The sequence below is a fragment of the Nitritalea halalkaliphila LW7 genome (genome assembly GCF_000265075.1).
Taxonomy (GTDB): Bacteria; Bacteroidota; Bacteroidia; order Cytophagales; family Cyclobacteriaceae; genus Nitritalea; species Nitritalea halalkaliphila.
Window position 1 is genome coordinate 1 of sequence record NZ_AJYA01000028.1, and the last position, 57,671, is coordinate 57,671.

The window sequence follows — 57,671 nt, forward strand, 5'->3', positions numbered from 1 at the left end:
GAAGGTTCCGTAAATAAGGAAGGCGATTAAGCGTTTAACCACGTTTCATGGATTTATTTCTGCTTTTAAACAGGTCGATGAGCGGAAGGACGATGTCATCACGGCTGTTCAACTGCAGGTAATTGATTTGATTTTTTTACATAATTCACGCAGCTTTTCACGATCGGTCGTGAACGTGTCAGCGATGCGCTTGGAGAAGGCACCGAAGGCGGTGTTCACCCAGGTGATGCTCCCGGTTTCCCGATCCTGCAGGGGAATGATCCCCAGTGAGGGCAGGCGAGACTCCCGTGGATCCACGAGTTGTATAACGATCACGTCATGCTTTTCGGCTAAAGCTTTCAAGCGATTTTCGTACCCCTCATCGATAAAATCTGAGATGATGATGAGGATGCTGCGCTTTTTGATTAGGTTGAGGGCGAAGGTGAAAAGCCCGGTAAGATCTGTTTTTTTTTGATTTTTGGGTGGACTGAAAGATGCCTTTTACCACTTTTACACCCTGCTTCGGCCCTTTTCCAGGTAGGATAATCACCTCTTTTTCGTCCGAATAGCTGATAAGTCCACTTGCGAGCCCTCCACGATCGCGGCGAGTGTAAGGACGCCAGCCACTTCACGGCCCTTGTCCATTTTCTTTTTCCCCCGCTCGCCGATTTCCTGAGAGGCGGACACGTCGAGGAGGAAGTATACGGCTTGATCTTTATCCTCTTTAAAGGTCTTCACAAAGGTCCCATGACCCTTCGCGGAAACCTTCCATTCGATGGTCCGCACATCATCCCCATACTGATAGGGACGAAGGTCATCGAATTCCAAGCCCGCGCCCTTAAAGATGGAGCGATAGTCCCCTTGGAGGTGATTATTCGCCACTTTACGGATCATGATCTCATACTTGCGCAGCTTTTTGAGGAGTTGATTCATGGATTTTAGATTAAGCAGGCTAATTTACAGCTCTAATGGGAATAAAAAAACTGCTTTGGCAGGAAGCTTGCCCGATTTTACATGGAATTAACTAATTTTAAGCCGTGAAAAGAATCTTATTTGTATTACTTCTTCTGGGCCTGGGAGCCTGTTCGGAGCCCGATCTTCCGGAGGGCATCTTGGATGAGGAAAAGATGGTGGAACTACTCATCGACCTGCATTTGGCCGAAGGCCTGACCAGCACCTTCCCGATCCCATTCGACTCGGCACGCGTGCTGTATCCGTATTTGGAAAATGAGGTTTTCCGTAAACATCAAATCCCCGATTCTGTTTTCCATGAGAGCCTGTTGTACTACATGACAGACCTGCGTAAGATTAATCGGATGTACGAGCGTACGATCGATTCCTTAAACGTAAAAGAAAAGTTACGTAACCCTTGATTTACATGAAGTTATATCCGGAAAATCTGGAAGAAAAAATAAATTTTGATAAAGTAAAAGCGCTCATTAAAGCGCAGTGCACCTCGAGTCTGGGGACAGATTTCGTGGACAAGGTGCAGTTCTCAAAAGACTACGAACAGGTCAGCCGCTTTCTGGAGCAGACCCATGAGTTCGTACAAATCCTAAATTCTGGTGAGGCCTTTCCCAGTGCCCACTTTACGAATGTGCATCCCTACCTGGACAAGGCCCGCCTCGAGGGGACATTCCTCTATGAGGATGAATTTCATGCGCTGAAAGCTTCCCTCCACACCTTAGATGGCTGCGTACGGTTTTTTGCCAAGCATGGTGAGGAGTATCCCGAGCTGACGAAGCTGACGGGCTTCGTGGAGCTGGACGACAGCTTGTATAAGGCCATCGATCGGATAATCGACGAGAAAGGGAAGGTCCGAAATAATGCCAGTCGTGAGCTTTCTCTGATTCGCAGCCAAATTCTCTACGAGGAAAACCGCCTGCGCAAGGTGCTCGACCGCATTTTTAAAGAGGCGAAAGGGCGTGGTTTTACACCAGATGATGCCGCTGTGACCATTCGGGGAGGCCGCATGGTTATTCCCGTGCTCGCCGAAAACAAACGTAAGATCAAGGGTTTTATCCACGATGAGTCGGCCACGGGCCAAACGGTTTTTCTGGAACCCGCTGAAGTGCTCGACATCAACAATGAACTGCAGGATCTCGCCTACATGGAGAAGCGGGAGATTCGCAAGCTCCTTACGCAGCTGACGGATCGCGTGCGCCCACTTATTCCGGTGCTGCGGAAGGCGTACCATTTCTTAGGGATGCTGGACTTTATCCGAGCGAAAGCCAAATTTGCCCGACAAATCGGAGCAGTCAAACCCCAATTAGAGAAGCAGCGTGTACTGGACTGGCGAAATGCCCGGCATCCGATCTTAGAGTTGGCTTTGCGCCAGCAAGAAAAAAGCATCGTGCCCCTGCAGATGAAGCTGGACCATAACCATCGCCTGCTGGTAATTTCCGGGCCGAATGCAGGGGGGAAATCGGTGACGCTGAAAACCACAGCGCTGGTGCAGTACATGCTGCAGTGTGGGCTGCTGGTGCCGATGGACGCTGACAGCACTTGTACCCTTTTCGATCAGTTTTTTATCGACATCGGGGATGAGCAAAACATCGAAAATGACCTCAGTACCTACAGCTCGCACCTGATGAGCATGAAGCACTTCACGCGTTTTGCACATAAAAAAACCGTGCTGTTTATCGATGAATTCGGTACGGGTACAGAGCCGCTTTTCGGCGGGGCCATCGCAGAGGGGATTTTGCTGCACCTAGCCAAGTCAGGTGCTTATGGGGTGATTACCACTCATTACGGCAACCTCAAGCAGGTGGCGGCCAAGACGCAGGGCTTGGTGAACGGGGCCATGCGCTACGATGTGGAGCGACTGGAACCGCGCTATGAGTTGGAAATCGGCAAGCCGGGTAGCTCGTTTGCATTGGAAATCGCCCAGAAAATCGGGATTGATAGGGAGATCTTGGATTATGCGAAAACGCATATCGGGGAAGACCGCGTTCGCTACGATCGCATGCTGACCAAGTTAGAAAATGAGCAGCAGGCCCTACGTCGTAGCACGCAGGAGCACAAGCAGCGCGAGCGGCAGCTGCAGCAGGAGCTTAGCCGCTATGAAAAATTGGCTGCAGATCTAGAAGAAAATAAGAAAAAATATTTGGCTGAGGCCAAAGCAGAGGCGGCCAAGCTGCTCGTAGATGTAAACCGTAAAATCGAGCTGAGCATTAAGGAAATTCGTGAAAAGCAGGCGGATAAAGAACGTACTAAGGCCATTCGCGAGGAGCTGGAACTACTCAAGCAAGAGGTCCGCCCGACACTGAAAGACCGACCCAAAAAAGCCGCTGCAGAGCCCATACAGGTGATGGAAGGGGCTATTCAGGTAGGTGACACCGTGCGGCTAAAGGATAATGGAGCCATAGCGGAGGTGCTGAGCCTATCGGCCAAAGAAGCGGAAATCAGCATCGGCGAGCTCAAGTCACTCGTGAAACTGAAGCGGCTGGAGCGTATCAGCGCAGGTGAGGCCAAGCGAGAGAAACGCGTAAGTAGCAGCAGACATGCCTCCTATGCTACGGATAAAATGCTAAATTTCTCCCCGAACCTAGATATTCGTGGCCGGCGGGGAGAAGAAATCCTGCCCATAGTGCAGAACTTCATCGACGAAGGGAACATGCTCGGGGTTAAAAACCTGCGCATCGTGCATGGTAAAGGGGACGGTATCCTACGTCAGGTGACCCGCAACATGCTGCAGCACATGCCTGCCGTTCGCAAGATGGAAGATGAACATGCAGACAGGGGAGGTTCTGGCGTGACGCTGGTAACCTTAAAAGACTGAGGTAGCGAATCGTAATCCGCTGTATCGCACAAATACGCATAAAAATACCCCCAAGAACCAGTGTGCTCTTGGGGGTATTTTTATGCCCTTCGTATTCTCTGCCTATGCCTTACTTCTGACGCTGCGTTTCTGCTAGCCGATGACAGGGCGGCCTGCGGGGTTTTACTGGCGCAGGGTAAACTGTAGGACGTAAGAACCACCGATGGCCTGAATACGGCTTACAGGGCTAGTCTCTTGTTCTGCTCCCGCAGCACTCACCGTAAACTCGAGACGAAGGGTATTCGCATTACGGGTAAAGGTAATCGGCACTCCGGAGGCTGGGCGATTTCCTGCTAACAGGATGCGCCCTAAATTTTCTTCATCGGGAAAACTGAAGGTAGTGGAGGCAGGAAAAAGATCATTGGCATTCGAGCTGGAAAAGCCTTTTTCCGTCGTAAAGGTGACCGTCATGTCTTGGTAAAACTGTGTCTCCTGCTGACTGTTTCGGGTGACGAGGGACACTTCCCAAGTAGCAGAGTTGGTATTCGCCAAGCGCTGCGTGGCTTCTTGTTCCGGGGTCAAACTGGGCGCTCCACTGTCCGAGCCACAAGCAGCCCAAACGAATAGGAGTAGGATAAAATAAAGCTTTTTCATACATGTAAATTATGGCGTAAAATACTCTCTTTCCTTCTGGAATCAAAAAAAAAATCGCTATTTATATACGCTAATCGCAATATTTTTCGTGCAAAACGCATATTCTCGCGCATCGTTACTGCAGACGATAACAGTGCGATCGTTTGCATAACGCGCGATGAGCTCGAGGTACCAGTCCACCCCTTGCAGGTCTAAGTTGGAAGTAGGCTCATCTAAAAGGACAAGAGGCACGTCGGAAAAAAGTGCTAACGCCAATTTCAGGCGCTGCTTCATCCCTGAGGATAGTTCGCTGACCAACTTATCTCCATGGCTTTCCAAGTAGGTAATGGCGAGCACATCTCGTTCCGTTAAGCCAGGAAGTAGGGACTTAAATTGAAAGTGAAAATGGATGAGCTCGCGGACGCTGAGCTCTTCGGGGAGCTCCATGTAGGGGGCGACAAAACTCAAGAAGCGATATACCTCTTCTATGTCCACATCTTTTCCTCCGAATCGATAGTGGAGGGTACCATCCGTCTGGGGTAATATCCCAGAGAGGACTTTCAGTAGAGTGGATTTACCGGACCCATTACTTCCTGTGATGACCACCTTTTCACCTGCAGCAATCTGCAGCGACACCCCTCTAAATATCCATTCGTAGCGGTATCTTTTCGATAGCTGGTCTACACGAATCCCCTCTACCCCCATGCTGAACTTACTGGATATAGCCTTTCATCACCCCACGCTCGGATGAACGGATGAAGTTCACGATCTCATCCCGTTCACGCGTCGCGGGGAGGTTGATTTCGATTTCCTCTAGCGCTTTCGAATTATTCATGCTATTTAAAAAGAGGTATCGGTACACCTCCTGGATTAGAGCGATCGTTTCAGAGTCGAACCCTCTTCGCCGCAGCCCGAGGCTATTTACACCCGCATAGCTCAGCGGCTCACGCGCAGCCTTCGTAAAGGGCGGCACATCTTTTCTCACCAGTGAACCCCCAGAAATCATACAGTGCATGCCGATTTTTACGAACTGATGAATCGCCGAACTGCCACCGATTACCGCCCAGTCGTCGATGACCACATGCCCAGCCACCTGCACACTATTAGCGATGATCACATGATCTCCGACCACACAATCATGCGCGATATGCACATAAGCCATCAGTAGGCAGTGCTTGCCCACACGGGTAGTTTGACGGTCTAGGGTTCCGCGACTTATGGTCACACACTCTCGAATGGTAGTATGATCCCCTATCATCACGGTGGACGCCTCCCCCTGAAACTTCAGGTCCTGAGGCACCGCAGCGATCACAGCACCAGGGAAAATTTTACAATTTTTACCGATACGTGCTCCCGGATAAATGGTCACATTAGAACCAATCCAGGTGCCTGCACCGATTTCTACATCTTCATGAATCATCGTGAAAGGATCTACAGTGACTCCTTCCTCGAGTTTAGCATCTGGGTGAATGACAGAGAGGGGACTAATCATGCTTCTTTTTTTACGATACTAGCTGTCATCACAGCTTCACAAACCAGGGTATTCCCGACATAGGCCTCCCCTTTCATTTTGGCGATACCCCTGCGGATAGGGGCTAATAGCTCACACTTAAAAACCAAGGTATCCCCTGGAAGCACCATCTTACGGAACTTGCAGCTTTCGATCCCTAAAAAATAGGTCCAGTAGTTTTCCGGATCATCTACCGTGCTAAGCACTAAGATACCCCCGGTCTGCGCCATCGCCTCTACCTGAAGTACGCCTGGCATCACTGGATTATCCGGAAAATGCCCCATAAAAAACGGTTCGTTTATGGTCACATTTTTCACCCCCGCCACTACCGTACTATCCAGATAAATGATTTTATCCAACAGCTGGAACGGGTAACGATGCGGCAAAATATTACTAATCTGATTAATATCCATTACCGGTGGCAGCTTGGGATCATAATGGGGAATATGGCTAGGGCCTAACTTCTCCATCGCCCGCTTCAGCTTTTTGGCGAACGCCACATTCGCTGCATGTCCAGGCCTGGCGGCCAAAATCTGGGCCTTCAAGGGACGTCCCACCAGCGCGAGGTCTCCTACCACGTCCAGTAACTTATGCCGTGCAGGCTCATTTTTGAAGCGAAGCTTCACATTATTCAAGATCCCTTCTTTTCGAACCTCCACGCGGTCCTTGTTGAACATCTTCGCCAAATGCGCTAACTCCTGCTCTTCCACCACGCGATCTACCACCACGATGGCATTATTTAAATCTCCGCCTTTAATCAGGTTTTGATTGTAGAGCATTTCCAGCTCATGCAAGAAGCAGAAGGTCCTGCAAGAAGCGATTTCAGGTTTAAACTGAGAAATATCGGTGATGCTCGCATGCTGACTCCCCAGCACTGGAGAGTTATAATCCACCATCACCGTCACGCGGTAATCGTCTAGCGGCAAGGCAGCCATCTCCACCTCCCGAGCAGGATCCCGATAAGAAATACTTTCGGGCACTTCAAAAAAGCGTCTCAGCGCATTCTGCTCTTCGAAACCGGAAGCTTCCAGCACCTCGATAAACTGAATAGAAGAACCATCCAAAATCGGCGGCTCCGGTCCGTCCAGCTGGATCAACACATTATCGATTTCCAGTCCAACCAGTGCAGCCAGCACATGCTCCACCGTGTACACACGAGCGCCACTTTGCTCTAAAGTGGTCCCCCGAGAGACATCCACCACGTTATCGACATCCGCGTCGATCGTCGGCATCCCCTCTAAGTCCACGCGCTGAAACTTGTAGCCATGGTTAGGCGGAGCAGGTAAAAAGGTCATGTTTGAAATCACACCCGTGTGCAGTCCCACACCAGACACTGTCACCTGCTTCTTGATCGTATGCTGTTTTACCTTCATCGGTACTTTTTTCCTTGCGATTTTTTTTAGATCGGCAAATTTAAGCCTTTTTTTCCAGTTCTTTTACCTTCTCTTGGAGTTCAGGTAGTTTTTTAAAGATGGCATAGGCCTTTAGGAAGCCCTTTAAATCCATTCCCATATAGCCAAAAAGCGTAGTTCCCGGCTTGTTTACTGATTTAGAAATGCCCGTGCTAGCACCCACTGTCGTGCGATCTGCCAGATTCAGATGCCCGACGATCCCTGCCTGGCCGGCGATCACACAGTTTTTCCCTAAAGTAGAAGAACCGGAAACCCCCGCCTGCGCAGCGATGACCGTATGTGCACCGACCACCACATTATGTGCCAGCTGCACTAAATTATCGATTTTCGCTCCTTCCTCTATGCGCGTAGCCCCCATCGTAGCGCGATCCACGGTCGTATTCGCCCCGATGCGGACATGATCCCCTAAAATGACCTGGCCGATCTGCGGGATAGCCTTATAAGAGCCATCATCCTGCGGAGCGAAACCAAAACCATCAGAGCCGATCACCGCACCTTCATGGATGTCACAGTAGGCACCGACGATCACCTCCTTGCAAAGCTTAGCCCCTGCACGAATAATCGTTCCAGCGCCGATTTTTACCCCATCGCCAATGTAGGCATGCGGATAAATTTTCACCCCATCACCGATGCTACAGTTACGACCGATATAGGAAAAAGCCGCGCGGTAAACCCCCTCTCCTACCTGGGTACCCTCCCCACAATAACTGGGTTCCTCCACACCGCTTAACTCCTGCTGGCTGAGCTGTTCGTAGGCTGTTAGCAAGTCTGTAAAGGCCGTATACGCATTTTTTACCCGGATGAGCGCCGCGTTTACTTTGCGCTGGGGCGCAAAGTCCTCCGACACGATCACCGCCGTAGCTTCTGTTTCGTACAGATAAGGAACATACTTTTCGTTCGCTAAAAAACTGATGCCACCAGGCTTCCCTTCCTGAATCTTATCTAAACGCGAAACCTTTAGACTGCCATCACCCTCTACGCTACCGTTTAATAATTGTGCAACTTGCTCTAAACTAAACTCCATTCCTCCGTTTTTATGCTCACAAATTTAGGCTTTTCGCTTTACAGGCATAATATTTTTTCACGATTTTGCTCATGGCTTTGATGTTAGGGAGATCCGCAGCCTGCGCCACATCGATGATTTCACCTTTCTTGGTCTGAATTAAAATACGCTCTTTGGCGACATAGGCGAAGTTACTGATAGCGCCATGGGTGAAGAAGTAGTCCACATGCTCCTCACGTAGTCCGCAGCGCTTTTTGGTTTTAACCCGAAGGGCTTCCAGCTCCTCCACAGAAAAGGACTGACTCGATAGCGTCACTTTAAACAAGTTACGTTCCAAAAGCATCTGAGAGATGCCGCGCAGCACAGGGTCCGCACTGCCCTTCCAGGTTTTTACACCTGCCCAGATGTCATAGTCGTCTAGGGAAAGAAAGGATTTTAAAAGGGAAGGATCGGATTTAAAATCTTGTAGCCGAGCAGGTTGTGCTAAGAAAACCGCGAGCGCATCGGTGGCAGGAACTGCTGCACCTTCCATCCCTAAGTGCTGCGCGCGACGGACAAGATTGATTAGCATTTTTTCGGCACTGACGGTGGTTTTATGCAGATATACCTGCCAGTACATTAGCCGACGTGCGGAAAGAAAGTTTTCGATACTGTAAATACCCTTCTCCTCCACCACCACTTGGTCATCTACGATGGCCATCATCTTGATGATACGATCAGCCCCAATAGTACCCTCCGAGACGCCGGTAAAAAAGCAGTCGCGCTGCAGGTAATCCAGGCGATCGATGTCCAGCTGGCTGGAGACCAGCTGGTGAAAAAAGCGGCGCTCATACGTATCGGTAAACATGCGGATGGCCAGACTGAGCTGTCCGCTATGCTGGGTGTTTAGCTCCTCCATGATCATCAGGGAGAGTTCTTCGTGGGTGATGCCCTGTAAAATGCTGAACTCTAAGGCATGGGAGAAGGGGCCATGACCGACATCGTGTAATAAAATCGCGATTATGGCTGCTTCGTACTCTTCTGGCGTGATTTCTGTGCCTTTGGCACGAAGGTGATCCAGGGTGACCCGCATTAGGTGCATAGCGCCTAAGGCATGGTGGAATCGGGTATGGAGCGCTCCGGGATAAACGAAATCAGTTAAACCCAGCTGCTTGATCCGCCGTAACCTTTGAAAGTAGGGATGTGAAATGAGGGTGAAAATCAACTCACTGGGGATCGTGATGAAACCATACACGGGATCATTGATTATTTTCTGACTTTTCAATGGGGTTCTACAAAGGCCTTTAGTGTAAACAATGCTAAATTTAAAAGGAAAAAACGACAAGTATGCAAAACTATAAGATTTTATGGGCGGACGACGAAATCGACCTGCTGAAACCACATATATTATTTTTGAGCCAAAAGGGCTATCAGATTACTACGGTGAACTCCGGAATAGACGCTATCGAAAAGGTGGAAGAGGAAGAGTTCGACTTGGTCTTTCTGGATGAAATGATGCCCGGGATGACGGGGCTGGAAACCCTACAGCAGGTGAAGCTCATGCGGCCGCAGCTGCCCGTGGTCATGATCACGAAAAGCGAGGAAGAGCATATCATGGACGATGCGATCGGAGGGAAAATCGCTGATTATTTAATAAAGCCGATCAATCCCAATCAGATTTTGCTGTCGGCAAAAAAAATCCTACAAAACAAGCAGCTCATCACTGAGAAAACCAACTTAAGCTACCGGCAGGACTTTATGAACATCAGCATGGCCTGCAGCGATGCAGATACCCATGAAGAATGGACGGAAATCTATAAAAAACTTACCTACTGGGAGTTGGAAATAGACAAAACCGAAAACAAAAGCATGCAGGAGGTCCTCGACACCCAAAAGGTAGAGGCCAATTCGGCATTTGCTAAGTTCGTGAAAAAAAACTATGTGGAGTGGCTGAAGGAGCGTAGTGAAGACAAGCCACTGCTCTCTCACCGCGTACTTCGCGAGCGTGTCTTCCCCCATCTGAAAAGCGGGCGCCCCCTGTTTTTAGTGGTCATCGACAACTTGCGCATGGACCAGTGGGAAATTTTAGAGCCCCTCATTTTGCAGTACTTTTCGATTAAATCCCGAGATGCCTACTACAGTATCCTTCCTACGACCACGGCCTTTGCGCGGAACGCGCTCTTCAGCGGCCTCATGCCTTCAGATATGGCACGCTTCCATCCGGACCTCTGGGAAGGGGAAGACACCGACGAGGCGAAGAACAATAAGGAAGAAGAATTTCTCGGGGAAAACCTCCACAAACATCGCCTGTCCGTGAAATACAGCTACCATAAAATTTTACAGGCGAACCAGGGCAAGCAGGTGCTCGATAATTTTAACAACCTGCTGCACAATGACTTGAATGCTTTGGTCTATAACTTCGTGGACATGATGTCCCATGCACGTACCGACATGAAGATGATGCGTGAGCTGGCGCCGAATGAGTCCGCCTACCGCTCGCTGACGAAAAGCTGGTTTGAGCACAGCTCCCTTTTCGAGCTCTTTAAGCGTGTGGCCGATGCTGGCGCCGAGCTGATCGTGACCACCGACCATGGCACCAAGCGGGTGAACAAGCCCTATAAAATTATTGGCGATCGAAATGTGACGACGAATCTGCGCTACAAACAGGGCAAGAACCTGAATTTCGAGAGCGGAAAGGTCTTCGAAATCGAGCGCCCGGAGGATGCCAAGCTTCCCCGCTTTAATGTGACGACCAGCTATGTGTTCGCGGTAGAAGATTACTTTTTCGCCTACCCGAACAATTATAACTACTACGTAAACTACTTTAAGGATACTTTTCAGCATGGAGGTGTGTCTTTAGAGGAAATGATTGTACCTTTGGTGCATCTTAAGCCGAAGTAAGCGGAGTGAAGTGAAGACAGAAACGATTTCCTCTTTAGAGCAGCTGCCGGAGCTGGCGCGGGCCCTTATTGCCTTCGCGGGCATGGAGCGCATCTGGGTCTTTCGTGGTGCTATGGGCGCCGGAAAGACGAGCACGATAAAGGCCATTTTAGCCGAGATGGGAGTGACGGACTCCGTCCAAAGCCCGACTTTTGCTTGGTGAATGCCTACGCCCTAGCCGACGGCGCGCCTGTCTATCATTTTGACTGCTACCGGCTCGAAGGCTTCGAGGAGGCCTTAGAAATCGGCTTAGATGAGTACCTCGAAAGTGGTGCTTACTGTTTTATCGAGTGGGCAGAGCGGATTCCGGAACTCCTTCCAGAGCACTTCCTGCTTATCGATTTAGAGGTTTTAGGCCCCGCAGAGCGAAAAGTTCAAGCGACACACATTTAAGCACTACCCGCATGAAACAAAAGATTTCAGAACAAACGATCGGAATACTCCCTCAGACAGAAGTGCAGGCGGTAAAAAAGAAGGGAAAGGAGCTGCGCGTAGGAATTCCACGCGAACTTGGCGAGGGTGAAAACCGTGTGGTGCTCACCCCGGAAGCCATCCGCCTGCTCAGCTTTAACGGAATCCAGGTCTGCGTGGAAACCGATGCTGGAAAAAGCGCGCATTTTAGCGACCGAGCCTATTCAGAAGCTGGCGCAAAGGTCGTCTACAGTGCAAAGGAGGCCTTAGAACAGGAAATCGTGCTGAAAGTAGATCCCCCGACTGCCGAGGAAATCGAACACATGAAACCCGGATCCACGCTTATTTCTGCCCTGCAGGTAGGAAAACAGGAAAGCGGCTACTTTCATGCCCTCAATCAAAAACGCATAACAGGACTCTCCTTCGAGCATTTAGAAGATAAAGTTGGCGGCATGCCCGTGGTGCGTGCCATGAGTGAAATCGCCGGCAGCTCCGTGATGCAGATCGCCGCCCATTATCTTAGCAGCGCCCATAAGGGCAAGGGAGTCTTGCTCGGCGGCATCACGGGTGTCCCGCCTACAGAAGTGGTCATCATCGGCGCCGGCACCGTAGCGGAATATGCCGCCCGAACAGGGCTCGGCCTAGGTGCCTCCATAAAAATTTTTGACAACCAGCTGTACAAGTTGCGCCGTATCAAGCAGCTACTGGGCCAGCAGGTCTATACCTCCACCATCGACTCCGTGGGACTCGCACAGGCCTTACGGGAAGCAGATGTGGTCATCGGCGCCCTTCGCGCTGAAAAAGGCCGAAATAAGTTGGTCGTCACCGAAGAAATGGTAGCAGAGATGCGCCCCGGAAGTGTGATCATCGATGTCAGCATCGACCAGGGGGGCTGCATCGAAACCTCTGAGCTGACGACACACTTAAACCCCACCTTCGAAAAATATGAGGTACTCCACTATGGCGTGCCTAATATCCCCTCCCGTGTGCCCCAAACGGCCTCCATCGCGCTGAGTAACATCTTCACCCCGATCTTACTGCAGATGCAAGACTTGGGCGGCGCCGAGGAGATGATCTTTAATTATCGCTGGTTTTTAAAAGGGATTTACACCTATCGAGGCAGCCTCACGAACGCCTACCTCGGCAGGGTCTTTGGGCTGCCACATAAGGAGCTCCAACTCCTTTTAGCCGCCCGCTACTAAAAAAGGCCTTTTAACGCCCAGCCTACATCAATTTATCAGTAAATAGACTGTTGATAATTTTGTTAAAATAACAGAAGGGTTTAATTTGCGCCCACTTTAAAATTGACCATTCTTATAAAAAGTTTTTGATATGATGAATCCATGGCACGATGTGCAAATCGGAAAAGATGCTCCTGAATATGTGATGGGTGTTATCGAGATCCCTAAGGGTAGCAAGGGGAAGTATGAGTTAGATAAGGAGACGGGCATGCTTCTCCTAGACCGTGTGCTTTTTTCTGCGGTGCATTACCCCGCTAACTATGGCTTCATCCCACAGACCTACTGTGACGATAACGATCCCCTGGATATTTTAATCATCTCTCAGATCGACATCCCTTCCATGTGCCTGGTAAAGGCAAAAGTCATCGGTGTGATGCGCATGATCGATGGTGGCGAGGCAGATGATAAGATCATCGCTGTAGCGGCAGACGATCAGTCCGTAAATTACATTAACGACATCGACGAGCTCCCTCCTCACTTGATGAAAGAGGTGCACCGCTTCTTCGAAGACTATAAAAAATTAGAGAATAAGGAAGTAAAAGTGGAGGACTTCTTAGGGAAGGCTGAAGCTTACCGCATTATCCAAGAGAGCATTGAGCTATACGATAAAACCTTCCGTAAGGAAGCCTAAACATCAGAAGAGCCCGCTGATTCTAGCGGGCTTTTTTACCTTTCTGCTGCTGTGGGGAGGTATTTTTTCTTTGGCCTTCGGCCAAAACGAACGCACAAAAGAGACGCTCACCGAAAATCAAGCGCGACGACAGGGACGCAGCGCCGTAGATAGCAGCGCGCACAAGACCTCTACCTCCGAAAAATGGACGTTATCAGGCTATATCGAAAGCTACTATGGCTTTGATTTCGGGCAGCCCTTCGATCAACTTCGCCCCGACTTTTTCTTTAATTTCAAGCGGCATAATGAATTTAACATCAATCTGGCACTGGCACAGGCGAGCTACAGGGATGGGCGGCATCGGGCTACCTTAGCACTGATGGCGGGTAATTATGCCCAGTTTAACTTGGCCGATGAACCCACTTGGGCGCAGTTCCTTTACGAAGCTCGGTGGGCTATCGCTTGCATGAAAAAATGTGGCTAGATGTGGGGATTATGCCCTCGCATATCGGTTTTGAAAGTGCTATCGGCGCAGTGTGTGATCACCTGACACGCAGCTTACTGGCCGAAAATAGCCCCTACTTTCTGACAGGTGCGCGGCTCACCTATGCGCTGCATCCGCAGCATACCCTGGTACTCTGGGCGACGAATGGCTGGCAAAATGTGCAGCGGCAGCCTGGCGTCCAAGGCATAGGACTGGAGACTGCAGGTGGAGTCGCGACCCCGAGAGGACTGGACCATAAGCTATGCCAACTATTACGGGAATGAGGGCTTGCAGCCCGTTCAGCAGCCCCGATTTTTCCAAAACTTTTACACGCATTTCGAGGGACTTCCGAGCTGGAAGTTCACGCTTGGCTTCGATTATGGGATACAGGCAGGGCTGATACGACCCGTAGATTACTGGCAGGGAGCCACACTATCAGTACGCAAAACATTAGGCGAGCGGCTGGCGTTGGCAGGACGCCTAGAACAATATGCTGATCCGGCCGGAACGATTTTAGTGGACCCTAATCGTCTGAGCGGCTATTCTTTAAATCTGGATTATCGAACAAGTGCGCAGAGTCTCTTTCGCATCGAATACCGACAGCTGGCCTCCGATCGACCTTCTTTTTTACTGCCTGATGCAGGCGTCTCACGTTTTAACAGTGCGCTCACTGCTTCCTTTAGTTTATTTTTCGGGGAAGGGTTTTAATTGCCTTTTTTAGCGTTTTTCGGCTTTACACGCGCCTTGGGGCACTTTTTGCGCAAGTATTCCACGAAAGCGCTGTAACCTTCATGTTCATGATTACTGAGCTGAATAGAAAAATGGTCCTGAAAGGCGAGTGTAAGCTGCCGAAACTCCCGCTTATTGGCTTGCACCACCTCTTCCTCCCAGGCTAGCACTTGTTGGAGCGTATAGGTTTTGGTCAACTTTTTCACGGGCCATCGCAGGATGATTTTATTGCCGCCTGCGGCGACGAACTTCATGCCGGCCAAAATCTTTACTACTAGCAGCAGGATAACCAGGGTAAGCACGGTCGTCCCGATGAGGTAGAAAAGAAAGTGGAAGTTTCTGGAGATGGCAAAATCCCGCAGTAAGAACACCAGCCCTGTAAGCAGGAGGAGTGTGATAAAGGTGAGGGAGAAGTACGTTTGTCTTTTCGGCTTACAGTGAATCATGTAGGGCTTTTAGTTCCGCAAGTTTTCGGTCTACGAAGGTAACTAATTCGGGGAAAAAGGCCTTAAAATGCTGTTCGAAAGTATCGAAATTCTCCTGTAGCGACACATGTGCATACTCCATATTAGACTCAAAGCGGGTGCGCTGTGCCATTCCGGACATGGCCTTACGAATACCCTCTAAGGTGCTGTAGGCATAGAGCCAATTATAGCGCTGCATCATGTCGAAGGCAGGAAGGAACTTGTCGGGTAGAATCTCCCGATGGCTTTCTAAAAGGGCATAACTTTCCTGGGCGAAAACCTCCAGTGGTTTCGCGTGGTACTCAGACCAGTTACGGCCTAAGAAATAATCAAAAAACATGTCCGTAATCACGGAGGCGTAGCGGCCATGACGTGTTCGGAGTAGGAGCTGGGCGGCTTTTACCTCAGGATGCGCATCCGTAAAAGCATCGATCTCACGATGTAAGCGGATGCCGATGGCAATCTCCGCTTCATACATTTCTTCCACTTTCCCACGAACAAAATCACCAATAAAGTTTCCAACTAAAACCTTAGGCTCGTCAAAGGATAGGTACGCGTGGGCTAAATAGTTCACAGTACTGGGTTCAAATTATAGGCAAAAGGCAAACCTCCTTTAGGTCCTAAGTCGCTGCATGTGGAAGCCGTGGGCTACTTCCCTGTCAGCGACTTTTGAAGACTAACAAAGATAGCCTTTTCTGTAGGAATTCAAAAAAAACGATGCATGAACCTATGCTGTAGAATTTCATAGGCAAAAAAATGCAGTTTATCTTTAAGCTACCTGCTAGGGCTGGAAACAAATCCTTTCTCCATCAGGTTTACAACCCGATTATGCAAAACGATTACCAAGAGGCTTTACAGCATACTTTAAGCCTTCTCAAGCAGGAATGGGCAGCAGACTTAGCCCTCTATAAGACTAAATTTTTAAGCAGCAGCATCGCGGAAAAAAAAAGAAGCAGGCATCTGCTGGTATCCCGTGCAGGTGCGTACCAGTAGCTTCACCTTAGCCGACCGTGTGCTCATCGAAGTGGAGCGTTTCGATCAGTTGGACCATGATTTCCAGAGTGGCAAGTCGGTAACGGTCTTCACCTTTGCGCCGCAGGGCGCCAGTGGCAGCGCCAGTCTGAATGGGGTCATCAATTATGTGCGGAAGGAAAAAATGGCCATCACCTTAAATGTGGACGAGGTACCTCAGTGGCTGCTGCACGAAAAAATCGGTGTGGATCTGCTCTTCGACGAGGCCTCTTACCGGCACATGGAATCGGCCATGCGGCGGGTAATCAAAGCGAAGGGAGATCGAACCGCGGAGCTTAAAGAAGTGCTTCTCGGGGCTCAACCTGCTCGCTTTTCTCCGCACGCTACCCTAATCGCTCCGAACAGGGCCCTGAATCCACCACAAGAAAAGGCGTGCCAACTCATCCAGCAGGCGGAGGATGTGGCCTTAGTCCATGGCCCTCCCGGAACGGGGAAGACCAGTACGCTGGTGCAGGCCATCCTGACGGCGAGCTATACCTATCCACAAGTGCTCGTATGCGCCCCCAGTAATGCGGCGGTAGACCTGCTGACGGAGCGCCTCGGAGAAGCTGGGCTGGAAGTGCTGCGGCTAGGCCATCCTGCGCGGATCGATGCGCCCATTATTGCCTCCACCTTAGATGCCCGTATCGCAGCACACGATAGCTATAAAGAGCTCAAGCTCCTGCGCAAAAAAGCGGAAGCCCTACGGAAACAAGCCGGCAAGTACAAGCGGAATTTTGGCGCAGCCGAGCGTGCCGCCCGCAATCATGCCCTTCAGGAAGCGCGGATGCTAAAGGAAAATGCGCGTCATCTCGAGGACTACATCCACTACGATGTGTTTCAGCGCGCGCAGGTAATCGCCTGCACCCTCGTGGGAGCTGCCAGCGCCCAGCTAGATGGCTACCGCTTTCCGCTCGTCTTCATCGATGAGGCAGCCCAGGGACTGGAACCTGCCACCTGGATCCCTATTCTCCGTGCGGATCGTGTGGTCATGGCCGGTGACCATTGCCAGCTTCCCCCAACCATAAAATCCTTCGAGGCAGGCCGTGCGGGCCTATCGCGGACGCTTTTCGAAAAGGTAATTCAGCGCCAGCCAGAAGCGGCCGTCATGCTCGAAGTACAATACCGGATGCCCGAGGTGATCATGCGCTTCTCTGCTCAGACCTTTTATAAGGGAAAACTGCAGGCGGCGCCCATCACCGAAACACACCGGCTGCATCCCAATGAGCCCATCTTAGAATTTATCGACACAGCGGGCACAGGATTTCTGGAACATAAGGAAAAAGAYAGTCTCAGCACCTTAAACGAACGGGAGGCGGTGGCCCTGCTGCGCTACCTGGAGCAGTGCATCAGGCGGCTGGGCATCGGGCACATGAAGCAGGAAGGTTGGAATATCGGCCTTATCGCACCCTATAGCGCCCAAGTGCGTGCACTGCGGCATCATATCTTTGAAACCTTTCAATTTCCGAATCTAAAGGCCTTCTCGGAGCTCCTGACCGTGAATAGCATCGACGGATTTCAGGGACAGGAGCGGGACATTATGGCGATCAGCCTGGTACGTGCGAATGAAACCGGGGAAATCGGCTTTCTTTCGGATATCCGTAGGATGAATGTGGCCCTCACCCGGGCCAAAAGGAAGCTAATCGTCATGGGCGACAGCGCCACGCTCAGTCATCATCCCTTTTATGCTGATTTTATCGACTATGTAGACCGCCACGGATCCTACAGCAGCATTTACACACTACCGGACCTGATCGAAGGCCTGTAAAGCAGCAAAAGGAGAGCGGGCCAGCGATGCTTTCTCAGCGCCAACTCCACTACTCTAAAAAAGAGTCGAAGAGCAAGTTAAAGCGGTAATCTCGGAAAGCAGGTAAGGCTTCCACTTGGGGGGCCGTTTCCCAAAATTCATGGGAAGTATAAAATTGCCCAGAGAGGTCTTCTTTCGGTGGCAAGGCCACCGCTTGCAACTTCGTTTGCACATCGTACGCCATGGAGCCCCCTCTTTTCAATTCTTGGAAATTTTGGATATGGAGCGTCATCGCCTTTACGAAATAACGCCCCGAGGCATCTTGCGACGTCCAAGCCTCCACCTTCCGCTGCTGCGCTTTCACATATTTAAGCGCCGTGAGTTTGCTGAAGGCTGCAAATCGCAGATTTTCTGCACGCAAGGATTTGGGACTTTGTTCATAGCGCACATACTGCAGCGTAGTATCGGATTTCTGCACCCAAAGCTCGCCGTCATACTCCGCTTTAGCCTTCTTGGCCTTAAAGCGAATCCTGTACTTTTCCGAGTCTTCCTGCTCTAACGCATACTTAAAATGATGCATGTACAGCACATCCAAAAAGTCGGGCACAGTGGAGGCATGGGTGAAGAGATCGATAGAGCGATTCAGTACCTTCGGTCGATACAGAGGTGCCAGTAAGTCAGCGTCCCAGCGTGAAGTATCCTCCCTGGAGGTAAGAAAACGATAGGTTGCCGGTCTTCTCCCCTGATCTACGCGGTCAAGAAGTAAAAATTGCTCGCGCTGGAATACCGTATCTTTGGTTTCCACTTGCTCCAAGCTTCCGAACTCATAACGTACAGCGATAGGTCCATAGACATTGGGGTCGCCTAGTTTTTTGATCACTGCACGCATCAGCTCTTCTTCGTCCACCGGACGGACGACAACTTCTTCTAAGCCTAGGGTCACTGCTGTCAGCGTGAGCACCAGTGGCTGCTGGGCATCTCGGGTATACGCGATAGCATCTGAAGAAAAGCCCATACAAGACACCTGAAGCGTCCCAGAATCCGGCGCACCTTTAAAGATAAACTCCCCTTGCGCATTTGCGACAGTATAGCGATCTGCCACCTGCAAAATCGCATACGGCACAGGTTCTCCCGCTGTATCTACGACTGTTCCCCGAAGGTCAAACTCCACCGCAGTAAATAGCATAAGTAAAAAAAGTAGGCTCATTTTAATTCCATTTCAAGTACCACAAACAAAGCGTCGGAGTCCATCAGCCCCTCAAACTGGCTCCCCTCCGATTCGGATAGAAACAAGCGGATATAATCCACATCCATCACACTATAAAAGGTATTTCCCTTACTGGCCATCGGCTGTAAGCAAGCAAAAGAAAGAATAAAATCATCTACCGACTTGTCCTGAGGCCGAAGCTCCTGAAATGAAAGCCGCTTGATATCCAGCATGCGATAGGCGGGCACTCCCGCTTCCGAAAAGTAAAACAACAGTTGATCACCTACTAGGAGGAAAGCATCTGCGTGGGTGATTAAATGCTCGGGAAGGTTTTCTTGCGCCAGATCCTCGAAGCTTGTGGCCAGACGCCCTTCGAAATCAAAAGTCACCGTTTGTATCAGCTCCCCATCTGCGGTGAACAGGTAGAACATATCACTCAGTGGCAGATGAAAAAAGAAGCCTCCACCCGGAAGTCTCCCCGAAAACTGTTGCGGCAGAAAGTCCAGCAGTGGTTCTTCTGGCTTGGGCAGTCGCTCCTGTAGTACCTCACCGGTGCCCGCAGCCACTTGTACGAGTAGGTACTCTCTTTCCGTATCATAGCCCGCATAGAGCCAGAGGGTTTCGCCTTCGGCAAAGAGCAGTTTTTCAAAGCCAAAAGAGATGCGCACGCTTTGCACGAAAGTGCCATCCAGCGTAAACTGCTCAATCTTCCGCCCTGGGGTAAACAAATAGAGAAAGCCTGCCTCCTCATCGACCACAAAATCATAAAGGTTACCCCCTTCGAAGCCGCGAATCGAATGGGAGAAGGCGCCGGTTTCGGTGTACACATGCAGCGCGCGACTCGACTCCTCGTCCAGGACATACAGGTGCTGTTTCCCTACTTCTAAGCGATTCACACCGCCCATGCCCCCCTCCTCTCCCAGTTCGGTAAACCGAACCACACGAAAGGCATCTAGAAACGTGAGCTGTTCTGCTGCTTGTAAAACAGGAAGTGCATCTGTGGTTGTTCTCTCCGGCTGGCAGGAGGTGAGAGCACTCCAGCTAAGAATCAGGCAAAAAATCCGCGTAAGCTTAATCTATTCCGCATCATATCGGGTTTTTAAATAAAAATTGAGTATTTACTGCCTAAAAGGTAATTCATTCTCAAAAAAAAAAACAAACCACACAAATATTTGACTAAAAATAATTTAGATTTTTGGCCGGTAGGCCAGATCCAGCAGGCGCAGCATATTCCCAAAGTGCGGGGCGGCTGCTTCCACTTCTTTCGGAATGGCGCGGCCATGTAGTTTCGCTAAAAGCAGCCCATACAGTACATTTAGGAACAGCTGTACTTCATGAGCAGGTGCCTGCTCCCCTGCCTCCAGCATAAAATAAAGCACATGGGGGCGGCAGGGGCTGTAGGCTTCCCGGTAGTGAGGATCCGACTTCACCAGCTCCCAGTGTAGGTGCGCGAGCTCATCGACTAAAGCCTGCGTGGTCGATAGATGGCCCTGCTGCATGCATCCTTCCGCCTGCAGCTGTGCGGCGAGGCCCGCGAACCAGTCAAGACAGGCCTTTTTTTCCGCCTCCGGGATCGGGTAATGGGCCACCACATGGGTCTCGATCAGGCCTAAATCCCCATCAAAAGCCCGAATAAGGTCTTCCATCTGGTACATGTAAAGGAGATACTCCCCGATATGCTCCTCGCGTTTTCGTGCGGCTACTGCTTCCATGGGCGCAAGTTACAACAATCTGCGCCTTTCGGAAAATGCAGGCAGGAGCATCCGCCAAACTTTTCCTCCTGCCCCTACGTTCAGCCTAGGGATAATCCTGCAATCTTTAGAAGAGAATGCCGAAAATCCATAGTAATTCATTACTTTTGCATCCAATAAGGATATGAAAAACATTCGAAATTTCTGTATAATCGCCCATATCGATCATGGGAAGAGTACGTTGGCAGATAGGCTGTTAGAGTTCACGCAGACAGTCACGGAGCGGGAGATGCAGGCCCAGTTATTAGATAATATGGACCTGGAGCGGGAGCGTGGCATTACGATTAAGTCGCATGCGATCCAGATGAAGTATGTCTATAAGGGAGAGGAATATACCTTAAATCTTATTGACACACCGGGTCACGTGGATTTCTCCTATGAGGTTTCGCGCTCGATCGCGGCCTGTGAGGGGGCCCTGCTTATCGTGGATGCTTCCCAGGGCATCGAGGCGCAGACGATCTCGAATCTCTATTTGGCCATCGGCCAAGACCTAGAAATTATTCCCGTTCTGAATAAAATCGACCTGCCGGGCGCGGACCCTGAGGCGGTCTCCGATGAGGTGATCGACTTGATCGGCTGCGCGAAAGAGGACATCGTTTTGGCCTCCGGCAAAGAAGGTATCGGCATCGAAGACATCCTAAATGCGGTGGTGGAGCGTATTCCAGCCCCGGAGGGAGACCCGGACGCCCCGCTGCAGGCGATGATTTTCGATTCGGTATACAATCCTTTCCGCGGCGTGGAGGTTATTTTCCGGATTTTTAATGGGCAGATCCGCAAAGGAGATAAAATTAAATTTGTGAACACTGGCCGCGAGTATGATGCGGATGAGATCGGTGTGCTGGGCATGAATCAAATCCCGCAGCAGCAGATGGCGGCAGGAAATGTGGGCTATCTGATTTCGGGGATAAAAGTGGCGAAAGAGGTGAAGGTGGGGGATACCATCACGCATGTAAAAAACCCTTGTGCGAAAGCCATTCAGGGTTTTGAGAACGTGAAGCCGATGGTTTTTGCGGGGATCTACCTGTGGACACGACAGAGTTCGAAGAGCTCCGTAACTCCATGGAAAAGCTGCAGCTAAACGATGCCTCCCTGGTGTGGGAGCCGGAGACTTCCGCAGCCCTTGGCTTCGGTTTCCGCTGCGGATTCCTCGGCATGCTACACATGGAAATCATTCAGGAGCGCCTGGAGCGGGAATTTGACATGACAGTGATCACCACGGTCCCTTCTGTGCAGTTCCGCGCCCTACTCCATAACGATACCTATCAGGTGATAAATGCGCCTTCTGATATGATGGATCCGAATAAATTCAAGCATATCGAAGAGCCTTTCGTGAAGGCAACCATCATTACGGCGGGCGATTATGTCGGTGCTGTGATCCAGCTCTGCATGGAAAAGCGGGGCCAAATCACGAATCAGGTGTACCTCACCTCTGAGCGCGTGGAGCTGACCTTCAACATGCCGCTGGCGGAAATCGTGTTCGACTTCTTCGATAAGCTGAAGACCATTTCACGGGGTTACGCTTCCCTCGACTACGAGATGATCGGCTTCCAGCAGTCCAACATGGTGCGACTGGATGTCATGCTAAACGGTGAGATCGTGGATGCACTCTCCGCCATCGTGCACCGGGATAAGGCCTACGAGTGGGGCAAGCGCCTCTGCGAAAAACTAAAGGAGCTCGTGCCACGTCAGATGTTTGAAATTGCCATTCAAGCGGCCATAGGGACGAAAATTATCGCGCGAGAAACCGTAAAGGCCTTACGCAAAAACGTTTTGGCGAAATGTTATGGTGGGGATATCTCCCGTAAGCGTAAGCTCCTCGAAAAACAGAAAAAGGGCAAGAAACGTATGCGCCAAGTAGGGAATGTAGAAGTCCCTCAAGAGGCATTTATGGCCGTACTAAAATTAGATTAAGCACTAGCATCTGCAGGCGCACAGCTATCGAAAGAAAGCTGTGCGTTTTGCATTTATGCACGACCTATTCGATATACAAAACATGACAGCAACATTAATCGACGGAAAAAAGGTTTCAAAGACCTTACAGGAAGAAATCGCAGCTGAAGTGGCTGCTCACGTGGCCGCAGGCGGCAAAAAACCGCATCTTGCAGCCATTTTAGTGGGCGAAGATGGCGCCTCTCGCACCTATGTGAATGCGAAAGTAAAGGCCTGCGAGCAGGTGGGATTTGACTCCACGCTGGTCAAGCTGGACGCAGCCATCTCTGAACAGGAGCTGCTCCAAGTGGTGGCCGATATCAACGAAAATCCAGCCATCGATGGCCTCATCGTGCAGCTGCCGCTCCCTAGACACATCGACGTGGCGAAGGTTACCGATAAGATAAAGCCAGAAAAGGATGTGGACGGCTTTACGCCTGCTAATGTGGGACGCATGACCTTAGGTTGGCCAGCTTATGTGGCGGCGACTCCTTTCGGGATCGTGGAACTGCTCAAGCGCTATGAGGTGGAAACGAGTGGTAAGCACTGTGTGGTCATCGGACGTTCCCATATCGTCGGCTCCCCGATGAGTATCCTCATGGCGCGTAATGCCTATCCGGGTAACTGTACCGTGACGCTTACGCACAGCAGGACACAGGGCTTAGCGGATATCTGCCGCACGGCAGATATTTTAATCGTGGCGCTAGGCAAGGCCGAGTTCGTAACGGCAGACATGGTCAAGCCAGGGGCAGTGGTGATCGATGTCGGGATTCACCGTATCGAAGATGCCAGCAGAAAATCAGGGTTCCGCCTGCTCGGGGACGTGAAATTCGATGAGGTAGCCGAGAAAGCCGCTGCTATCACGCCTGTACCTGGTGGTGTGGGCCCCATGACGATCGCTTCTCTGCTCTATAATACACTGCTGGCGGCTAAGGGCGCAGTGTATGGTGCCAAATAAGTATGGAAAGCAGAAAAATTAAGCGCTTCATTTTCATTTCGTTGGAAAAAAATGCTACAAAAGGAGCTAATTTTCACGAAGAGGATTCTTGCTTTTCGTGAAATTTTCTACTTTTGCTCTCCCAATCAAGCGCATGTGGTGAAACTGGTAGACACGCCATCTTGAGGGGGTGGTGCCCGTACGGGCGTGGAAGTTCGAATCTTCTCATGCGCACAAAGCAGGTTTTCGACCTGCTTTTTTTTATGCCTTCACTTTTTTTTCTGCTTTAGGAGGACGTAATTCGGCAGTCGGGTAATTTTTTATGCGCTACGTCACCTGTGCCTATCCTTTAGAACCAGCCGATTACGAACACCACGAAACTGCCCAGAGGTCTAAAAACACTGGGCGAGGGAACTAATTCAATGTATTAGATGTATATACATTAAATAGAAGTATTATGAAACTTGACCAACTATTAGAAGATTTAAATTGGCGTTATGCCACCAAGCGGATGAATGGACATGCGGTACCAGAGGAGCAGGTGGAGCAACTTTTAACCAGTATCCAGCTTACAGCTACATCGAACGGTTTACAGCCTTTCTCGGTGTATGTCATTCAAGACGAAGCCCTACGGCGTCAGCTTCAGGAGGCAGCGTATCAGCAGCCTCAACTAGTGGAGGGCTCCCATTTACTGGTTTTTGCTGCCTGGAAAGAAGTGAGCCCCGAGCGCATTTCCGCCTATTTTAAGGACGTTTACGCCCAGCGTAAGATGGCGGATGGGGCACTTGCCCAGTACGAAAATCACTTGAAAAAAACCTTTGGAGCCATGTCTGCAGAAGAGCAGTTCCACTGGTCCGCTAAGCAGGCCTACATCGCCTTAGGAACCGCTCTGGTCGCCGCGGCACAGTTACGCATCGACAGCACGCCGATGGAAGGTTTCCAAGCAGAGGAGGTGGACCGCATCCTTGGTTTACGCGATAAAGGCTTGGGGAGCGCTGCTTTACTGGCTTTGGGCTACAGAAATGAAGCCGAAGACCACCTGGCGAATGCTCCGAAAGTAAGACGCGCAAAGGAAAAACTTTTTACGCGCCTTTAAAATAATTCGATCTGAAAAAAATGCTATTTAGAGCAAAACTTTTTTATGATTTGACAGACAGCCTATGCCCAAGACCCTTCGGGGTCTTTTTTTTTTCAACAACTAAAGAGTCGTTTTTTTAAAGCCCTTCCTCTTTCTTCGGGTAAGTAAAGAGGGCCAACTGCAGGGGCTGTCGCCCAAAATCTGACCAGTTAGACGTCGATGCCTGAAAGGTAGCGATGGCGAGTGTAGGAAACTTATCAACGGATAAACCAAAAAAATTCACCAAATTTTCAAATCCAGGATTATGTCCTATTAGGGCTACATGGCTGTCCTTTGGGTGTAGGTGCCGAATGCAGCTAAGTAACTGATTCTGTGAAGCATGGTAGAGCTCAGAGGTATAGGAAACGGGTATTCGGGTACCAAATCCCTGTGCTTGTAGTCCTTCCCATGTAAGACGTGTACGTACTGCATCAGAACAAATCGCACGATCGAAAAAAACATTTCTTTTTTTCAGCAGTTCACCCATAGTAATTAGGTCGTTCATCCCTCTAGGACTAAGATTTCGTTGGTGATCCGGACACCCTAAATCAGCCCAAGAGGATTTCGCGTGTCGAATAAACGTGATCTTTTTCATGTTAGATGCGTTTTTGGAGGTCATAAGAACAATTTAGAAAAAAATCTTTGATTTGTTATGCTATTTGTTTACATTTATCATACATTTAACCACGTTAATTTTACACTTATTTATTATGCTTACAGGAACTGTTAAATTTTACAATGACGCTAAAGGGTTCGGATTTATTATAGATGATGAGTCCCAAGCAGATGTTTTCGTGCACGCCACTGGTCTTATCGATAAAGTCGAACAAAATGACCGCGTGGTGTACGACGTCAAAGACGGCAAAAAGGGTTTAAATGCAATTAATGTAAAGAAATCCTAAGTATCTCGGTTCAAGCTACCCGATCCGAAAGACTTAAAATGAAAAGGCGCGAGACTAGGGTTGCGTACTTATCTCGCGCCTTTCTTCACCACACACAGTGCACTACTAAGGCCGCTGCTCACTTGCTATAGGCCAGTTTTCAGCACGTACATCCACTAAAGTCTCCGAAAAGGCTTCCGGATGAAACAGCAGGTCTAAGCATCTGGATGCCGATCGCTCGGGAGTCCAGAGCTGCCCGCTGGATTTTAGCTGCGTGAATTTCTCTAAATTCCGAAATTCATCTGCTGGCGCACGTCGAATGTCAGCTTGCATTTCTGTGTCCACTACCCCAGGCGCTACACTGAAACAGCGTAGCGAGGAATTTCTATGTGCAGCTTCTAGCGCCACGGTCTCCGAATAACGGTTTAAAGCGGCCTTCGAAGCACTGTATGCGGACCAGCCATCGATGGCTTTCAGTGCCGCCCCCGAACTGATGTTTAGGATGACCCGCTTCAGGTTCTCGTCTTGCCCGTAAAGCGCTAAAAACTGATTCATCAACTGTAAAGGCGCCGTCGTGTTCAGCTGAAACAGCGCAGCGATACCAGCTGAGGTAAGTTGGCCCACATGCCGAATTTCTCCGATCCAACCTGCATTATTAATCAAGTAAACAGCCTGTAGCGGATTTCCCTCTTGGCTTTTGGCCGTACAGGCCGCCTCCGGAACAGTGAAACCCACTCCCGGAGCTGCTAAATCGGCCTCCTGCCAGAAAAAGCGAGCATGCTCCACCTCAGGGCGCGTGCGGGAAAAACCCCAAACTTCCATTTCTGGATCACGCAGCAGCTGCTGAAGCATGGCTAAGCCAAGACCCCGGCTACAACCCGTAAGCCACGTTCTTTTCGTCACCATAAGCGCTTAGAGAATGTACTGGGAAAGGTCACGATTCGTTACCAATGAGGATAGTCGCTCCTGCACCATCTCCGCCGTAATCATCAAGCGTGCATGCGGCGTAATCGTGTCTGGCACATCGAAGAGGAAGTCATTTAAAAGGTGGCTCATTACTGTATGTAGCCGTCGGGCTCCGATATTTTCTACTTCCTCATTTAAGGTATACGCTAGTCGCGCGATTTCTTTTATCGCATCATCGGTAAATTCGAGATGCACCTCTTCAGCACCGAACAAGGCTTCGTACTGCTTGGTCAACGCATTTTTCGGCTCCTTTAAAATCTTGTAAAAATCCCCCTCTGTGAGGCTTTGGAGCTCCACACGGATAGGAAAACGTCCCTGTAATTCGGGAATCAGATCGGATGGCTTGCTCACATGAAAGGCTCCCGCTGCGATAAACAAGACATGATCGGTGTGTACGATGCCGTACTTGGTGTTCACCGCACTGCCTTCCACGATGGGGAGTAAATCACGCTGCACCCCCTCTCGGCTCACGTCCGGGCCACCGCCGCCCATCTTGCTGCTCTTAGAGGCGATCTTATCGATTTCATCGATGAAGATGATGCCGTTATTTTCGGCCAAGCGTATCGCCTCCTCTTTCAGGTCATCCATGTCGATCAACTTACTTGTCTCCTCTTCCATTAGCACTTTACGGGCCTCGGAGATGCTTAGCTTACGTTTTTTCGTTTTTTTGGGCATCATACCGCTGAGCATATCCTGTAATCCCGCCATGCTGGCATCGTCCATCATACCGTTTCCGATCATGCCCACACCCACGGAAGGGCTTTGCTTCACGGTAATCTCTATTTTACGCTCCTCCAGGTCTCCATTTCGAAGCTTTTCGCGGAAGCGCTCCCGTGTGCGCTCATTCAGCTCCTCTGAATCAGCCTGCTCGGGATTAAACTCTGTGTCCACCTGATTCTGCCGAGAAAAATTGGGCGCAAAGCCCGCCTTTTTCACCGGTGGAATTAATATGTCCAGAATCTGCTCCTCCACAGCCTCGGCTGCTTTTTCCTTTACCTCTTCGTTTTTCTTTTCGCGCACCACGTGAATCGCTTGCTCCACCAGGTCCCGCACCATGCTTTCCACATCGCGGCCCACATAGCCCACCTCCGTGAATTTAGAGGCCTCTACCTTCGTAAAAGGCGCCTGTGCCACCTTAGCCAGGCGACGCGCTATTTCTGTTTTCCCGACACCCGTGCTCCCGATCATTAAAATATTATTCGGGACGATATCGCGCTGAATCTCTTCTTTGACCTTCAGGCGGCGGATTCTGTTGCGCAGGGCGATCGCCACATTCCGCTTCGCATCCTGCTGCCCGATGATGTATTTATCTAATTCAGCCACGATCTGCCGTGGGGTGAGATAATCAAATTCGTTTTTCATTCGTCAAATCGTTTTTTTCTTTGTAATGAGGTACTCAGGCTGATCGCATGGAAACTTCCCGGTGCGAAAGCCTGAAAAAGATGTCCGTAACTGAGCGTCACCTCGCCGACAGCGGCCCGCAGCCCCGTAGAAATGCCCGTAAGCCCTATGCCGTCTAAGCCCTGCAAGCCACTGCGCATGGCCTGCCGGTATCCAAGTTGAAAGGTGAGCTGCTCTCGAATGAAGAGTTCCGCAGCGAAAACCAAACTCTCCAGCCCCTGTCGTTGCCGTGCCACTTGTGCCAGCCCACCTAAAGGATCTGGACGACTGCTCCCCTGCCCGAGTGGATCACCCAGACTGGCATGGAGCCCGATGGGCAAACCCTCCGGCCGAAATCCTACACCGAAACGCAAAAGCGGACGTGTGAGTCCCCCGGGGGGAAGTTCCTCCTCTGTAGAACGGTAAAGTAAGCCAGCCTGTTCGAATGCCAGCGCAATCCGTACATTTTCTACCGGATGCTGGTATAAAAAGCCCAGTTGAAAAAAAAAGGCAGACTCCTGAATCAGCGCCACCGTACTTTGACGCAAGCCGAGTGCAAACCCATACCGCAGTACCTGCGTACCACGCGCATAGCCCGTCTGCAGCTGCAGCGACTGCACGCGCGGATCTGCTAGTGGCTGGCCCTGTGCGTCGGCACCCACTCCACCATCCACAGTAAGCAGGCTAATCGCATGCGTCCATGTCCCTTCAAGGGGTGCGGCATGACTAAACTGCACTTGCCCCCCCGTAAAACTGGGACCAAATCGCGCCATACTCACACTGAATCTATGCTCCAGAAGGCTGTCTGCCAAAGCAATGTTTTGCAAAGCCAGTGCACCTGCACCGGCCTTTGTGAGATTCGTCCCCCCTAAAGCCAGTAAGGTGGGATGCAGCGGTGGCGCTTCGCGCAAAAACTGTTGCGCCCAGCCCTGCTGCTGCACACATAGGCAAAGCAGCAGGCCGAATAGGCGGTAGTTCCACAGGCGCACCAAGGACTGCATGGGCTACTGATTTCCGTGGACTGCAGGCGCAGCGCTCGAGCTATCTTCTAGCACAAAGTGCATCGGATCCGGCACCAGCTCCTCTAAAAGGGCCAGCTCCAGCACCTCTCCCACCTTTTCTACGAAGTGAAAGGTCAGCCCCTCTCGGTACGTCTCATCGATTTCATCCACATCGCGGCGGTTAATTTTTGAGAGGATAATCTGGTCGATGCCGGCGCGCTTCGCGGCCAAAATCTTTTCTTTAATCCCGCCCACAGGCATAACGCGGCCCTTTAGCGTGATTTCTCCCGTCATGGCCAACTTAGGCGCTACGCGGCGCTGTGTGTATAGCGAGGCCATAGCCGTGAGCATCGTAATACCAGCAGAAGGCCCATCCTTCGGCACTGCACCTGCAGGCACGTGAATATGCAAATCATAACGATCAAAAATCCGGTAATCGATTCCCAGACGGTCGGCATGAGAGCGCAAATAGGAAAGTGCCGTCATGGCGGATTCTTTCATGACATCGCCTAGCTGCCCAGAAAGGGTCAGCTTGCCCTTGCCACGGCTGAGGGAGGTTTCGATAAACAGAATTTCGCCACCTACCGAGGTCCAGGCCAGTCCCGTAACTACGCCTGCCTCATCGTTATTCAAATAACTTTCTTTATCGAACATCTCCGCGCCGAGAATGGCCTTCACCTGCTCCACGCCGATGCGCTTCGTATAAGGTTCCTCCATGGCTACAGACTTAGCCACATGACGCACCACCTTACCGATAGCCCGCTCCAAGCCACGCACGCCCGACTCACGGGTGTAGCCATCCACGATTTTCACCAGCGCCTGCTTGTCGAAACTAATTTCTTTTCCACTCAGTCCATGCTCTTTGCGCTGCTTGGGCACCAAGTGCTTTTTCGCGATTTCAACCTTCTCCTCCAGGGTATAGCCCGAAACTTCGATGATCTCCATCCGATCCCGTAAAGCGGGTTGGATGCGATCCAGACTGTTCGCCGTAGCGATAAAAAGCACCTTTGAGAGGTCGTACTCCACCTCCAAATAATTATCGGAGAAGGTACTGTTCTGCTCCGGATCTAGCACCTCTAGGAAGGCGGAAGAAGGGTCTCCACGGAAATCTGAGCTCAACTTATCGATTTCATCCAAGACATACACAGGGTTAGAAGACTTCACCTTCTTCATGTTTTGGATGATTTTCCCTGGCATAGCACCGATGTACGTCTTTCGGTGTCCGCGGATTTCCGCCTCATCATGCACGCCACCTAGAGACATGCGCACATATTTGCGCCCCAGCGCGGCGGCTATTGACTTGCCCAAAGAGGTTTTTCCCACCCCTGGAGGGCCATATAAGCATAAAATCGGTCCTTTTAAGTCATTTTTCAGCTTTAACACAGCCAAATATTCGATAATCCGCTCCTTCACCTTCTCCAAACCATGATGATCCTTATCCAAAATGGCTTTCGCACGGTTCAGATCGAAATTATCCCGCGTAAACTCATTCCAAGGCAGGTCCACCATCGTTTCGGCATAACCAAGCGCGATGGGATACTCTGGTGACTGCGGATTCAGGCGCAAAAGTTTTTCTAATTCTTTATGGAAGTGTTTGCTCACAGCTTCCGGCCACTTTTTCTTGGCAGCCTTTTTACGCAGCTCCTCTACCTCCTTTTCAGGCCCCTCTTCGCCCAGCTCACTCTGGAGCACTTTCATCTGCTGGCGCAAAAAATAATCGCGCTGCTGCTGATCGATGTCCGTGTGCACTTTCTTGTGGATCTCCGACTTGATTTCCAGCATCTGGATGTCCTTCATCATCAGCTCCAGCAGCAGGGTGGCACGCTGAACACCGTCCTCGGTCTCGAGCAGCTGCTGCTTCGGCCCCACAGGAGCGTTTAAGTTGGAAGAAAGAAAATGAGTCAGGAAGGGCGCGTTATCGATATTATCCAGCGCCACCTGCGCCTCGCGCGGAATATCTGGGTTCAAGTACAAGATACGAGCAGCCGCCTCCTTCAGGGACTCCTCTAAGGCGTCCATTTCCTTATCGTCTTCCGGGAAAGACTCTTCTAAGAAATTCACTTTGGCCTGAAAATAGGGGGTATCGGTCAGCTGCTCCTGAATTTCAAAACGCTTTTTCCCCTGAATGATGATCGTGGTGTTTCCGTCGGGAAGTACGATCATCTTCAAGATTTTTGCCAGCGTCCCTACTTGATAGATCTCATCCCAACCTGGATCCTCCACCTGCGGATTGATCTGCGCACATACGCCGATGAGCTTATCCGTTTTTTGGGCCTTTTTCACCAGTTTTATCGAGCGCTCACGCCCCACAGTGATGGGGATGACGACGCCCGGGAAAAGCACCGTATTCCGTACGGTCAAAATGGGAATCCGATCATTTAATGTTTTCGTGTCGAGAACCTGCTCCTCCTCTTCGTCGGTAATCAGCTGGATAAAATCACCTTCTGAAGGAAAGTCTCCCAGACTATGGATGTGGTAGGGTTGTGGATTGTTTTCGTTCATATAGACAAATTGGCAGCGAACTGCCGAATAGACTGCTTCTTTGCGCCGGCTAGGCGCGATTTATTTCAAACAAGATTAGCGGCAAGGGGCATGCCAATAAAGATACGAGAACATTTTGACAGGTACGGCATTTCCGCGGAGGAATTCCCTGCTGCTCTGCTCCCCTGCCCGTTTCCACCTGAGTTTTAGGCCGCCGCCCTTGACTGAGAAGTCTATTTGTCCTAATTTAAAGCTTCCAAAAACCACAAACGCTTTCCTTCATGCAAAGAACTATCGTAAATCCCTTATTTAAGGATGAAGTAACCTTTAAGACCCTGTCTATGGAATCTGGGGGTACGGAAACTGTTTTGGAACTCCTTCTCAGCCAAAAGGGGGAAGTCCCATGCACTATCACAAGACCTTTAGCGAGACCTTTACAGCCGTGGAGGGCACACTGGGGCTGAAGCTTAAAAGCGGTGAACGCCGCCTACAGCCCGGAGAGAGCTACACGGTAAAACCCTTCGAGGTGCATGGCTTTTTTAACCCTAGCGCCTCGGAATCCATCCGCTTTTCGATCCGTTTAGCCCCGGGGCATAGTGGCTTCGAAAATGCTTTGCGCATCATGTATGGCCTGGCGCAGGATGGCCTTACCGATAAAAATGGCATCCCGAAGGACTTGGGTGTGGCCTTTTGGCTAGGGGAACTGAACGATTCACATGTGGACATGCTGGCGTTTAAGGTGCTGAGCCCTTTGGGCAAATTTTTGGCCAAGAAGGTCAAAAATCCGGGAAAGATCAGGAGCTGTTCGACCGGTACTGTCGATAAAGTCCTGTAGAAAGGTACATGGCGGATAGAAAGGACCACCTGCCCCGTCTCTCTGCAGAGCACTCTAGTACAGCTCCCGCAAAGTACCTAATGCGAAAATGAAAATGCCCCCATGCATGACTTTTTCTACATCGGGGGCATTTTTAGGCTTTCATTCTAGTCCGAGGTACAGGGAGTATCCCTTTCGCGCATTCTAGATGCGCTTTTCGGGCACCTTTGCGCCTCAGCGCAAAATCGTCTGCGTACGATCTGGGCCCACGGAGACCAGCTTAATCGGCACCTGAAGGGCCTCCTCCAGGTAGCTTACATAATTTTTTAGCGCCTCAGGGAAAGCATCATAGGAGCTTACGCCCTCCAAGCTGCAGTTCCAGCCCGGCAGTGTCTCATAAACCGGCTGGAGGTCCGCATCCACCTCATAGGGAAGCGTATCCACCTGCGTGCCATCTGGTAGCACGTACTGGGTGCAGACTTTAATTTCCTCGAATATGTTTAAGACATCGGCCTTCATCATAAACAGCTGGGTAACTCCATTAATCATGATGCTGTAGCGCAGAGCAGGCAAGTCGATCCAGCCACAGCGCCGTGGTCTTCCCGTGGTGCTCCCGAACTCGTTGCCTTCTTTGCGCATGCGCTCCCCGTCCTCATCGAAAAGCTCTGTCGGGAAGGGGCCGGAACCCACGCGCGTGCAGTAGGCCTTAAAGATTCCGAAGACCTCGCCGATGTTAGCGGGGGCTACGCCGAGGCCCGTACAGGCACCTGCTGCCATGGTCGTGCTGCTGGTCACGAAGGGGTAGGAACCGAAGTCGATATCCAGGAGAGAGCCCTGCGCACCTTCCGCTAAGATGCGGGACTGCTGCCGCAGCTGCTCGTTTACGAGGTACTCACTATCGACCAGTTTTAGGGTTTTAAAGAAGTCCACCGCATCGAAAAAGTCCTTTTCCAAAGCCTCCAGAGGGCTAAGGTCATGCTGGTAGAAGCCCAGAATCATCTTGTGGTGCTGCACCACTTCCTGGTACTTTTCCTGGAAATTCGGCGCGACCATATCTCCCACACGAAGGGCCATGCGTCCGATTTTATCTTGGTAGGTAGGGCCGATGCCCTTCAGTGTGCTACCGATTTTTTTATCGCCTTTCGACTTCTCATACGCCGCATCGAGGAGCTTGTGCGTAGGAAGAATGAGGGTGGCTTTTTTACTGATGCAGAGGTTTTGTCTGTAATCGATGGAAAATTTAGCGAGGCCATCGATTTCTTTTTTCAGGACGACCGGATCGAGTACGACCCCGTTTCCGACCACATTTAAGATATTCGATCTAAAAATTCCAGAAGGAATCTGATGTAAAACATGCTTGATACCATCAAATTCGAGTGTATGCCCGGCATTCGGGCCTCCTTGGAATCGGGCCACGACATCATACTGCGGTGCGAGGACATCGACTACCTTGCCTTTGCCTTCATCGCCCCACTGTAAGCCCAGGAGAATATCCATCTTCATGCGCTGTGAAATTATGCTTAATTGCGTTAACGTTCTTTTAAGCTGTGAAATTTGGAAGAAACGGCCTGAATAGCAAGAAAAGTAACGGATTTATTATTCTCTCTTGGCCAACAGCGGGGAACCCTGGGGCAAAAAAAATCTCCCTCCCTTCTCCAGGCAGCCACCTAAGGAAAAGGAAAGGAGATCGCCCCGCTATCCGATGATGGTGGAGGGATTGCCTACTTGATTTTCGCCTCGAGCTCTTCCTGCGTCTCGAAAATGGTGAAGATATTATGCAGCTTGGTGATGATCAGCAGCTTTTTCACATGCTCCGAAGGTGCGGTCAGGTACATTTCCCCTTCCACATTTCGCATTTTCGTCAGCATGGTAATCAGCACGCCGATACCACTGGAGCTGATGTAGCGCACCTCAGAAAGGTCGATCACAAACTGCCGTAGCCCAGCTTCCACTGCATCGGTGACATACTCTACCAGGCGCGGCCCCGCCTCGTCTCCGATCAGATCTCCGGTTAATTTTAATTCGTGCCAGCTTTCGTGCGGCACTAGAGTGTGTTTTAGTTTCATGCCAATGCTCTGTTTTCGCAATTTTCTTTTTGGCAAGTGCCGTATAAAATCAAGGAATGATGCAGCACCTTAAAGTTCAGTATTTCACCTACGGTATTTTGAATGTTTTGGATACGAGGATCACAAAATTCGAGGACCTGATTGCACTCCGTGCAAATAAGATGATCGTGCTGCTTAAATCCATACGACTTTTCATACTGCGCGAGATTTTTGCCAAACTGATGTTTGGTAACCAGATCGCACTCCACTAACAAATCGAGCGTGTTATAAACAGTAGCCCGGCTGACTCTATAATTCTTATTTTTCATGCTGATGTAGAGAGATTCTACATCGAAATGACCTGTTCTCGTGTAAATTTCCTCTAAAATGGCATACCGCTCCGGTGTTTTACGAAGCTTTTTTATTTTCTAAGTATGCCGTAAAGATTTTTTTTTACCTCCTCGAAGAGTGTCGGATTTAAGGCCATGGTTCGTTTTTTTTACAAATATAACGCTTGTTATTTAGAAATAATTCAAATAAGCCACTTACTTTCCCCTTAATCGAAGCGCGTAATTTTAATAATTCCTTCGACCTTACTCAGGTTAGCCATCAAGTTATCGAGATGCGTCGTACTGTTTACATATAACTTAATGGTGCCTTCGAAAAGCCCGCTGTCGGAATCTACGGTAATAGAACGCATATTTACCTTTAGTTCATTGGAAATGACTTTCGTCAAATCGTTTATGAGGCCCACGCGATCTGTACCTAAGATCTTGAGGCCTGCGAGGAAGGCGATTTCCTGCTGGCTGGTCCACTTGGCCTTAATGACGCGATTTCCATGATTAGACAGTAGCTCGAGGGCATTCGGGCAGGAAGTTCTATGAATTTTAATCCCTTCATTTACCGTCACGAAGCCAAAAACATCATCTCCTGGGATGGGATTACAGCATTTAGCCAACACATAATCGACTACATCCATGTCCTCTCCCAAGAGCAGCTGATCATGCTCGGGGCCTTTCAGGTTTTTCAGCTCCTTCGTGAAAGACGACTCGTCGCGAGCATGCTCCAGGGCCGGTTTCACTTTCTGCTTGCGCTCCTCCTTGAACTCTTTAAACGACTTGATGGTCGTCGCATCGATGGTACCACGCCCCACTTTATAGTAAAAGTCAGCAGCTGTTTTCGTTTCGAAGAAGGCACGGAGCTGCTCTACCACTTCAGAGGTGAACTCCATCTTCATCTGTTTCAGCTTGCGCTGCACGATTTCTTTGCCATCCAGGATGGCCGATTTTTTATCCTCTCGAAGCGCATCCTTGATTTTGGCTTTTGCACGGGAGGTCACCACGATCGACAACCAGTCCTCTGTCGGCTTCTGTTTGTTCGACGTCAGGATTTCTACTTGGTCCCCATTTTTTAATTTATGGCTGATGGGGACGAGTTTCTGATTCACTTTCGCACCGATGCATTTCACCCCTACTTCGGAGTGAATCTCAAAGGCGAAATCCAAAGCGGTGGCTTCGAATGGCAGGACTTTCAGGTCTCCTTTCGGGGTGAATACGAAGACCTCATCATGGAAGAGATTTCCGCGGAAATCATCCATAAATTCGATCGCTGAGCCATCATTCGATTCCAGCATGGAGCGCACCTGGGTGATCCATTCGTCTAGGCCACCTCCTTTTCGGTTATTTTGTTCTTTATATTTCCAGTGCGCGGCATAGCCCCTTTCCGCGATTTCATCCATGCGCTGCGTGCGAATCTGCACCTCCACCCACTGTCCGGTGGTGCTCATCACTGTAGTATGAAGGGACTCATAGCCATTCGCTCGGGGATTCGATATCCAATCACGAAGCCTTCCCGGATTCGGGCGGTAAAAATCTGTCACGATACTGTAGGCCCTCCAGCAGTCCGCCTTCTCGTTCTCCGGAGCAGAGTTTAAGATGATGCGGATCGCGAACAAGTCGAACACCTCCTCAAAAGGGATGTTCTGCTTTTTCATCTTGTTATAGATGGAGTAGATAGACTTCGGGCGCCTTTAATGACAAAATCCAGGCCCTGATCGCGGAGTTCTTCCTCTATCGGCGTTATAAATCCACGGATAAACTTGTTTCGCGATAGCCTCGTCTCCTGAATTTTATTCGCGATAAAGGTATAGGTCTCCGTGTCGGTAAATTTCAGATAAAGATCCTCCAACTCCGACTTGATGGCATATAAGCCGAGGCGATGGGCAAGAGGAGCATACAGATACATGGTTTCAGAAGCTATTTTTAGCTGCTTATGGCGCTGCATGCTTTCGAGTGTACGCATATTATTTAGCCTATCGGCCAATTTTATCAGGATTACCCGCACGTCGTCCGACAGCGTGAGTAGCATTTTTCGGAAATTTTCCGCCTGCTGCGAGCTCCCATATTCGAAGACTCCGGAAATTTTCGTGAGCCCGTCGATAATGGTGGCTACTTTCGGACCGAACTCTCTTTCGATATCTTCTAGCTCCCACTCGGTATCCTCCACGACATCATGAAGGAGGGCGGCTACGATGCTCGTGGTTCCCAGTCCGATTTCCTCTACGCAGACCAGCGCCACATCGAGCGGGTGGTAGATGTAAGGCTCCCCAGATTTCCGACGCATTTCTTTATGCGCATCGGAGGCTACATGAAAAGCTTTTTTGATGAAACGGGCGTCTCCAGGCTTTAAGAGTGGTTTTGCTAGGCGCAAAAGCTTGCGATAGCGCTTAAGTATTTCTTTTCGTTCTTCCTCTCTATCTATTGTAATCATATAATCGAAGATAACACATTCTGATTTAGCTACGCTTTTTCGGCCAAAGGAATTTTTTTTTAAATTTTTTTCGAGCTAGTGTTTGCACTTTAAATTTTTCCCTCTACCTTTGTGCCACATTAAAGCTGAAAGCAAAAGCAAAATAAGCGGATGTGGCGAAATTGGTAGACGCACTAGACTTAGGATCTAGCGCCGCGAGGCATGGGGGTTCGAGTCCCTCCATCCGCACAACGAAGCCTCAATCAAGGTTCTTAACAGAAGCCGCAAGGTGAAGAGAACAGTGATTGAGGGCTTTTGATTAAGTCTTACTCCATTCAAAATTCACTAGCCTTGGAAATCACATTAGACAAGCACACCGAAAATCAAGCTTCTGTTAAAATTACTTTAAACGAAGCAGATTACCAACCGAAGGTAGATGCTAAACTGAAAGATTACGCAAAAAAAGCGAATATAAAAGGATTCCGTCCAGGTAAAGCTCCTGTAGGCATCGTTAAAAAGATGTACGGAACGTCTGTTTTAGTAGAAGAGATCAACACGATACTTTCAGAAGAACTAAACAACTACCTCAAGGCACAGTCTTTCCGCATTCTCGGAGAGCCCCTTCCAGAGATCGAAGATGCTGACGCTATCGACTGGAAAAATCAGAAGACCTTTGATTTCACCTATCGCATCGGCTTCGTAGAAGATGTACAGGTTCAGGTGGATGCTTCTTTAGCTGCCACTGCCTATGAAATCGAGCTGGATGAGAAGACGATCCAGGACACGATCACGAACTTACGTGAGCAAAATGGTGAGAAGGTAGATGCGGAAGCTTCTGCTGAGGGAGATAGCCTAAAGGGTGTGCTAAAGGCCGTTAATGGTGAATTCGAGGAGGAAGTTTCTTTCGAGCTTAGCGCCGTTAATGAAAAGTCTTTGAAAAAATTCTTAGGTTTAAAAGTGGGTGACATCGTAGAATTCGATCCTTCTAAAACCATTTCAGCTAATTTAGCCGAGACCTTTAATGTGAGCGAAGAGGATGTAGCGAAATTGGCGGGTCCTTGCACGCTTATCGTTGAGAAAATCTCTCGCACACAACCGGTGGAGTTAAACCAAGAGTTTTTCGATCGCGCATTCGGTCCGGGTGTAGTTTCCACTGAAGAGGAATTCGAAGCGAAGGTAAAAGAGCTTTTAGCGGAAAACTACAACCGTGAACTACGCGTGTTTGCGGATGAAGAGCTGAAAAAAACCCTTTTGGCGCAAGCCAATATCCAACTTCCTGAGGAGTTCCTGAAAGAGTGGTTAATTCGCTCGAATGAGGGCAAAGTAAGCACGGAAGAAGTGGAGCGAGAATACCCGGCGTATGCGCGTCAGCTGAGCTGGAGCTTGATTTCTAATGCGATCGCGAAAGCGAATGACATTCAGGCGACCCACGAAGAAGTATTAGCGCGTACACGTGCTATGATTCGTGAGCAAATGGGCATGTATGGCATGTCTGAGCAAATCGAGCAGTACATGGATACGTTCGTAGACAACTATCTAAAGGAGAAAGAGGGTAACAACTACATGCAGATGTTGACCTCAATCCAAAACGATAAGGTTTTAGATTTCGTGCGTGAAAAGGCAGAGGCGGCCACGGAGGTGGTGACAGTCGAGAAATTTAAGAGCATGCTCGAAAACTAATAGCCGAACAAAAGCGTTTAATAAAAGTCCTTTCTCGAGGACTTTTTTTATTTTTGTATCAAACCCAACGATGGATATGTTTAACAAAGACGAATTCAGAAAATTTGCTGTACACAGCAGAGGAATAAGTGGTAACGCTTTCGACCAGTATGCAACGCACGTAGAGAATATGACCCGCTCTGTTATCGAGGAGCGCCCGACAAACTTCCGTGAGATAGATGTGTTTTCACGCTTGATGATGGACCGCATCATCTTTTTAGGTACTCAGGTGGATGATTTAATCGCTAACGTGATCATCGCGCAGCTCCTATTCCTAGAGTCTGTGGATGCTAAAAAAGATGTTACGATGTACATCAATAGCCCCGGAGGTTCTGTAACTGCGGGTCTCGGAATGTACGACACCATGCAGTATATCGCTCCTGATGTAGCGACTATCTGTACAGGTATCGCCGCTTCCATGGGAGCAGTTTTACTTTCTGGTGGTGCTGCTGGTAAAAGAAGTGGTTTAAAGCATAGCCGCGTTATGATTCACCAGCCAAGTGGTGGCATGCAAGGGCAGTCGAAAGACATGGAAATTTCCTTAAAGTTGATCTTGTCCATGCGTAATGAGCTATATGACATCTTAGCGCATCATACAGGAAAAACCTTTGAAGAAATCGAACGCGATTCAGACCGCGACTACTGGTTACGTGCCCCAGAAGCGAAAGCGTACGGCCTCATAGATGAAGTCCTCATTAGAACAAAATAAAAATGCCTCAGGTAACATGTTCGTTTTGTGGCAGAAATAAAAAAGACGTCGACTTGATGATCTCTGGCATTTCTGCTCACATTTGTAATTTTTGCATAGACCAAGCCTTTCAAATAATAGGAGAAGAGGCCAAAACTAAGAAAAAGAAAGTCGGAACCCAGTTCAACTTAAAAAAACCGAAGGAGCTGACCAGCTTTTTGGATCAATACGTCATCGGACAGTATGAGGCCAAAAAGGTGCTGACAGTTGCTGTCTACAACCACTACAAGCGCTTGATGCAAAAGCGTAAGGAGGATGATGTCCTGATCGAAAAATCAAACATCATCATGGTGGGCGACACGGGAACGGGAAAAACATACCTGGCCAAAACCTTAGCCAAGATTTTAGAGGTGCCCTTTTGCATCGCGGATGCTACGGTGCTCACGGAAGCTGGATACGTAGGAGAAGATGTAGAAAGTATCTTGACGCGCTTATTACAAGCGGCCGACTATAATGTAGAAGCTGCCGAGCGCGGCATCGTCTACATCGATGAGTTAGATAAAATAGCCAGAAAATCGGATAACCCTTCGATTACGCGAGATGTTAGTGGTGAAGGTGTGCAGCAAGCGCTCCTAAAACTATTAGAAGGAACCGTAGTGAACGTTCCACCACAAGGGGGACGTAAGCATCCGGACCAAAAGATGATCGCTGTAAACACAGAAAACATTCTGTTTATCTGCGGAGGGGCTTTCGATGGTGTCAGCAGACACATCGCCAAGCGTCTAAATACGCAGCCTTTGGGCTTTAACAAGTCTACAGATGAGCTGCAAGTGGATCGTGAGAATATGTTGCAGTACGTGACAGCGCAGGATTTAAAATCTTTCGGTATTATCCCCGAACTTCTCGGACGTTTACCGGTAGTCACGCACCTAGATCCGTTAGACAAGAAGGCCCTACGCAGTATTCTGACAGTGCCGAAAAATGCGCTAACGAAACAGTATAAGAAGCTGATGGATATGGAGCAGGTGGACCTGACGTTCACGGATGACGGATTAGACTTTATCGTAGAAAAAGCGATAGAATTTAATTTGGGGGCCCGTGGACTTCGATCGATCTGCGAAGCGATCATCAACGATGCCATGTACGAGCTTCCTTCTCAGGATGAGGTGAAAACGCTCGTAATCGATGCCGCATACGCAAAAGAAAAATTCGAGAAATCGAAGTTTAAGCGCGTACAAGTAAAAGTAGCCTAAGCGCTAACGCGTTTAGTGCATGGACACTTTCGATAGCCTTAAGCACAAAACCAGTATTTTGAAAGTAAGTAGTCAAAATACTGGTTTTGTTTTGGCTTTTGCTTATCGCATAAGAAAATAGGAAAGCATAAAACCCTTTCCTCTAGGTAGGTGAAGCGGTAATCAATCGAGCGGCCTCTTTTGAAGCATCTTGAAAACCAATTTTCTCCGATATTTGGGCATAACCTGCTAGCATACCCTGTTTTTTCATCGGGTGTAAGGCCTCCATGAGGTACTTTTTTAACGCTATGGGATTAAAATCTTCTTGAATCAATTCTTTCACCGTCTCCTCCCCAGAAATCAAATTCACCAGGGAAATGTAAGGAACCCGAATGAGTCTTTTAGCGATGGCGTACGAAAGTGGGCTGGTTCGGTACACTACCACCTGTGGGACACGAAAGAGTGCGACCTCGAGTGTAGCTGTTCCACTGGTAACCACTGCCGCAGAGGCATGGTGCAGGATATCATAGGTCTGATTGTAAAGCACACGGATTCCGGCAGCTTCTGCCTTCGCATACAGCGTACGAGGAAGGTTATCTACTCCCGCTATCAAAAACTGGAATTCGCTAAACTCAGGAAGTAGTGCCAGCATGATATCCAGCATATTTCGCACCTCCTGCTCGCGACTGCCGGGTAACAAGGCGATAATCGGCCGGTAACCGAGTTCGTTTTTTTGGTAAAAAAAGGGATGTGGAGAAAATTTTGCGATTTCATCTCGAAGCGGATTTCCGATGTAATGCGTGGGGATGCCATATTCCCGAAAAAAATCTGCTTCGAAAGGTAAAATACAATACACCGCCGATACGTAACGTTTCAACTTGTGGGCTCTGCTTCTGTTCCAAGCCCAAATTTTTGGTGGAATATAATAGTGCACAGGGATACCTTCCCCCTTACAGAATTTGGCGATCTTCATGTTAAAACCACCATAGTCGACTAAAATCACCTTTTGTGGTTTTCGAACTCGGATGTCCTTTTTGATAAGCCGAAGACACCGGTATACCTTAGGAAGCCCTTTAAGCACTTCCCAAAAGCCCATCACAGCCAACTCCTGATAGTGAAGACTCAGCTGTAAGCCAGCGGCTTCTGCCAGATCCCCACCCATGCCGAAGAACATTGCCTCTGGATCTTCTTCCCGAAGCGCTGTGATGAGATTGCTGGCGTGAAGATCCCCAGATCGTTCCCCCGCCACTACATAGTACCGCATAGTCTTTTCCTTAAAAAAAGCCTCCACAGGGAGGCTTTAGACAATTATTCACCGTAGTATTCTACAAAGTTCCGCGGCGTCTCATAAAGTGTCAGCTTGTAAAGACCACCGAAAGGTACGATTTCCGCCACTGCGGGCGCTAAAATTTTCCAAAACTCCATCACCAAAATCTCACAGCTCGCCATTTTCCCTTCCATAAAAGGAACATCTAAATTCAAGTTTTTATGATCTACCTGCGAGATGATTAACTTGCGAATCAGGTCGCTAAGTGCCTTTAAATCGACCACGAAGCCCGTCTCCGGATCTGGCGTTCCCTTCACTGTTACAATAAGTTCGAAGTTATGGCCATGCCAATTCACATTCGCGCATGGGCCAAAAACTTCTTTATTCTTCTCCTCTGACCAGTTCGGATTCCACAGTTTATGAGCAGCATTAAAGTGCTCTTTACGACATACTAATACCATGCTTGACGCTTTAAGTGCGCAAAAATACAAAATTCTGTGCACAAAACTTGATTTACGTGAATGAATGCCGGTTACAAAGCAAAAAAGGCCACCCTGAAGTGGGCAGCCTTTCCATTATCTATGCGCTTGATTACCTATTATTTATTCGCATGAAGCTCCTCAAAGAAAGTAATCAAATGATCTTCTCGTGACAAGTTCAAGCTTCTATTTTTAATAATAGACTTGGCGAGTGCTCGATCTTCCGGCTCTAACGCTTTTACGATGGAGCTAGTCTTGGCACGAACACTTTGCGCTTCCTTGTTAACGCCTAGTAGGTAGAGATTTTCTCCGAAGACAAACATCTTCCCAGGGGTCGGTGCATAACTATTTTTTACGGGCTCTTGAAGAGTTGTTCTGTATGTCCGCACGACGGTATAGTAATTTCCTTCCGCCAGCACATTAACGAAATCCTCTTGGCCTACACCACGCAATCCCTCATACCCATTCTGAAAGGTCAGCACACGGACATCCCCCTTCTCAGGAGAAAATTTCCCCGCCGGGCGTTCTAACTTTACCTTTCGCACCTGCTTTTTCTCCAAAATGATGCGTGTACCCTGCTCATTCATGATCTCCAGCTCATTTTCAAAGGTATTCACTTTCATGGACACCTTTTCTTTTACCTCTCCACCACGGAGGGTAATATCTGCCACGGACCACTCATCGAATAAATAGGGGCTGCCTTCTATACCGCTATAGGGTGTTACACGAGCTGGAACACCGTTCATGTTTAAATTCGCAATTTGAGCTTGGGACGTAAGCGCCAAACCTAGCATCAAACCTAAAAATACTACCTTCTTCATCTTAATTTTTAATAATTCGCTTAGTAAATATAGCATTATTCATCCTGATGACCAAAACATATACTCCATTTACGGCAGGCATTTCGATGACAGCCTGTAGTTCCTCACCCTCTTTGCGCAGCGCCAGCTCCCGAACGGTACGGCCCTGCATATCCACGAGGTTCAGCTGCACTTCTCCCCTTTCTGCATTCGATACCTGGACACGCAGCACATCTCGCGTCGGATTCGGCCCCACGAATATCCCAAAGCGCGCTAGCTCAGGCTCACCCGTAGCAGAAAGAACTACCGTCGGAGCTGAAACTCGGTTACAGGTCCCCGAGATAAGTGCCACCTGATACGTTCCGGACTCATCTGCAGAGAAAGAACGCGCCGTGGCACCAGGAATCGGCTGACCATTTAAATACCACTGGAAAGCATCTCCTGGCTGCAGGGAGGTAAGCAGGTTGCCATTGACGACGATACTTGGCTGTGCCAAACTATTCGCCACGATGGTCACATTGCGCGTGAAGCGCACCTGCTGGCCAGCGCCTTCCGCCACTAAAGTCACTGCGAAAACACCCGTCTGGTCGAAGGTAAAGGTAAACAACTCCTGCTCGGAAACAGGTGAATCATTAATCAACCAAGTAAAGGCAGCTACATTTCCTTCACTCGTATTCGTAAACTCTGTAAGCGCACCGACGCAGGCGAAATTCACCTCAAAATTGGCAAAAACAGCATCTTCGCAGGCTACTGCTAACCAACCGGAGGCATTCTCTATTTGGGCTCCAGCGCCTAAAGTAATCACTGCCTCGGTCTGCAGGTTAACATTTTCCACGGCTAAATTCCCAATACAGAGACGCACATAAGGGTCGAATAAGAACAGTCCCGTTGTGCTCGAACTGATTCGTGCACCCGACTGAAGTCCCTCAGGATTCCATGCAGCCGTTACCCGTAAGGTGTTTGCATTTAGATCGATACGCGCAGTACCGGAAGTTTCTAAGGTGCCCACCTGCAGGGAATTTTGCGCGAGGCGCAAGGTACCCGAAGCAACACGCAGGCGCCCCATACTCGGAGCGGTTAAAACTGTTAATTCTCCGGACTGTACCTCTAATGCCGCAGGTGCCTGACTGGCCGCATAACGGTATTCGGAAGCATCCGCTCCTGTATAGCGTACCGTAAGTCCTGCCGGTACCATCGCCCCTTGTGCCACATCCAAGTTTCCACTGAAGATTAAGGTGCTAAGACCAGATAATCCCGCCCCTGCTTGCAAGCTGAGGGCACGGACTGTTAAGGTGTTTTGGTCCACCTGAACCTGCCCACCGGATACAGTGAGGTCCCCTAGCGTCCCTACGGACTGGAAACTCCAACTGCCACTTTCCACGCGGGTAAAGAAATTCTCGAAAGACGCATTCGCGAAAGACACTTGCTGCGGATTCGGCGAGTCAGAACGCAACACGAATCCACCATTTGTGAAAACAGTAGCGGCACTGGCTAATCGAATACCATTCGCTATTTCCAGCGTATTTCCCTCTAAATTAAACCTTACCGGCTGCTCACCAAAGGTATTCAGGCTAAAGGCCTGACTGTTTGCAGGTACGCGGATATCCAGCGCTTGCGCCTGATCGAAAATCACACGTGTACCCGAGCCCGGAACTCGATTGGCTGGCGCCCCACCACGATTCAGGGACCAGTTGGCAGGATTCGTCCAGTCTCCACTCGCACCCCCAATCCAGTAGAGGGTCTCCGCGCTGGCGTCCTGCACCCCTGCAGTAAAGATCAGGCCGAATTCTTGAGCACCATTGCGTAAGCTTCCCTTATGGGTAACGCGCAGCGTATAGCGCCTAGGCTCAGGATTCGGAATCCATACCTGTTCCACGTTATCTCGGATGTTGTCTTGATTTCGGCTGGCGGGAGCTAAAGCCCCTCGACTCAGATCTAATGTCCAAGGGAAAAACTCACGCCCCTGATCATCGAAAATACGGAGGTCTAAGTCATTAACTAGCTTGATATCACGCGGATTTAATGAGGCTGGGGAAGGAGAACCTTCCGGATCCGTCCAGGCGATGGTGGCACGAATCGGACTTCCATCGGAAATGAACTCATAGGTATAAGTCTCGCCATTACGAAGCGTTTCTTCACGAATAAGACGTGCTGCGCCATCTTCTTCCATAATTTGCACACCTGCTGCTTCGGCATTCATAAGCCCCCAACCGAAAGCATAATCAGGTCCTGGGTTAGGGCCAGCCTCGCGCGCCGTATGGATAGCCAGCGCCTTTAGCGTAGAAGAACGCATGAAGCGATTGGCATTCCGCTGTGCATACAGCTGCTGAAGCAGAGAAAGTGCACCAGCCACATTCGGGGCTGCCATGGACGTGCCACTTAAGCTCGCATAGGAGTCTGCGGCCCCACCATTGGTGATAGCCGCACTAAAGACATTTACCCCCACCCCTACCAGGTCAGGCTTGATCCTACCGTCATCTGTCGGGCCCCAAGAGGAAAAGGAGCTCATCACCACGTCACTGGGCTGTGTATAATTTAGCACGCGATTCACTGCACCTACCGTGATGACATTTTTGGCTACGCCCTGCGGGCCAATGGTGTCTTCCGGACCATCTGGTGGCCGAGAGCCATCCCCCGTATCATTTCGATCATTTCCCGCGGCCCATACGATCGTATAGTGAGGAAGCGAAAAAGCCAAAGCATCCAGTGCCTGGCTGACACTTGAATAAAATCCAAAACGAAAATCTTCCTGTGCAGACACCGAAGTGTTTCCTGCCCACTGCCAGTTGCCTGCATTATTACGGAACCAGCCCAGCACGAAGCCATAAGAGTGATTAGATACTAGGTGTCCATTCGGACGAATGACGGGATCATAGGCGTTAGCGTTCATCTTAGAGACGTCCGCATCCCAGTTAAAGGACCAGCCAGTGGCTGCAAAGGCCATGCCCCGCGCATTTGGGTTGATACCTGCAGCTATCATCGTTCCTGCTACATGGGTAGCATGATTACTGATAGTTTCTGTGGAGCCGTCGATTTGACGCATCCTATTTTGAAATTCCACATGGTCCAGTCTTGGACGTGTTTGGTCGTAAATACCCAAGGTAAGCCCCTGCCCGTTCAGGTTCGTGCCCATGGAACCTCCTGGCTGTAGGGCGGAGACCCCGGTAGACTGAGCAGCCCCCGTGTTCATGGTCGTAAAGTAAACGGGATGATTTTGGGCATCAAAATACTGTAGGGTAGCGGTTCGCTCTCCGTCAAGTGAATAGCTAAGCGGAAAACCAAGCGCTGCAGCACGCATTTTCACCTCCTCTTTCGTAGGCATAAGCTGCTGAAAACGGGAATCAAAACCCTCCCGCATCGTAACTCTGAGTTCTTTTAATTTAGGGTCTTCTGCTTCGATTCCCTGACCGAAGGATATTTGCCCTATTAAAAGAAATAATAAGGTAATTTTAGTAAATTTTCTTTTCATACACTTCTCTTTCAACAATCAATAACTTCACAATATATGAAAAGTTAAAAAAAAAGCGGGAGAAATATCCCGCTTTTTAAGTGTTATTTAACCTTTCTTTAAGAGTAGAGAGCGGTCGAGGCGATCCTCTGTTCTGGTGCTACTACCGTCTGCTGGCGGAACAGCTCCTGGAACTAAGATAGCAGAACCTCCGTCACCCCAGGTATTTACCCAGGTGATCTCTATTAGGTAGTCGAAATCCGGGTTGTTAGCCACATCGATTACGCGACCATTAATGGTATAAGTATCCTGAAACTGATCCCGATTACTTGGATCTCCGGTGATAACATCACAGACATCTGTCACAAAACCAGCCTGCTTCGGATCTCCATAGACGATGTCGAAATGACCTAAGGTGATATCGTCTAACAAATAGCGACCCGCACCACCTGTAGCTGCAGTCCAAACTACTTGGCTGCCGAAGCCAGTCGGCGTATCATAAGTAAAGCTTTGGCTGATTCCACCTTGTCTGTTTCCAACGCGAATGGAATTCCAGAACACATCGTAACGATCTGCTAGGGCAGACGGGCAGACCACGCGAATACGAACGGTTACCTGTGCATAATTCGCACTTACAGCAGCACCAGTAGCGTCTGTGATGCGCAGCACTAAATTAGGTGTCTCGGAAGGGGTAATATTGCCCGTAAGGACCTCGATAGGAAACTGAGCGATATTCTGACCAGCTGGAATCGTAACCGACGTAGAAGGTAACTCATAGTGAACTCCACGAACGGCGGTAGAGGTGTTGACAACTTCTACATTCACGGTGATTGCCTGATTCTGTGGAGCCGCTACCAGGTTGATTTGAGCCTGTGCCATATCGCGCTGGGTTTCATTCAATCGGACGAAACTTGCGATGAAGCCGTTTTGGGGAAGTGTAGAAGCATCGAATTCTACTTCCAAGCCATCCCATGTAGCGGAGAAGTCTGATTCTTCCATGCAGGAGGAGAGTATACCTCCAAAGAAGAGCAGAAGTAAAGCGTATATTTTAGTCGTTTTCATAAATGCTTAGGGTTTAGTAACCAGGATTTTGAACCAAGTCAGGATTTAACTGAATTTGAGCCTGCGGTAGGAACGAAAGGATACGGTAGTCGTTAAAAGGTACCGGTGGTAAGCCTCTGTGTTTCCGGATAGCTAAACCATTACGCTTCAAGTCAAAGAAGCGGTGACCTTCCATCGCAAATTCTACACGCTTTTCTTGAAGAATGGCTTCGAATAGCGCATTTCCGGTCAGACCTGCATCTACTGCTGGCAGATTTCTTTTTGAACGAAGCGCATTCAAGTCAGCACGTGCACCTGCGTTATCCCCTAACTTCTGGCGTGCTTCAGCACGGATTAGAAATAGTTCTGATCCACGTAGGATAGGAAGATTTTCCAAGAACTCTCCTTTAGCACCTCTCCACTTGTTGGAAGCGAATACAGGACCTGCAAAACCAGCTCTTGTCGTTGGTTCCCAAGCCGCCATACGCGCATCTCCCTCTTCCATGCTGGCGATTAACTCACGAGAAGCACTAGCGATGAATTGTGCATTTGGGAATGCATTCGATGTCAAAGAGGACATGGAATTGTTAACACCATCTACTGTAGACCAGTCCACCTGACGGATTTCAATTTCGAAGATAGACTCTGGATTCGGGAAAGAATTGAATGCAGCTCTATAATCAGCAGGTTCGATAAGACCCGTACCATTCTCGGTAAGACCTACTGTAGCCATGGCCTGTGTAGCCAGAGCCGCTGCACGATCATTACGTCCCCAATATAAATACACCCGTGCTAAAAGTGCCTGCGCGGCGCCGCGTGTGGCGCGGTAAACACCGGCACCACTACCCATAGCTACCGGAGGCAGTAAATCGATAGCAGCTAATAAATCTGCCTCAATCTGCTCATATACCTGAACGATGTTACTACGCGTGCGTAGGTCTGCATCTGAGAAAGCAAGCGTAGGCGTCGTACGAACGATCGTAGACAGGTTAAAACCATTAACCTCTCGGTTCGGCTCATAACCATAAATACGTGCGAAATCGAAGTGCGTAAGCGCGCGAACAAAGTGCGCTTCCCCTTTTAGTCTGTTTTTTGTTGCCTCTGCACCTGGAACAGCATCTACGCCACCTAAGATGATGTTCGCATCATTAATGGCAGACCAGATAGCTGTATTCCAGATCTGCATGTGTGCGCGATCCTGATTTACTTCCTCTCCGATGTAACGACCTGTATTAGCGATCATCAATACGTTATCGGCAAGAACCTCTGGGGCAATCATCATGGTCTGTCCGTAGTAACCGAAGTTACGTAGACGGCCATACATCGTAAGTGCGATACCATTAAAGCCGTTTACATCCGCTAGGGCCTGGTCCACAGTTAAACTTTGTCTCGGATCCACATCCAGCACATCGGTACAAGAACCGAAGGCCAGCATAGTGGCAGCGAGTGCGATAGAAAATATATTCTTTTTCATGTGATGCTTGGGATTAGAAACTTAAATTGATACCAGCAGTGATTTGCTGCGCATTCGGGAATGCCGCGAAGAAAGATCCACCTAAACCAAGGGCTGCTACTTCAGGGTCAATACCTACATAGTTGGTCCAAGTGAGCAAGTTGATACCTTGAACAAAAGCATTTGCCTGAGCTACACCCACTTTCTTCGTGAAGGTAGTCGGAAGCGCGTAGTTAAGCGTTACTTGCTTTAAACGGATGTAAGAACCGTCGCTGATTTGACGCGTGGAGCTAGCAGTGTAACTAGAACCTCCTGGGCGAGCACCTGTCTCCCATGGCATTGGATTAGAAACCACATCTCCAGGCTGTCTCCAGTGGTTTAGCTGATCTACTAACTGGTTGTTCGGTCCAGATCCGGTAGAAGCCAAGTTGAAGAGGTCATTGTTAATCGCTAGGTTACCGAACTGATACTGGAAGAAAACCTCCAAGGAGAATGGGCCATAAGCAAAGTTGTTGGAAAGACCTCCGTAAGAAGTAGGTAGTAAGCTTCCGATGAAACTATCTTGAACGTCTGCATCACGGATCGTATACGTGTAGTTACCGTTCACATCGCGGTACATCGGACGACCATTCGCTGGGTTTACACCTACATAAGGAGCTCTAAAGACAGGCTGTAAAGGTAGGCCAACTACTAAATCGTTCCCTACGCGCTCATCATCACCGAAAATAGAAAGCAATTCGTTCTCTAGGAAGGTAATGTTAAAGGAAGTAGACCATCTGAACTTACCTGCTACTACGTTAACCGTCTGTACATCGAAGTCAATCCCTTGGTTACGCACCTCTCCCGCATTACGCGTGATAGAACCGAAACCAGAGTCAACAGGAAGTGGAGTAGCGAAAAGTAGTTCACGAGAATTTCTTCTCCAGAAATCAACTGTCGTAATTACACGGCCATTGAAGAAAATACCATCGATACCAATATTGATCGTTTCAGCTTCCTCCCAAGTTAACAAGTCATTACCTAGCTGAGAAAGTGCTAAGCCTGGAGAACCTAAATACTGACCAGTAGAGGCAACTAAAGAAAGCGAAGCGAAGTTCGGAATTTCAGAGTTACCGGTTACACCATAAGAGGCACGGACTCTTAAGTTATCCATCCAAGACACATCACGTAAGAAGCCTTCGTTCGAAAGTCTCCATCCTACGGAAGCTGCACCGAAGTTACCATACTGCACATTCTGGCCGAAACGAGAGTGACCGTCACGACGTAAAATGAAGTCAGCGGTATAGGTATCGTTATAATCGTACTTAGCCTGACCGAAGAAACCTACACGCACAAATTCGGTGAAGCTGGAGTTAACATTCAATGGAACAGCAGCATTCTGCAGGTAACGAAGTCTTGGATTCGCGAATCCCTGACCAGTAGCTGACATAAACTCACGTGTTTCAGACTTGTACTCGTAACCTAAGAGACCAGAGATGTTATGCACATCGGCGATACGCTTATTGAAGTTAAAGTTGTGGTTCGTGTTAAAGTTAACATTACGACGATCCACGAATACAGAACTACCTCCTTGACCGCGGAAAGCTGCGATGGTGGAAGGACGGTTGTTTTCTTCACGGATATCAGCGAAGTCGATACCTGCAAACGACGTGAAGGATAACCATGGGGTAAACTGATAGTTCAACTGGATATTCGATACCGTCTGCACCGTATTGGCTAAACGAAGCTCTTCAGCAGCACCTTGAACGATATTATAACCGAATAAGTGGTCAGAAGGATAGTCTCTAAAGGAACCATCTTCGTTTCGGATAGGAACACCCGGACGTGCAGTAAATGCTGCTTGGAAAGGAGAGTTCACGAAGTTACCACGATCGATGGCACCATTAGTTTTTTGGTAAGCTAAGGATAAAGTGGTGTTAATCGTTAATTTCTGATTTGGGCGATGCGACAGGTTCAAACGACCCGTAGCACGCTGCCAGTCAGCAGAAATCAATTGAGAACCTTGGTTAGTGAATGACCCGGAAAGGAAGAAGGTCGTTTTATCATCACCACCTGACATAGATAGATCATAAACACTTAGACGATCATCTCCAAAAGTCGCATCTACCCAGCTATTGGTAAAAAGGTTAGGATCCTCAGGATTTCCGTAGACCGCGATGGCATCGTTAATGTTTCGTCCAGAATTACGGAAGGCTTCGATTTTTAACGTAGCTAACTGACGCGCATCCATTACATCATAGTTGCCTAAAGGACGCACCACCCCTTCCTGAACGGAAAGTCTAACTTTAGTAGCCCCTTTTTGACCTCTTTTCGTGGTAATGATAACGACACCATTCGCTGCCTGAGCACCATAGATCGCACCTGCTGCCGCATCCTTTAAGACCTCGATAGACTCGATATCGTTCGGGTTAATGGAGGCGAGCGCATTTTGAGAACCTTGACCCGCTAATCCGCCTGAAGGTACCTGTACACCATCGATGATGTATAAAGGATCATTTCCGGCATTTACGGAGCCTACACCACGGATACGCACGTTAAGTGTACCCCCCGGCTGACCTGTTCCAGATGTGATCTGCACCCCTGCGATACGACCTTGGATGGCACGATCAAAAGACTGCATCGGTAAATCTTGGAAGATCTCTCCTTTTACAGAAGAAATCGCACCCGTAATTTCCCGCTTTGACTGATCTCCATAAGAAGTAACCACTACCTCTGATAAAGACTGCACGTCAGGCACCATCGTAACATTTACGATAGAACGGTTACCGATGCTGACATCTTGGGAACGTAACCCGATAAAGCTGAAGGTAAGGGTGTTGCTGTTTTCAGGTACGCTAATGGAGAACTTACCGTCTAAATCGGTAGCAACTCCTATCGTGGTACCTCTCACCACAACGGACACCCCCGGAACAGGTTCATTATCCTCTTGGGAGATGACCGTTCCGGTAATGATGCGGCTTTGCGCAAATGCCGAAGCAGAAGCAAATAGCAGCATCAAACCAAATAGTAAAATTTTCTTCATGTTTGATTAGTTAAGTGTAACATTCGAGCAATGTTAGAGATTAACCACAAATTATGCAAGCACGTTTAAAAAATTTACGCCTAATATAAGCGTTTATCATGAGCATTTATTTCGCTAAATCTCCATATATGCAATTTTATGCGGAAAAAATGACTCAATTAAAACCTTTTGACTTATTTAAAGATTTTTAACAAAGAAAAACAAAATTATATTCTATCGCACAATACAGTAGTAAATTTACACTTTTCATAAATTTAAATGCTATTTTTTACCAAATCATCAACCGTTTAGGCTAATATACAACGAAATCAATATAATGATTAAAGTGATAATAATTACATGTAAAATGATATAAAAATGGATTTAAGCTAATTATTTGTTCTTTTCGGATAATTAACGACAATCACTTCAGAGAGCAAAACGGCAAAAATGCAAAAAAAATAAAAAATAATGATTATTCTGCAAAATCAGCCAAACACCTAATTTATTAAAATCGATATTCTACGGTTAAAGGCCCTCCCCTCCGCTGTCTCATTCGAGCGTATAGGCTGAGCGTCTCCAGCACCCTTCGCATGCAAACGATCAGAAGAAATGCCTGCATCTAAAAGGTACTGCATGACACTTTGCGCACGGCGCATACTAAGCTCCTGATTATAAGCGGAAGCCCCTACATTATCGGTATGCCCAGTGATCGTAATCCCAACAGTCGGGTTCTCCTGCAAAAACAGCAACAACTTGCGCAGAGAAGTTTTAGAAGCATCCCGGAGGCTATACCGATCGAAATCAAAAAATACATTTTCGAACACAAAGGATTTTCCTGGACCCACCGGAATCAAGGTGATATTTTCTTTAACTAACTGCGAAAAGTCAATCTTCTGCAGGTTATAGATTCCCGGAAGAAAACCCTTGCTTTCCACATAAAGGCCCGTCATCTCCTTAGAGGGATAAAGCATCATAAATTCTCCCGTTTTAGCATCTGCTTCAAAGGTATAGAGCACGGAATCCTTCGCCAAATTCACCAGCGAAAGTCTGGCACCTATAGGCGTCCCACTCACCTCATCGTAAACCCGCCCCCTAACCACATGGATGGGGGTACCTAAAGAGATGGCCTCCTGAGGAAATCGGAACCGATAAAGAAACGAGCGCCGCTGCACTTCATTTTCTACTAAGGACTCCGTATAATAAGCATAATCCGACTGTGCCGTAATGAAAAGAGAAAGCTGATCGTGCTGATCATTAATGGGAAAACCGATATTCTGGGGTTCTACAAACTGCCCCTCCACTACTTCACTTTTAAAAATATCATAGCCCCCATACCCTAGGTGCCCATCAGAAGCGAAAAATAAGCGTTCATTATTAAAATAAATGAAAGGAGATACCTCATTACCAGCCGTATTGATGACAGGACCTGCATTTTGGCTTCGCCCCAATTTCCCTCTGCGTCCCGCAATGCAAACCAAATATCGTTTTGACCGTAGCCACCCGGACGATTGGAACTAAAAAACAGCATGCTGCCATCTGCGGAAAGTGAGGGCTGAGAATCCCAGAAACGGCTATTGATTTCTTTGCCCATGTTCTTCGCTTTCGTCCACTCGCCCTCTCTTCTGTAAGACACGTATAGGTCGCAGGAGCCATGAGAATCAGGCGCATCACAGGAGGTGAAAATGAGAATCGTGCCATCAGCTGAAATGGTACTCGTGCCTTCGTTATAACGAGAATTTATATTCGTCGATATATTAAAAGGCTCAGTCCAGCTCTCACTTTCCTCCCGATAAAAGCTCGTATAGATGTCCTCATCCAGCCGATGATCCATGCCATCCCGCTTTACGAAAATCAACTGCTTGCTATCTGCCGTCAGCACGGGAAAATACTGAAAGGCAAATTTATTCAGCGGTGCCGGCATCCGTTCTTTTTCTACTACAAGGGCACGTTTCAGGTTCTCTTCCATAAAAGCGATCCGCTTGCTTTCCTGCTGGAATCTCGGCGCAGGAACATGTCTGCGGATGTTCTCCTTATGACGGTAAAAAAAATCCGGAAGTGTATCGAATCCACCTAAGGCCAGCGCCACCTGGTACTTGGCCCACAGGTACCGATCTACCAGCGCCTCATCAGGCTCATTTAGGGAAAATCGCTTGTAGCCCGACTCTAAGCTTTTAAGGGCCTCTTGGTGTCTGGCTCTGACGAGCAAAATCTCCGCTTGCTTCGCATAGGCCTCCAAAAAGTTCCGCTCGCGCTCTATCGCTTTTTCCAGATGATGGAGGGCGCCGTCATACACTTTTCGAGCGGCTAACTTGTCGGCTTCTAAATAATACGTGATCGCCCGCTTATCGCGAATGCTGAATTCCTGCGCGAAAGCCGATAAGAAACATAAAAAAAAGCAAACAACTAGCGTGGGTGTTTTCATGGTTATGGGATTTCCATAAACTTATGGGTTTGCAGCGAAATCTGCCATTCAGGGTGTAATTTAACAAATTCAATGATACTTCCTAAGTATCTCGATGACTTCGTCCACTCAGGCTGTAAACGAAAAACAGCGTTTTTATACATTTTGGATGCATTTTCCTGCGCGAATGTGAAGTCACTCTTGTGACTCACCACAACTTTCAACTCATCCGCCACCTCGAAAATACTCGGGTGAGGTGCCTTAAACTTCTTCGGACTGAAGACTACCCAGTCAAAACTCCCCGAAAAAGGATGTGCCCCTGATGTCTCCAGATGCACCTGAAAACCAGCCGCTCTTAGTGCATCCGTTAGAGGCGCTAAAGGATATAACAGAGGCTCCCCTCCCGTGATAACAGCTAGCCGTCCTGGGTACGCACGCGCTCCCGCTACGATTTCTTCTATAGACTGAATGGGCCAGCGGGCGGCTTCCCAAGAATCTTTTACATCACACCAGACGCAACCCACATCACAGCCACCGATTCGAATAAAATAGGCAGCATGCCCGGTAAAGGTCCCTTCCCCCTGCACGGTATAGAAAGATTCCATAATAGGAAGGGCCTGTCCTGCCCGTACCTGAGAAGAAAGTGTACGTGTATCCATAGAAATTTTTGGTTAAGCGGGTAATTGAACCGCGTTCGAATGAAATAGGCCTGCAAAAGTACAACAAGATTACAGACTTAAAAAGTTTTAGCGCTTTTCATAAAAAAAGGCATCCCCGAAGAGATGCCTTATACATAAGAAAATTACGCGAATTAACCTGCAGGATCGGCCGGAGGAGCTGGACGCGTAATGCGTACCTGCACACGCTGAAAGTTAGGGCTAGCGATAACATCGCCAGTGTCTACTAACTTCAGTGTGACATCTACAAAGCCACCGATAGCACCCGTATTAATAATTCCGACGGTCACGAAGCCGAAGCTCTCATTCGCTGGAATACGCACTCGGGTATCGGAGAGGGTAAAATCTACTCCCTCCACGGCTGTGGTGAACTCAGGGTCGATTTCTACATCCACAAACGTGTCTTCTGCACGATGCGCGGATACGAAGTTTACTCTAAACTCTGTCTCTCCTACTGTATTCGCCACCGTACGTCGTGGGAAGGTAAGACCACCTACTGGTGCGGTTAGCACCGCAAAGTCAAACTCAACCTCAGCGCCTCGGAAAATAGGGCGGTTCTGTTCCATACATGCACTAAACCCTAGAAGGAAAAGTGCCATAACATATATTACTAGCTTTTTCATGTTTTCAGTTTAGTAGCCTACGTTTTGATTAAGGTTAGGATTACCATCGATTTCACGCTGAGGGATCGGAGGTAAGATGCGGAAATCCGTAAATGGAACGCTGCTATTAGGACCTAAGTACGACTTATCGATGTCTCTACCCAAACGCTTCAGATCAAAGAATCTGTGTCCCTCAAAGGCAAACTCCTTCAAACGCTCTAATAGAATCTCCTCTAAAATAGCGTCACCAGTTAACTCCATAGGCTCTAAACCTCGAAGTGCTTTGAAATCATTCAACTCCAGTAGAGCTTCTGTAGTGTTGCCCAAGAAGAAATTAGCTTCTGCACGAATAAGGTGCATTTCAGACTTTCGGATCACAGGCGTGTTATCACCCATGGGAAATCATTCTTTGCAAGAAACTTAATGGACTCAATCTGACGACCGGCATTACGCACCGTGTTGCCTGTCGTATATTGAAAGGCACGTACATCTTCATTTCGAGTGACGTCCCAGTTGTTGTTATTCGCTAAAGCTCCTTCAGCATCAGGATCAGGACCGATGAAAAGCTGCTCCAAACCGAAGAGGTCGAGAATCTTCTGCTGTGGAATAAAGTCGCCCCATCCACCTTGTGCATTCTTATTTTCTAGGTTTAAAAGAACCGTGAAGGAAGACTGTTTGGAAACGTTAACCCCTAAAGCTTCTTCCGACAACTGGAAGCGTACCTCAAAGACAGATTCAGGATGGACAGCAGTTCTCCAGCCAGCGGCATAGTTGTTCGCATTCAACACAGTACCCACTGGCCCAGCTAATGCTCCAGTAGCTGCTTCGACAGCAGTCTGATACTCTCCTCTGTAGAGTGCTACTCGCGCTAATAGCGCTTGGGCAGCATTACCAGAAGCAAACTGTACCCCACGTCCACCAGGTGTAAGTAAACGAATAGCATCATTAAGGTCAGACATGATTTGATCATAGTTTTCATCGATCGTCGAACGTGGCGTTAAGCGATTGACAGCTACGTCAGAGGTAATAGAACCCTCTAAAGGCATCGGAATTCCTCCCTCATCTACTACACCCGGCAGGTGAATAGCTGTAGGAATATAAGAATAGGCTTTCACTAAATCAAAGTAGTAAAGCGCTCTGAGAAACTTAAGTTCACCTTCCCAGCGATCCAGCGTACCCTGATTGGCTCCCTGGATATTGCCAGCAGCAATTCTATCCAAAAGGATATTTGCCTCATTTATGGCAAAGTAACTGTTCGCCCAATGTCCAAAATGAGCATTCGGCTGATTGTTATTCTCCCCGATAAAACGCCCAGAATTATTGGTTGTTCTTCCTACATCAGCTAGCGCGTCCGACACGCCTAATAAATCTCTACCATAATTTGCCTGAGCTCTAAGACGTGCATAAACAGAATTAATAGCTGCATTAACACCTTCCTGAGTATCTAAGGCGATATCGGCATCAATGGATTGCCTAGGGTCTACGTCTAAGCTACACGACACAAGGCCACCAGATAACAATACACTAGCGCTTAAAATATATATCCAATTTCTAATTTTCATTTTTCTCTTTTTTAGAATCCAATTTGAACACCTAAAGTTACATTACGCGTTAATGGAAGCTGACCAGTACCTGCACCTACGAATTCTGGGTCATATCCAGGGAAATCAGCAATAGTTAGTAAGTTAAC

General features: G+C 48.9%; 49 protein-coding genes, 2 tRNA genes and 5 pseudogenes (1 of these 56 running past the window's edge). 21 read left to right on the forward strand and 35 right to left on the reverse strand.

All coding sequences use genetic code 11. From position 1 onward, the window contains the following. Positions 1–108 precede the first annotated feature (108 nt). Positions 109–912: pseudogene (locus A3SI_RS10095) on the reverse strand (DUF58 domain-containing protein). 104 nt (positions 913–1,016) lie between these two features. Between A3SI_RS10095 and A3SI_RS10100 the strand changes: the two are divergent. Both A3SI_RS10100 and A3SI_RS10105 read left to right on the forward strand, forming a co-directional pair. After that, positions 1,017–1,352, forward strand: coding sequence for a DUF4296 domain-containing protein (locus tag A3SI_RS10100; RefSeq protein WP_009055619.1), 336 nt, complete (start codon positions 1,017–1,019; stop codon positions 1,350–1,352). A 5-nt stretch (positions 1,353–1,357) separates the two neighbouring features. After that, the gene (locus tag A3SI_RS10105; RefSeq protein ID WP_040670661.1) at positions 1,358–3,760 is read left to right on the forward strand and encodes an endonuclease MutS2; all 2,403 of its coding nucleotides are present in this window, start codon (positions 1,358–1,360) and stop codon (positions 3,758–3,760) included. Between the two features lie 162 nt (positions 3,761–3,922). On the opposite strand, the gene A3SI_RS10110 is transcribed toward A3SI_RS10105, so the two are convergent. From A3SI_RS10110 to A3SI_RS10135, 6 genes are read right to left on the reverse strand one after another with little or no spacing between them, the layout of a single operon-like run. Beyond that, positions 3,923–4,393 carry a hypothetical protein gene (locus A3SI_RS10110; protein ID WP_009055622.1) on the reverse strand — a complete coding sequence of 157 codons (471 nt, stop codon included), beginning with the start codon at positions 4,391–4,393 and terminating at the stop codon, positions 3,923–3,925. Positions 4,394–4,450: 57 nt separating this feature from the next. Next, positions 4,451–5,077 carry an ABC transporter ATP-binding protein gene (locus tag A3SI_RS10115; protein ID WP_009055624.1) on the reverse strand — a complete coding sequence of 209 codons (627 nt, stop codon included), beginning with the start codon at positions 5,075–5,077 and terminating at the stop codon, positions 4,451–4,453. 7 nt (positions 5,078–5,084) lie between these two features. Then, complete coding sequence (gene lpxA / locus A3SI_RS10120) at positions 5,085–5,864, reverse strand: acyl-ACP--UDP-N-acetylglucosamine O-acyltransferase (protein ID WP_009055626.1); 780 nt, start codon at positions 5,862–5,864, stop codon at positions 5,085–5,087. Continuing rightward, positions 5,861–7,255, reverse strand: coding sequence for a bifunctional UDP-3-O-[3-hydroxymyristoyl] N-acetylglucosamine deacetylase/3-hydroxyacyl-ACP dehydratase (locus A3SI_RS10125; protein WP_009055627.1), 1,395 nt, complete (start codon positions 7,253–7,255; stop codon positions 5,861–5,863). The genes lpxA and A3SI_RS10125 overlap by 4 nt, the downstream gene beginning before the upstream one ends. A 40-nt stretch (positions 7,256–7,295) precedes the next feature. Next, complete coding sequence (lpxD, locus tag A3SI_RS10130; RefSeq protein WP_009055629.1) at positions 7,296–8,318, reverse strand: UDP-3-O-(3-hydroxymyristoyl)glucosamine N-acyltransferase; 1,023 nt, start codon at positions 8,316–8,318, stop codon at positions 7,296–7,298. A gap of 16 nt (positions 8,319–8,334) precedes the next feature. Beyond that, the gene (locus tag A3SI_RS10135) at positions 8,335–9,561 is read right to left on the reverse strand and encodes an HD domain-containing protein (protein ID WP_009055631.1); all 1,227 of its coding nucleotides are present in this window, start codon (positions 9,559–9,561) and stop codon (positions 8,335–8,337) included. A 62-nt stretch (positions 9,562–9,623) separates the two neighbouring features. Here A3SI_RS10135 and porX point away from each other — a divergent pair, with 62 nt between their 5' ends. The 7 genes and pseudogenes from porX (at position 9,624) to A3SI_RS21655 (ending at position 14,670) form a co-directional block, all read left to right on the forward strand. Continuing rightward, positions 9,624–11,177 carry a T9SS response regulator signal transducer PorX gene (gene porX / locus A3SI_RS10140; protein ID WP_009055633.1) on the forward strand — a complete coding sequence of 518 codons (1,554 nt, stop codon included), beginning with the start codon at positions 9,624–9,626 and terminating at the stop codon, positions 11,175–11,177. A gap of 82 nt (positions 11,178–11,259) precedes the next feature. Then, positions 11,260–11,609, forward strand: a pseudogene (tsaE, locus tag A3SI_RS10145) (tRNA (adenosine(37)-N6)-threonylcarbamoyltransferase complex ATPase subunit type 1 TsaE). Between the two features lie 11 nt (positions 11,610–11,620). After that, positions 11,621–12,829, forward strand: coding sequence for an alanine dehydrogenase (locus A3SI_RS10150; RefSeq protein WP_009055637.1), 1,209 nt, complete (start codon positions 11,621–11,623; stop codon positions 12,827–12,829). Between the two features lie 130 nt (positions 12,830–12,959). After that, entirely contained in the window at positions 12,960–13,499 is a 540-nt protein-coding gene (locus A3SI_RS10155; protein ID WP_009055639.1) for an inorganic diphosphatase, read from the forward strand. Further along, entirely contained in the window at positions 13,462–13,962 is a 501-nt protein-coding gene (locus A3SI_RS21645) for an outer membrane beta-barrel protein (protein WP_009055641.1), read from the forward strand. The genes A3SI_RS10155 and A3SI_RS21645 overlap by 38 nt, the downstream gene beginning before the upstream one ends. Continuing rightward, complete coding sequence (locus A3SI_RS21650; protein WP_050977486.1) at positions 13,953–14,246, forward strand: outer membrane beta-barrel protein; 294 nt, start codon at positions 13,953–13,955, stop codon at positions 14,244–14,246. Before A3SI_RS21645 ends, A3SI_RS21650 begins: the two co-directional genes overlap by 10 nt. After that, positions 14,188–14,670, forward strand: coding sequence for an outer membrane beta-barrel protein (locus tag A3SI_RS21655; RefSeq protein WP_162098447.1), 483 nt, complete (start codon positions 14,188–14,190; stop codon positions 14,668–14,670). Before A3SI_RS21650 ends, A3SI_RS21655 begins: the two co-directional genes overlap by 59 nt. On the opposite strand, the gene A3SI_RS10165 is transcribed toward A3SI_RS21655, so the two are convergent. Then, complete coding sequence (locus tag A3SI_RS10165; protein ID WP_009055643.1) at positions 14,667–15,137, reverse strand: hypothetical protein; 471 nt, start codon at positions 15,135–15,137, stop codon at positions 14,667–14,669. The genes A3SI_RS21655 and A3SI_RS10165 overlap by 4 nt on opposite strands. Continuing rightward, the gene (locus A3SI_RS10170; protein ID WP_009055645.1) at positions 15,124–15,729 is read right to left on the reverse strand and encodes an acyl carrier protein phosphodiesterase; all 606 of its coding nucleotides are present in this window, start codon (positions 15,727–15,729) and stop codon (positions 15,124–15,126) included. The genes A3SI_RS10165 and A3SI_RS10170 overlap by 14 nt, the downstream gene beginning before the upstream one ends. A 182-nt stretch (positions 15,730–15,911) precedes the next feature. On the opposite strand from A3SI_RS10170, the gene A3SI_RS20800 reads away from it, so the two are divergent. Together A3SI_RS20800 and A3SI_RS10175 are read left to right on the forward strand one after the other, a co-directional pair. Further along, on the forward strand, positions 15,912–16,148 hold the full coding sequence (locus A3SI_RS20800; RefSeq protein ID WP_009055646.1) for a hypothetical protein: 237 nt from the start codon (positions 15,912–15,914) through the stop codon (positions 16,146–16,148). Beyond that, complete coding sequence (locus A3SI_RS10175) at positions 16,135–17,934, forward strand: AAA domain-containing protein (protein WP_238531711.1); 1,800 nt, start codon at positions 16,135–16,137, stop codon at positions 17,932–17,934. Before A3SI_RS20800 ends, A3SI_RS10175 begins: the two co-directional genes overlap by 14 nt. A 49-nt stretch (positions 17,935–17,983) precedes the next feature. Here A3SI_RS10175 and A3SI_RS10180 read toward each other — a convergent pair whose 3' ends face one another. The 3 genes from A3SI_RS10180 to A3SI_RS10190 all read right to left on the reverse strand — a co-directional run bounded on the left by A3SI_RS10180 (position 17,984) and on the right by A3SI_RS10190 (position 20,832). Beyond that, complete coding sequence (locus tag A3SI_RS10180) at positions 17,984–19,120, reverse strand: carboxypeptidase-like regulatory domain-containing protein (RefSeq protein WP_009055651.1); 1,137 nt, start codon at positions 19,118–19,120, stop codon at positions 17,984–17,986. After that, on the reverse strand, positions 19,117–20,196 hold the full coding sequence (locus A3SI_RS10185; RefSeq protein ID WP_083836496.1) for a 6-bladed beta-propeller: 1,080 nt from the start codon (positions 20,194–20,196) through the stop codon (positions 19,117–19,119). Before A3SI_RS10185 ends, A3SI_RS10180 begins: the two co-directional genes overlap by 4 nt. A 111-nt stretch (positions 20,197–20,307) precedes the next feature. Continuing rightward, positions 20,308–20,832 carry a DUF4924 family protein gene (locus A3SI_RS10190; RefSeq protein WP_009055654.1) on the reverse strand — a complete coding sequence of 175 codons (525 nt, stop codon included), beginning with the start codon at positions 20,830–20,832 and terminating at the stop codon, positions 20,308–20,310. A 163-nt stretch (positions 20,833–20,995) separates the two neighbouring features. Here A3SI_RS10190 and lepA point away from each other — a divergent pair. From lepA to A3SI_RS10210, 4 genes and pseudogenes are all read left to right on the forward strand, one after another. Next, positions 20,996–22,782, forward strand: a pseudogene (gene lepA / locus A3SI_RS10195) (translation elongation factor 4). 82 nt (positions 22,783–22,864) lie between these two features. After that, the gene (locus tag A3SI_RS10200; RefSeq protein WP_040670662.1) at positions 22,865–23,758 is read left to right on the forward strand and encodes a bifunctional 5,10-methylenetetrahydrofolate dehydrogenase/5,10-methenyltetrahydrofolate cyclohydrolase; all 894 of its coding nucleotides are present in this window, start codon (positions 22,865–22,867) and stop codon (positions 23,756–23,758) included. Between the two features lie 129 nt (positions 23,759–23,887). After that, positions 23,888–23,971: transfer RNA gene (locus A3SI_RS10205), tRNA-Leu, on the forward strand. A gap of 223 nt (positions 23,972–24,194) precedes the next feature. Beyond that, positions 24,195–24,833, forward strand: a complete 639-nt coding sequence (locus A3SI_RS10210; protein WP_009055657.1) for an NAD(P)H-dependent oxidoreductase — start codon at positions 24,195–24,197, stop codon at positions 24,831–24,833. A gap of 118 nt (positions 24,834–24,951) precedes the next feature. On the opposite strand, the gene A3SI_RS10215 is transcribed toward A3SI_RS10210, so the two are convergent. Further along, the gene (locus A3SI_RS10215) at positions 24,952–25,449 is read right to left on the reverse strand and encodes a SixA phosphatase family protein (protein ID WP_162098448.1); all 498 of its coding nucleotides are present in this window, start codon (positions 25,447–25,449) and stop codon (positions 24,952–24,954) included. Between the two features lie 115 nt (positions 25,450–25,564). Between A3SI_RS10215 and A3SI_RS10220 the strand changes: the two genes are divergently transcribed. Further along, on the forward strand, positions 25,565–25,756 hold the full coding sequence (locus A3SI_RS10220) for a cold-shock protein (protein ID WP_009055659.1): 192 nt from the start codon (positions 25,565–25,567) through the stop codon (positions 25,754–25,756). A gap of 105 nt (positions 25,757–25,861) precedes the next feature. Here A3SI_RS10220 and A3SI_RS10225 read toward each other — a convergent pair whose 3' ends face one another. From A3SI_RS10225 to lon, 4 genes are read right to left on the reverse strand one after another with little or no spacing between them, the layout of a single operon-like run. Continuing rightward, positions 25,862–26,641 carry an SDR family NAD(P)-dependent oxidoreductase gene (locus A3SI_RS10225; protein ID WP_050977489.1) on the reverse strand — a complete coding sequence of 260 codons (780 nt, stop codon included), beginning with the start codon at positions 26,639–26,641 and terminating at the stop codon, positions 25,862–25,864. A 6-nt stretch (positions 26,642–26,647) separates the two neighbouring features. Next, complete coding sequence (gene hslU, locus A3SI_RS10230; protein ID WP_009055663.1) at positions 26,648–28,063, reverse strand: ATP-dependent protease ATPase subunit HslU; 1,416 nt, start codon at positions 28,061–28,063, stop codon at positions 26,648–26,650. Next, positions 28,060–29,082 (reverse strand): hypothetical protein, encoded by a 1,023-nt coding sequence (locus A3SI_RS10235; RefSeq protein ID WP_009055665.1) that lies wholly within the window; start codon positions 29,080–29,082, stop codon positions 28,060–28,062. The genes hslU and A3SI_RS10235 overlap by 4 nt, the downstream gene beginning before the upstream one ends. 3 nt (positions 29,083–29,085) lie before the next feature. Beyond that, positions 29,086–31,584 (reverse strand): endopeptidase La, encoded by a 2,499-nt coding sequence (gene lon / locus A3SI_RS10240; protein ID WP_009055666.1) that lies wholly within the window; start codon positions 31,582–31,584, stop codon positions 29,086–29,088. A 325-nt stretch (positions 31,585–31,909) separates the two neighbouring features. On the opposite strand from lon, the gene A3SI_RS17495 reads away from it, so the two are divergent. Beyond that, positions 31,910–32,398, forward strand: coding sequence for a cupin domain-containing protein (locus tag A3SI_RS17495; protein ID WP_262491776.1), 489 nt, complete (start codon positions 31,910–31,912; stop codon positions 32,396–32,398). Positions 32,399–32,611: 213 nt separating this feature from the next. Here the strand turns inward: A3SI_RS17495 and A3SI_RS10250 are convergent, their stop codons facing one another. From A3SI_RS10250 to A3SI_RS10265, 4 genes and pseudogenes are all read right to left on the reverse strand, one after another. Then, entirely contained in the window at positions 32,612–33,880 is a 1,269-nt protein-coding gene (locus A3SI_RS10250; RefSeq protein WP_009055668.1) for an adenylosuccinate synthase, read from the reverse strand. Between the two features lie 218 nt (positions 33,881–34,098). After that, positions 34,099–34,443: an STAS domain-containing protein gene (locus A3SI_RS10255; RefSeq protein WP_040670689.1), complete on the reverse strand. Its 345-nt coding sequence runs from the start codon at positions 34,441–34,443 to the stop codon at positions 34,099–34,101. Next, positions 34,440–34,909 (reverse strand): annotated as a pseudogene (locus A3SI_RS18265) (Fur family transcriptional regulator). The gene A3SI_RS10255 and the pseudogene A3SI_RS18265 overlap by 4 nt, the downstream one beginning before the upstream one ends. A gap of 69 nt (positions 34,910–34,978) precedes the next feature. Further along, a pseudogene (locus A3SI_RS10265) lies at positions 34,979–37,191 on the reverse strand (RelA/SpoT family protein). A gap of 146 nt (positions 37,192–37,337) precedes the next feature. On the opposite strand from A3SI_RS10265, the gene A3SI_RS10270 reads away from it, so the two are divergent. The 4 genes from A3SI_RS10270 (at position 37,338) to clpX (ending at position 40,830) form a co-directional block, all read left to right on the forward strand. Continuing rightward, positions 37,338–37,419 (forward strand) — tRNA-Leu (locus A3SI_RS10270). Positions 37,420–37,521: 102 nt separating this feature from the next. Then, positions 37,522–38,850 (forward strand): trigger factor, encoded by a 1,329-nt coding sequence (tig, locus tag A3SI_RS10275; RefSeq protein WP_040670664.1) that lies wholly within the window; start codon positions 37,522–37,524, stop codon positions 38,848–38,850. Between the two features lie 76 nt (positions 38,851–38,926). Continuing rightward, positions 38,927–39,598: a ClpP family protease gene (locus tag A3SI_RS10280; protein ID WP_040670690.1), complete on the forward strand. Its 672-nt coding sequence runs from the start codon at positions 38,927–38,929 to the stop codon at positions 39,596–39,598. A 2-nt stretch (positions 39,599–39,600) separates the two neighbouring features. Beyond that, positions 39,601–40,830: an ATP-dependent Clp protease ATP-binding subunit ClpX gene (gene clpX / locus A3SI_RS10285; protein WP_040670667.1), complete on the forward strand. Its 1,230-nt coding sequence runs from the start codon at positions 39,601–39,603 to the stop codon at positions 40,828–40,830. Between the two features lie 142 nt (positions 40,831–40,972). On the opposite strand, the gene lpxB is transcribed toward clpX, so the two are convergent. The 14 genes from lpxB to A3SI_RS10345 all read right to left on the reverse strand — a co-directional run. Further along, the gene (gene lpxB / locus A3SI_RS10290; RefSeq protein WP_040670669.1) at positions 40,973–42,073 is read right to left on the reverse strand and encodes a lipid-A-disaccharide synthase; all 1,101 of its coding nucleotides are present in this window, start codon (positions 42,071–42,073) and stop codon (positions 40,973–40,975) included. A gap of 44 nt (positions 42,074–42,117) precedes the next feature. Continuing rightward, positions 42,118–42,537 carry a 6-pyruvoyl trahydropterin synthase family protein gene (locus A3SI_RS10295; RefSeq protein WP_009055680.1) on the reverse strand — a complete coding sequence of 140 codons (420 nt, stop codon included), beginning with the start codon at positions 42,535–42,537 and terminating at the stop codon, positions 42,118–42,120. A gap of 137 nt (positions 42,538–42,674) precedes the next feature. Next, positions 42,675–43,301 carry a hypothetical protein gene (locus A3SI_RS10300; protein WP_162098449.1) on the reverse strand — a complete coding sequence of 209 codons (627 nt, stop codon included), beginning with the start codon at positions 43,299–43,301 and terminating at the stop codon, positions 42,675–42,677. 76 nt (positions 43,302–43,377) lie between these two features. Next, the gene (locus tag A3SI_RS10305) at positions 43,378–46,824 is read right to left on the reverse strand and encodes a S8 family serine peptidase (RefSeq protein ID WP_009055683.1); all 3,447 of its coding nucleotides are present in this window, start codon (positions 46,822–46,824) and stop codon (positions 43,378–43,380) included. Positions 46,825–46,911: 87 nt separating this feature from the next. Further along, positions 46,912–47,865, reverse strand: a complete 954-nt coding sequence (locus A3SI_RS17500; RefSeq protein WP_009055684.1) for a DUF4843 domain-containing protein — start codon at positions 47,863–47,865, stop codon at positions 46,912–46,914. A gap of 13 nt (positions 47,866–47,878) precedes the next feature. Further along, positions 47,879–49,318, reverse strand: a complete 1,440-nt coding sequence (locus A3SI_RS10315; protein ID WP_009055685.1) for a RagB/SusD family nutrient uptake outer membrane protein — start codon at positions 49,316–49,318, stop codon at positions 47,879–47,881. Between the two features lie 13 nt (positions 49,319–49,331). Next, entirely contained in the window at positions 49,332–52,319 is a 2,988-nt protein-coding gene (locus tag A3SI_RS10320) for a SusC/RagA family TonB-linked outer membrane protein (protein ID WP_009055686.1), read from the reverse strand. A gap of 479 nt (positions 52,320–52,798) precedes the next feature. Next, on the reverse strand, positions 52,799–53,275 hold the full coding sequence (locus tag A3SI_RS22655; protein WP_316929162.1) for an OmpA family protein: 477 nt from the start codon (positions 53,273–53,275) through the stop codon (positions 52,799–52,801). A gap of 362 nt (positions 53,276–53,637) precedes the next feature. After that, complete coding sequence (locus tag A3SI_RS22660; protein ID WP_316929161.1) at positions 53,638–54,723, reverse strand: hypothetical protein; 1,086 nt, start codon at positions 54,721–54,723, stop codon at positions 53,638–53,640. 2 nt (positions 54,724–54,725) lie between these two features. Continuing rightward, entirely contained in the window at positions 54,726–55,361 is a 636-nt protein-coding gene (locus A3SI_RS10330) for a 7-carboxy-7-deazaguanine synthase QueE (RefSeq protein ID WP_009055687.1), read from the reverse strand. Positions 55,362–55,513: 152 nt separating this feature from the next. Next, positions 55,514–56,002 carry a hypothetical protein gene (locus A3SI_RS10335; RefSeq protein WP_040670673.1) on the reverse strand — a complete coding sequence of 163 codons (489 nt, stop codon included), beginning with the start codon at positions 56,000–56,002 and terminating at the stop codon, positions 55,514–55,516. A gap of 9 nt (positions 56,003–56,011) precedes the next feature. Next, the gene (locus A3SI_RS20805; protein ID WP_238531712.1) at positions 56,012–56,377 is read right to left on the reverse strand and encodes a RagB/SusD family nutrient uptake outer membrane protein; all 366 of its coding nucleotides are present in this window, start codon (positions 56,375–56,377) and stop codon (positions 56,012–56,014) included. Next, positions 56,356–57,501, reverse strand: a complete 1,146-nt coding sequence (locus tag A3SI_RS10340; protein WP_238531713.1) for a RagB/SusD family nutrient uptake outer membrane protein — start codon at positions 57,499–57,501, stop codon at positions 56,356–56,358. The genes A3SI_RS20805 and A3SI_RS10340 overlap by 22 nt, the downstream gene beginning before the upstream one ends. A 53-nt stretch (positions 57,502–57,554) precedes the next feature. Further along, positions 57,555–57,671: the end of a SusC/RagA family TonB-linked outer membrane protein gene (locus A3SI_RS10345; RefSeq protein ID WP_040670675.1), read on the reverse strand. 2,946 nt of this gene lie beyond the right edge of the window; 117 of the gene's 3,063 nt are visible here — the last part of the coding sequence; its start codon lies off the right edge, out of view — the gene reads right to left on this strand; its stop codon occupies positions 57,555–57,557.

What these genes read in the sequence shown, in the direction of transcription:
- A3SI_RS10105 (WP_040670661.1), top strand. Translation starts at nt 1,358, where the DNA reads ATGAAGTTATATCCGGAAAATCTGGAAGAAAAAATAAATTTTGATAAA.
- A3SI_RS10110 (WP_009055622.1), bottom strand. Translation starts at nt 4,393, where the DNA reads ATGAAAAAGCTTTATTTTATCCTACTCCTATTCGTTTGGGCTGCTTGT.
- A3SI_RS10115 (WP_009055624.1), bottom strand. Translation starts at nt 5,077, where the DNA reads ATGGGGGTAGAGGGGATTCGTGTAGACCAGCTATCGAAAAGATACCGC.
- lpxA (WP_009055626.1), bottom strand. Translation starts at nt 5,864, where the DNA reads ATGATTAGTCCCCTCTCTGTCATTCACCCAGATGCTAAACTCGAGGAA.
- A3SI_RS10125 (WP_009055627.1), bottom strand. Translation starts at nt 7,255, where the DNA reads ATGAAGGTAAAACAGCATACGATCAAGAAGCAGGTGACAGTGTCTGGT.
- lpxD (WP_009055629.1), bottom strand. Translation starts at nt 8,318, where the DNA reads ATGGAGTTTAGTTTAGAGCAAGTTGCACAATTATTAAACGGTAGCGTA.
- porX (WP_009055633.1), top strand. Translation starts at nt 9,624, where the DNA reads ATGCAAAACTATAAGATTTTATGGGCGGACGACGAAATCGACCTGCTG.
- A3SI_RS10150 (WP_009055637.1), top strand. Translation starts at nt 11,621, where the DNA reads ATGAAACAAAAGATTTCAGAACAAACGATCGGAATACTCCCTCAGACA.
- A3SI_RS10155 (WP_009055639.1), top strand. Translation starts at nt 12,960, where the DNA reads ATGATGAATCCATGGCACGATGTGCAAATCGGAAAAGATGCTCCTGAA.
- A3SI_RS21650 (WP_050977486.1), top strand. Translation starts at nt 13,953, where the DNA reads ATGTGGCTAGATGTGGGGATTATGCCCTCGCATATCGGTTTTGAAAGT.
- A3SI_RS10165 (WP_009055643.1), bottom strand. Translation starts at nt 15,137, where the DNA reads ATGATTCACTGTAAGCCGAAAAGACAAACGTACTTCTCCCTCACCTTT.
- A3SI_RS20800 (WP_009055646.1), top strand. Translation starts at nt 15,912, where the DNA reads ATGCAGTTTATCTTTAAGCTACCTGCTAGGGCTGGAAACAAATCCTTT.
- A3SI_RS10180 (WP_009055651.1), bottom strand. Translation starts at nt 19,120, where the DNA reads ATGAGCCTACTTTTTTTACTTATGCTATTTACTGCGGTGGAGTTTGAC.
- A3SI_RS10190 (WP_009055654.1), bottom strand. Translation starts at nt 20,832, where the DNA reads ATGGAAGCAGTAGCCGCACGAAAACGCGAGGAGCATATCGGGGAGTAT.
- A3SI_RS10200 (WP_040670662.1), top strand. Translation starts at nt 22,865, where the DNA reads ATGACAGCAACATTAATCGACGGAAAAAAGGTTTCAAAGACCTTACAG.
- A3SI_RS10210 (WP_009055657.1), top strand. Translation starts at nt 24,195, where the DNA reads ATGAAACTTGACCAACTATTAGAAGATTTAAATTGGCGTTATGCCACC.
- A3SI_RS10215 (WP_162098448.1), bottom strand. Translation starts at nt 25,449, where the DNA reads ATGAAAAAGATCACGTTTATTCGACACGCGAAATCCTCTTGGGCTGAT.
- A3SI_RS10220 (WP_009055659.1), top strand. Translation starts at nt 25,565, where the DNA reads ATGCTTACAGGAACTGTTAAATTTTACAATGACGCTAAAGGGTTCGGA.
- A3SI_RS10225 (WP_050977489.1), bottom strand. Translation starts at nt 26,641, where the DNA reads ATGGTGACGAAAAGAACGTGGCTTACGGGTTGTAGCCGGGGTCTTGGC.
- hslU (WP_009055663.1), bottom strand. Translation starts at nt 28,063, where the DNA reads ATGAAAAACGAATTTGATTATCTCACCCCACGGCAGATCGTGGCTGAA.
- A3SI_RS10235 (WP_009055665.1), bottom strand. Translation starts at nt 29,082, where the DNA reads ATGCAGTCCTTGGTGCGCCTGTGGAACTACCGCCTATTCGGCCTGCTG.
- lon (WP_009055666.1), bottom strand. Translation starts at nt 31,584, where the DNA reads ATGAACGAAAACAATCCACAACCCTACCACATCCATAGTCTGGGAGAC.
- A3SI_RS10250 (WP_009055668.1), bottom strand. Translation starts at nt 33,880, where the DNA reads ATGAAGATGGATATTCTCCTGGGCTTACAGTGGGGCGATGAAGGCAAA.
- A3SI_RS10255 (WP_040670689.1), bottom strand. Translation starts at nt 34,443, where the DNA reads ATGAAACTAAAACACACTCTAGTGCCGCACGAAAGCTGGCACGAATTA.
- A3SI_RS10280 (WP_040670690.1), top strand. Translation starts at nt 38,927, where the DNA reads ATGTTTAACAAAGACGAATTCAGAAAATTTGCTGTACACAGCAGAGGA.
- clpX (WP_040670667.1), top strand. Translation starts at nt 39,601, where the DNA reads ATGCCTCAGGTAACATGTTCGTTTTGTGGCAGAAATAAAAAAGACGTC.
- lpxB (WP_040670669.1), bottom strand. Translation starts at nt 42,073, where the DNA reads ATGCGGTACTATGTAGTGGCGGGGGAACGATCTGGGGATCTTCACGCC.
- A3SI_RS10295 (WP_009055680.1), bottom strand. Translation starts at nt 42,537, where the DNA reads ATGGTATTAGTATGTCGTAAAGAGCACTTTAATGCTGCTCATAAACTG.
- A3SI_RS10300 (WP_162098449.1), bottom strand. Translation starts at nt 43,301, where the DNA reads ATGAACGGTGTTCCAGCTCGTGTAACACCCTATAGCGGTATAGAAGGC.
- A3SI_RS10305 (WP_009055683.1), bottom strand. Translation starts at nt 46,824, where the DNA reads ATGAAAAGAAAATTTACTAAAATTACCTTATTATTTCTTTTAATAGGG.
- A3SI_RS17500 (WP_009055684.1), bottom strand. Translation starts at nt 47,865, where the DNA reads ATGAAAACGACTAAAATATACGCTTTACTTCTGCTCTTCTTTGGAGGT.
- A3SI_RS10315 (WP_009055685.1), bottom strand. Translation starts at nt 49,318, where the DNA reads ATGAAAAAGAATATATTTTCTATCGCACTCGCTGCCACTATGCTGGCC.
- A3SI_RS10320 (WP_009055686.1), bottom strand. Translation starts at nt 52,319, where the DNA reads ATGAAGAAAATTTTACTATTTGGTTTGATGCTGCTATTTGCTTCTGCT.
- A3SI_RS22655 (WP_316929162.1), bottom strand. Translation starts at nt 53,275, where the DNA reads ATGATGCTTTATCCCTCTAAGGAGATGACGGGCCTTTATGTGGAAAGC.
- A3SI_RS22660 (WP_316929161.1), bottom strand. Translation starts at nt 54,723, where the DNA reads ATGAAAACACCCACGCTAGTTGTTTGCTTTTTTTTATGTTTCTTATCG.
- A3SI_RS10330 (WP_009055687.1), bottom strand. Translation starts at nt 55,361, where the DNA reads ATGGATACACGTACACTTTCTTCTCAGGTACGGGCAGGACAGGCCCTT.
- A3SI_RS10335 (WP_040670673.1), bottom strand. Translation starts at nt 56,002, where the DNA reads ATGAAAAAGCTAGTAATATATGTTATGGCACTTTTCCTTCTAGGGTTT.
- A3SI_RS20805 (WP_238531712.1), bottom strand. Translation starts at nt 56,377, where the DNA reads ATGGGTGATAACACGCCTGTGATCCGAAAGTCTGAAATGCACCTTATT.